The 57,671-nt window shown below is 49.8% G+C and carries 43 protein-coding genes and 1 pseudogene (2 of these 44 running past the window's edge); 5 read left to right on the forward strand and 39 right to left on the reverse strand.

The window, feature by feature from the left end:
• The 3 genes in view from ilvD to ilvB are tightly spaced (at most 22 nt apart) and all read right to left on the reverse strand, a layout consistent with a single transcriptional unit that may run on beyond the window.
• Positions 1-777, reverse strand: partial view of a dihydroxy-acid dehydratase gene (gene ilvD / locus FYJ65_RS01715; RefSeq protein ID WP_154553623.1) — the beginning only. It extends 891 nt beyond the left edge of the window; only the first 777 of its 1,668 coding nucleotides appear in the window; it begins with the start codon at positions 775-777; its stop codon lies beyond the left edge, outside the window.
• Positions 778-799: 22 nt separating this feature from the next.
• Entirely contained in the window at positions 800-1,318 is a 519-nt protein-coding gene (gene ilvN, locus FYJ65_RS01720) for an acetolactate synthase small subunit (RefSeq protein ID WP_154553624.1), read from the reverse strand.
• Between the two features lie 9 nt (positions 1,319-1,327).
• Positions 1,328-2,989: a biosynthetic-type acetolactate synthase large subunit gene (ilvB, locus tag FYJ65_RS01725; RefSeq protein ID WP_154553625.1), complete on the reverse strand. Its 1,662-nt coding sequence runs from the start codon at positions 2,987-2,989 to the stop codon at positions 1,328-1,330.
• Between the two features lie 434 nt (positions 2,990-3,423).
• Between ilvB and FYJ65_RS01730 the strand changes: the two genes are divergently transcribed.
• From FYJ65_RS01730 to leuB, 4 genes and pseudogenes are all read left to right on the forward strand, one after another.
• Complete coding sequence (locus FYJ65_RS01730) at positions 3,424-5,121, forward strand: 2-isopropylmalate synthase (protein ID WP_154553626.1); 1,698 nt, start codon at positions 3,424-3,426, stop codon at positions 5,119-5,121.
• A gap of 84 nt (positions 5,122-5,205) precedes the next feature.
• A pseudogene (locus FYJ65_RS09905) lies at positions 5,206-5,388 on the forward strand (isocitrate/isopropylmalate family dehydrogenase); the annotation flags it as partial.
• 52 nt (positions 5,389-5,440) lie between these two features.
• Positions 5,441-5,698: an alpha-isopropylmalate synthase regulatory domain-containing protein gene (locus tag FYJ65_RS01740; RefSeq protein WP_206157265.1), complete on the forward strand. Its 258-nt coding sequence runs from the start codon at positions 5,441-5,443 to the stop codon at positions 5,696-5,698.
• A gap of 15 nt (positions 5,699-5,713) precedes the next feature.
• Positions 5,714-6,790, forward strand: coding sequence for a 3-isopropylmalate dehydrogenase (leuB, locus tag FYJ65_RS01745; protein WP_154553628.1), 1,077 nt, complete (start codon positions 5,714-5,716; stop codon positions 6,788-6,790).
• An 86-nt stretch (positions 6,791-6,876) separates the two neighbouring features.
• Here the strand turns inward: leuB and tpiA are convergent, their stop codons facing one another.
• The 5 genes from tpiA to nth form a co-directional block, all read right to left on the reverse strand.
• Positions 6,877-7,641, reverse strand: a complete 765-nt coding sequence (tpiA, locus tag FYJ65_RS01750) for a triose-phosphate isomerase (protein ID WP_154553629.1) — start codon at positions 7,639-7,641, stop codon at positions 6,877-6,879.
• 18 nt (positions 7,642-7,659) lie between these two features.
• On the reverse strand, positions 7,660-8,844 hold the full coding sequence (locus tag FYJ65_RS01755; protein ID WP_154553630.1) for a phosphoglycerate kinase: 1,185 nt from the start codon (positions 8,842-8,844) through the stop codon (positions 7,660-7,662).
• Between the two features lie 82 nt (positions 8,845-8,926).
• On the reverse strand, positions 8,927-9,940 hold the full coding sequence (gene gap, locus FYJ65_RS01760) for a type I glyceraldehyde-3-phosphate dehydrogenase (RefSeq protein ID WP_154553631.1): 1,014 nt from the start codon (positions 9,938-9,940) through the stop codon (positions 8,927-8,929).
• Between the two features lie 52 nt (positions 9,941-9,992).
• Positions 9,993-10,493 carry a tRNA (uridine(34)/cytosine(34)/5-carboxymethylaminomethyluridine(34)-2'-O)-methyltransferase TrmL gene (gene trmL / locus FYJ65_RS01765; RefSeq protein ID WP_328603029.1) on the reverse strand — a complete coding sequence of 167 codons (501 nt, stop codon included), beginning with the start codon at positions 10,491-10,493 and terminating at the stop codon, positions 9,993-9,995.
• Between the two features lie 18 nt (positions 10,494-10,511).
• A complete protein-coding gene (nth, locus tag FYJ65_RS01770; RefSeq protein WP_154553633.1) occupies positions 10,512-11,159 on the reverse strand; it encodes an endonuclease III in 648 nt (215 codons plus the stop codon).
• 88 nt (positions 11,160-11,247) lie between these two features.
• On the opposite strand from nth, the gene FYJ65_RS01775 reads away from it, so the two are divergent.
• Positions 11,248-11,904: a GntR family transcriptional regulator gene (locus FYJ65_RS01775; RefSeq protein WP_154553634.1), complete on the forward strand. Its 657-nt coding sequence runs from the start codon at positions 11,248-11,250 to the stop codon at positions 11,902-11,904.
• A 54-nt stretch (positions 11,905-11,958) separates the two neighbouring features.
• Here the strand turns inward: FYJ65_RS01775 and FYJ65_RS01780 are convergent, their stop codons facing one another.
• The 31 genes from FYJ65_RS01780 to FYJ65_RS01935 form a co-directional block, all read right to left on the reverse strand.
• Positions 11,959-12,705, reverse strand: a complete 747-nt coding sequence (locus tag FYJ65_RS01780; protein ID WP_154553635.1) for a hypothetical protein — start codon at positions 12,703-12,705, stop codon at positions 11,959-11,961.
• On the reverse strand, positions 12,698-14,053 hold the full coding sequence (locus FYJ65_RS01785) for a MurT ligase domain-containing protein (protein WP_154553636.1): 1,356 nt from the start codon (positions 14,051-14,053) through the stop codon (positions 12,698-12,700). The genes FYJ65_RS01780 and FYJ65_RS01785 overlap by 8 nt, the downstream gene beginning before the upstream one ends.
• A gap of 3 nt (positions 14,054-14,056) precedes the next feature.
• Positions 14,057-15,691 (reverse strand): putative polysaccharide biosynthesis protein, encoded by a 1,635-nt coding sequence (locus tag FYJ65_RS01790; RefSeq protein ID WP_154553637.1) that lies wholly within the window; start codon positions 15,689-15,691, stop codon positions 14,057-14,059.
• 95 nt (positions 15,692-15,786) lie between these two features.
• Complete coding sequence (gene clpB, locus FYJ65_RS01795; protein WP_154553638.1) at positions 15,787-18,306, reverse strand: ATP-dependent chaperone ClpB; 2,520 nt, start codon at positions 18,304-18,306, stop codon at positions 15,787-15,789.
• A 144-nt stretch (positions 18,307-18,450) separates the two neighbouring features.
• Positions 18,451-19,170 (reverse strand): site-2 protease family protein, encoded by a 720-nt coding sequence (locus FYJ65_RS01800; RefSeq protein ID WP_154553639.1) that lies wholly within the window; start codon positions 19,168-19,170, stop codon positions 18,451-18,453.
• On the reverse strand, positions 19,167-20,489 hold the full coding sequence (gene miaB / locus FYJ65_RS01805) for a tRNA (N6-isopentenyl adenosine(37)-C2)-methylthiotransferase MiaB (RefSeq protein WP_330650759.1): 1,323 nt from the start codon (positions 20,487-20,489) through the stop codon (positions 19,167-19,169). Before miaB ends, FYJ65_RS01800 begins: the two co-directional genes overlap by 4 nt.
• 5 nt (positions 20,490-20,494) lie before the next feature.
• A complete protein-coding gene (gene plsY, locus FYJ65_RS01810) occupies positions 20,495-21,838 on the reverse strand; it encodes a glycerol-3-phosphate 1-O-acyltransferase PlsY (protein WP_154553641.1) in 1,344 nt (447 codons plus the stop codon).
• Positions 21,839-21,840: 2 nt separating this feature from the next.
• Entirely contained in the window at positions 21,841-23,163 is a 1,323-nt protein-coding gene (gene der, locus FYJ65_RS01815; RefSeq protein ID WP_154553642.1) for a ribosome biogenesis GTPase Der, read from the reverse strand.
• Entirely contained in the window at positions 23,156-24,052 is an 897-nt protein-coding gene (ftsY, locus tag FYJ65_RS01820; protein ID WP_154553643.1) for a signal recognition particle-docking protein FtsY, read from the reverse strand. Before ftsY ends, der begins: the two co-directional genes overlap by 8 nt.
• Positions 24,053-24,073: 21 nt before the next feature.
• On the reverse strand, positions 24,074-27,628 hold the full coding sequence (gene smc / locus FYJ65_RS01825; protein WP_154553644.1) for a chromosome segregation protein SMC: 3,555 nt from the start codon (positions 27,626-27,628) through the stop codon (positions 24,074-24,076).
• A 3-nt stretch (positions 27,629-27,631) separates the two neighbouring features.
• Positions 27,632-28,321 (reverse strand): ribonuclease III, encoded by a 690-nt coding sequence (gene rnc / locus FYJ65_RS01830; RefSeq protein WP_154553645.1) that lies wholly within the window; start codon positions 28,319-28,321, stop codon positions 27,632-27,634.
• The gene (gene plsX, locus FYJ65_RS01835) at positions 28,322-29,332 is read right to left on the reverse strand and encodes a phosphate acyltransferase PlsX (protein ID WP_154553646.1); all 1,011 of its coding nucleotides are present in this window, start codon (positions 29,330-29,332) and stop codon (positions 28,322-28,324) included.
• Positions 29,333-29,421: 89 nt separating this feature from the next.
• Positions 29,422-30,456, reverse strand: coding sequence for a dual-specificity RNA methyltransferase RlmN (gene rlmN / locus FYJ65_RS01840; RefSeq protein WP_154553647.1), 1,035 nt, complete (start codon positions 30,454-30,456; stop codon positions 29,422-29,424).
• Positions 30,456-33,581, reverse strand: a complete 3,126-nt coding sequence (gene ileS / locus FYJ65_RS01845) for an isoleucine--tRNA ligase (RefSeq protein WP_154553648.1) — start codon at positions 33,579-33,581, stop codon at positions 30,456-30,458. Before ileS ends, rlmN begins: the two co-directional genes overlap by 1 nt.
• 196 nt (positions 33,582-33,777) lie before the next feature.
• The gene (locus FYJ65_RS01850; RefSeq protein WP_206157267.1) at positions 33,778-37,767 is read right to left on the reverse strand and encodes a hypothetical protein; all 3,990 of its coding nucleotides are present in this window, start codon (positions 37,765-37,767) and stop codon (positions 33,778-33,780) included.
• A gap of 282 nt (positions 37,768-38,049) precedes the next feature.
• Positions 38,050-38,595 (reverse strand): IS110 family transposase, encoded by a 546-nt coding sequence (locus tag FYJ65_RS01855; RefSeq protein ID WP_154553650.1) that lies wholly within the window; start codon positions 38,593-38,595, stop codon positions 38,050-38,052.
• A 278-nt stretch (positions 38,596-38,873) separates the two neighbouring features.
• Positions 38,874-39,983 (reverse strand): AAA family ATPase, encoded by a 1,110-nt coding sequence (locus FYJ65_RS01860; protein ID WP_154553651.1) that lies wholly within the window; start codon positions 39,981-39,983, stop codon positions 38,874-38,876.
• Positions 39,984-40,371: 388 nt separating this feature from the next.
• Positions 40,372-41,226, reverse strand: coding sequence for a putative ABC transporter permease (locus FYJ65_RS01870; RefSeq protein WP_154553652.1), 855 nt, complete (start codon positions 41,224-41,226; stop codon positions 40,372-40,374).
• Positions 41,227-41,249: 23 nt separating this feature from the next.
• Positions 41,250-43,292 (reverse strand): polyphosphate kinase 1, encoded by a 2,043-nt coding sequence (gene ppk1, locus FYJ65_RS01875; protein WP_154553653.1) that lies wholly within the window; start codon positions 43,290-43,292, stop codon positions 41,250-41,252.
• 60 nt (positions 43,293-43,352) lie between these two features.
• Positions 43,353-43,910, reverse strand: coding sequence for a LemA family protein (locus tag FYJ65_RS01880; protein WP_154553654.1), 558 nt, complete (start codon positions 43,908-43,910; stop codon positions 43,353-43,355).
• Between the two features lie 50 nt (positions 43,911-43,960).
• The gene (locus FYJ65_RS01885) at positions 43,961-45,904 is read right to left on the reverse strand and encodes a DUF2207 domain-containing protein (RefSeq protein WP_154553655.1); all 1,944 of its coding nucleotides are present in this window, start codon (positions 45,902-45,904) and stop codon (positions 43,961-43,963) included.
• 89 nt (positions 45,905-45,993) lie between these two features.
• Entirely contained in the window at positions 45,994-48,111 is a 2,118-nt protein-coding gene (locus tag FYJ65_RS01890) for a polyribonucleotide nucleotidyltransferase (protein WP_154553656.1), read from the reverse strand.
• Positions 48,112-48,208: 97 nt separating this feature from the next.
• Positions 48,209-48,475 (reverse strand): 30S ribosomal protein S15, encoded by a 267-nt coding sequence (rpsO, locus tag FYJ65_RS01895; protein WP_154553657.1) that lies wholly within the window; start codon positions 48,473-48,475, stop codon positions 48,209-48,211.
• A 171-nt stretch (positions 48,476-48,646) separates the two neighbouring features.
• Positions 48,647-49,408 (reverse strand): leucine-rich repeat domain-containing protein, encoded by a 762-nt coding sequence (locus FYJ65_RS01900; protein WP_206157268.1) that lies wholly within the window; start codon positions 49,406-49,408, stop codon positions 48,647-48,649.
• A 1-nt stretch (position 49,409) separates the two neighbouring features.
• Positions 49,410-50,924, reverse strand: coding sequence for an ATP-binding protein (locus FYJ65_RS01905; protein WP_154553659.1), 1,515 nt, complete (start codon positions 50,922-50,924; stop codon positions 49,410-49,412).
• Positions 50,914-52,275 carry a vWA domain-containing protein gene (locus FYJ65_RS01910; protein WP_206157269.1) on the reverse strand — a complete coding sequence of 454 codons (1,362 nt, stop codon included), beginning with the start codon at positions 52,273-52,275 and terminating at the stop codon, positions 50,914-50,916. The genes FYJ65_RS01905 and FYJ65_RS01910 overlap by 11 nt, the downstream gene beginning before the upstream one ends.
• Before the next feature lie 60 nt (positions 52,276-52,335).
• A complete protein-coding gene (locus FYJ65_RS01915) occupies positions 52,336-53,949 on the reverse strand; it encodes an ASKHA domain-containing protein (RefSeq protein ID WP_154553661.1) in 1,614 nt (537 codons plus the stop codon).
• A gap of 3 nt (positions 53,950-53,952) precedes the next feature.
• On the reverse strand, positions 53,953-55,212 hold the full coding sequence (locus tag FYJ65_RS01920) for a M20 family metallo-hydrolase (RefSeq protein WP_154553662.1): 1,260 nt from the start codon (positions 55,210-55,212) through the stop codon (positions 53,953-53,955).
• Positions 55,213-55,321: 109 nt separating this feature from the next.
• Positions 55,322-55,549 carry a helix-turn-helix domain-containing protein gene (locus FYJ65_RS01925; protein ID WP_154553663.1) on the reverse strand — a complete coding sequence of 76 codons (228 nt, stop codon included), beginning with the start codon at positions 55,547-55,549 and terminating at the stop codon, positions 55,322-55,324.
• 216 nt (positions 55,550-55,765) lie between these two features.
• Positions 55,766-56,233, reverse strand: a complete 468-nt coding sequence (locus tag FYJ65_RS01930) for a hypothetical protein (RefSeq protein WP_154553664.1) — start codon at positions 56,231-56,233, stop codon at positions 55,766-55,768.
• Positions 56,234-56,334: 101 nt separating this feature from the next.
• Positions 56,335-57,671: the 3' portion of an aminopeptidase gene (locus tag FYJ65_RS01935; protein WP_154553665.1), read on the reverse strand. The gene runs 73 nt beyond the window's last position; 1,337 of the gene's 1,410 nt are visible here — the last part of the coding sequence; its start codon lies beyond the right edge, outside the window; it ends in the stop codon at positions 56,335-56,337.

The raw sequence follows: 57,671 nt of genomic DNA on the forward strand, positions 1-57,671 counted from the left end.
TGCATTCCGAACGGATTTTTCATTGATGATATCTCTCGGGCAGATGTTCTTTTCGACCAAATCCATGATAGCCATACCGGCGCGCTTTGCCAGCATTACTCTCTTTCCGGTTACCGCCGGAACGGTTCCGTTGCCCGGGAGTCCAATGCCGATGGCCTCGCACAGGCAGTTCATGCTGTTGGCGGTGTACATGCCGGAGCAGGAACCGCAGCCCGGACACACGTTTTCCTCGAACTCGCAGAGCCCTTGTTCATCAATCAGACCGGCTTTGCGGGAACCTACCGCCTCGAACATCTTGGAGAGAGAGGTTTCTTCGCCGTTCACCAGGCCGCTCATCATTGGTCCGCCGGAACAAACGATGGATGGAATGTTGATGCGGCACGCGCCCATTACCATTCCCGGCACGATTTTGTCGCAGTTCGGAACCAGGACCAGTCCATCGAACTGGTGGGCCTTGGCCATGGTCTCCACGCTATCCGCAATGAGTTCACGGCTCGGCAGAGAGTATTTCATCCCCTCATGCCCCATGGCGATGCCGTCGCACACGCCGATGGCCGGAACCATAATCGGGGTCCCTCCCGCCATACGAACACCTGCTTTTACCGCCTCCGTAATCTTATCCAGATGAATATGTCCCGGAACGATTTCGCTGTGAGCGGAAATCACGCCGATCAGCGGGCGCTCCAGTTCTTCCTTGGTATATCCCATCGCATAGAAAAGGCTCCGCATCGGGGCCTTCTCCACTCCTTTTGTGACGTTATCGCTTATTTTTGTCATTCTCCAATACTCCTTTACGTTATTACTTCTGTGCCGAGTCGTCTTCTCCGCGATTCAGACCTTCGATGCCGGTAATTCCGGTACGGCATACGTCAGTGATATTATACTCCTCCATCACTTCCATGAAACCGTTAATTTTCGATGGAGTTCCGGTTAATTCGATTACCAGACTGTGCTTAGAGAGGTCGATAATCTTACCTCTGAAAATATCCACGATTTCCTTTACGGAACTGCGCTGTTCCGGCTCGCACTGAATTCGCATCAATACGAGTTCGCGGTACAAACTGTTTTCCCGGCTGAGGACAATGACCTCTTCCACCACTTCCAGCTTTTCCGTCTGAGTGATAATCTGCTGCATGGACTGCTCCGTCGCACTGAACATGATGGTAATCCGAGACAGCTTCGGATTGTTGGTTGGAGATACGGTTAGTGAGTCAATATTGAATCCTCTTCGGCCGAACATGCTGATGACGCGGGTCAGAACGTTGGCCTGGTTCTGAACGAGGACGCTGACGATTTCTTGTTTCAATGGTTTATACATGACGCCCTCCTATCCTACAATCATATCATCCACGCTCTTGCCGCCCGGAATCATCGGCAGCACGCGCTCATCCTGAGAAATAACGCATTCAATCCATACCGGACCGTCTTCCTGAAGCGCTTGGTAGAATGCATCTTGGAACTCTTCCGGCGTGGTTGCCCGGAATCCCTTAATGCTGAACCCTTCCGCCACCTTCACATAGTCCACTTTCCGATGCGGCGTGGTGTTGGAATATCGCCGGTCGTAGAAAATGGTCTGCCACTGGTATACCATACCCAGTACGGAATTATTCAGAATCACCGTGATAATCGGCAGGTGCTGCGTCTCCGCGGTAACCACCTCGTTCAGGTTCATCTGAAAGGAGGCATCCCCCGTAATATGTACCACCTGATGATCCGGATGGGCCATCTGAGTGCCGATAGCCGCACCGTATCCGAATCCCATGGTACCCAGTCCGCCGCTGGTGATAAACCGGTGCGGTTTCCGATGGTGAAGATACTGCGCCGCCCACATCTGGTGCTGTCCCACATCTGTTACGAAATACGCATCGTCATTTACGAATTCGGAAATGGTTGTCATGATATCCTTCGGATGAAGCGGACAGTCGGTCGCCTTGACGTACGGTGCCTTCTTCTTCCAGGAAACCGTCCGCTCCCTCCATTCGGAATGATCCGCTTTCTCCACAAAAGGAATGGCCTTTTCCAGAAATTCGTGAACGTTAGCGATGACTGCCTTGTCAATCATGACGTTTTTATTGATCTCACTGTTGTCGATATCCACCTGAAGGATGCGGGCACTGCGGCCCCAGGTTTTGGTATCCTGCGCCACGCGGTCGCTAAAGCGGGCACCCAGTGCAATAATCAAATCTGCGTGCTGAATCGCCCGATTGGCGGCGACGGAACCGTGCATTCCCACCATGCCCAGGCAGAGGTCCTCCTCGGTATCCATTACGCCTGTTGCCATCAGCGTATTGACCACCGGAATGTTGGCTTTTCGCGCCAGTTCCTGAACCAATTCACTGGCACAGGACTGCATCACGCCGCCGCCCACATACATCACCGGCTTCTCTGCGGCATTGATCATCTTCACCGCCGCCCGAATGTCGTCCTTCCGAATCTCCGGATCCGGACGAAGCGGAAGCGGTCTCTTGTTCTCGTACTCATAGGTGGCCGCTGTCACATCCTTTGTGATGTCCACCAGAACCGGTCCCGGCCGTCCACTCCGGGCGATGACAAATGCCTCCCGCAGCGTGTCCGCCAGGTCTTCGATTCGATTCACGAAAAAATTATGTTTCGTAATCGGCATAGTTACACCGGCAATGTCGATTTCCTGGAATGCGTCCTTACCGATTAATGAATCCGGCACGTTGGACGTGATGGCCAGCAGCGGAACGCTGTCCAGACATGCCGTAGCAATTCCTGTTACCAGATTCGTCGCTCCCGGTCCGCTGGTAGACATTACCACCCCGACTTTTCCGGTGGCTCTGGCGTATCCGTCCGCCGCATGGCATGCCCCTTGCTCATGCGCCGTGAGAACGTGCTTGATTCGGTCGCTGTATTTGTACAGTTCATCGTAAATATTCAGCGCTGTCCCGCCAGGATATCCGAAAATCGTGTCTACTCCGTGATCCAGCAGCACTTCGGCCACAATCTGAGATCCCGTCAATTTCATAGATATCACCCTTTCTTACGTCAAATTTTGCAGTTGAATAATTTAATTATAGTTACCGAATATAAATTGTCAACACAAATTTGTGTATTGATACAAGTTATGTATTATTTTTTAAACTTCTGAATATTTTTAGTTGACTTTTCACAAATTATAATGTATTCTGTACGAGAACTGAATATGCATTAGCGTTGACGGGAATAAACCTTTCGCAGAGACTTTCAGAGAGCATCCGGGTGGTGTGAGGATGCAGGATCGGTTAGGTGTCTCACCCCTGAGCTGACATTCTACAAGTGGGCTGCCTCATTACGGCGCGGCCAAGAAGAGTGGTACCGCGGATTATTTCGTCTCTTCGTTTCATCGGTTACGGTGAACAGCGAAGGGATTTTTTTATGGAACTGTTCATCGGGAGATTACATTATTAGGAGGAATTTGAAATGGATAATGCAAAAAAGTATCAGCCGGGTTACTATAACCCACCGGAAACGACCTACGACTGGGTAAAGAAGGATCATATCGAAAAAGCACCCTACTGGTGCAGCGTGGATCTCCGAGACGGCAATCAGGCGCTGGTGGTTCCCATGTCATTGGAAGAAAAGCTGGCATTCTTTAAAGTTCTGGTGGACATCGGCTTTAAAGAAATCGAAGTGGGATTCCCGGCAGCATCGGAGACCGAGTTTGAATTCCTCCGCACATTGATTGAAAAGGACATGATTCCGGATGATGTTACCGTACAGGTGCTGACCCAGTCCCGTGCCCATATCATCGACAAGACATTTGCCGCACTTCAGGGGGCGAAGAATGCGGTGGTACACCTGTATAACTCCACTTCCGTGGCTCAGCGGGAACAGGTTTTCCGAAAATCAAAGGAAGAGATTAAGCAGATTGCCATCGACGGCGCCAAGCTCATGAACGAGTATGCGGCCAAGTATCCGGGCACCAACTTCGTCTTTGAATACTCTCCGGAAAGCTTTACCGGAACCGAGCCGGAATACGCACTGGAAGTGAGCAACGCCGTAATCGACATCTGGAATCCGACACCGGACCATCCGATGATTCTGAACCTTCCGGCAACCGTAGAAATGTCCTTGCCGCACATCTACGCGAATCAGGTAGAATACATGCACAAGAACATCCATAATAGGGACGGCGTGCGTATCTCCCTCCACCCTCACAACGACCGAGGCACCGGCGTGGCCGATGCGGAGCTGGGTATTTTGGCCGGTGCGGACCGAATTGAAGGCACCCTCTTCGGAAACGGTGAGAGAACCGGAAATGCGGACATCATCACCATCGCCATGAACATGTACACCCACGGCGTGGAAACCGGCCTGGACTTCTCCAACATGCCGGCCATCGTGGAAGCCTACGAAGAATTCACCGGCATGACCGTGGGCCCGAGACAGCCGTATGCCGGCGAGCTGGTATTCGCCGCATTCTCCGGCTCCCACCAGGATGCGATTTCCAAGGGAATGAACTGGAGAAAGGAAAAGAACCTCCACCGGTGGACGGTTCCGTACTTGCCGATCGATCCCCACGATGTGGGCAGAAGATACGACGGCGATGTCATTCGGATTAACAGTCAGTCCGGCAAGGGCGGCGTGGCATACATTCTGAAACAGAACTTCGGTTTCGATCTGCCGAAGGATATGCGTTCCGAGGTGGGCTATATGATGAAGGATATTTCCGACAAGCATCATGAGGAGCTCTCCCCGCAGGAGATTCTGGACTACTTTGCCGCAGAATACATCAACGACTTCTCCCCGCTGGACATTACAGATGCTACCTTCAACCACTACTCTTCTACTAAGGAAGAAAATTTGTACAACGTAAAGGTACGCGCCGTGATTCACGGAGAAGTATTCCATCTGGATGGAGAAGGCAACGGTCGTCTGGACGCCATCCGGGATGCTCTGACAAAAACAAAATACGATATTCAGTACGATTTCATCACTTACGCAGAGAATGCCCTCACCGTCGGATCCAAATCCAAAGCGGCATCCTACGTGTGCATCGCCGATGAAACCGGAAAGAAGTACTGGGGTGTCGGAACTCAGCCGGACATCATTCTGGCCACGGTAAACGCACTGGTCAGCGCCATCAATCGTATGAACAAGGAAAAGAAATTCATGTAAGCAGGGGGCAAATACTTGAAATATAATATCGCAGTAGTACCGGGTGACGGAATCGGCCCGGAGGTCGTGGGTGAAGCCATCAAAGTGCTGAATGCCATCGGCCAAAAATACAATCATCAATTCAATTACACCACCGTTCTGGCCGGAGGTGCCGCCATCGATGAATACGGCGAGTGCCTGCCGGAAGCCACCGTGGAAGCGTGCAAAAACAGCGATGCCGTTCTTCTGGGTGCCGTAGGAGGCCCAAAATGGGACCATGTACCCGGCCCACAGCGTCCGGAGCGCGCCCTTCTGGGATTGCGAAAGGCCCTTGGGCTCTATGCCAAACGGTCGTCTGGACGCCATCCGGGATGCTCTGACAAAAACAAAATACGATATTCAGTACGATTTCATCACTTACGCAGAGAATGCCCTCACCGTCGGATCCAAATCCAAAGCGGCATCCTACGTGTGCATCGCCGATGAAACCGGAAAGAAGTACTGGGGTGTCGGAACTCAGCCGGACATCATTCTGGCCACGGTAAACGCACTGGTCAGCGCCATCAATCGTATGAACAAGGAAAAGAAATTCATGTAAGCAGGGGGCAAATACTTGAAATATAATATCGCAGTAGTACCGGGTGACGGAATCGGCCCGGAGGTCGTGGGTGAAGCCATCAAAGTGCTGAATGCCATCGGCCAAAAATACAATCATCAATTCAATTACACCACCGTTCTGGCCGGAGGTGCCGCCATCGATGAATACGGCGAGTGCCTGCCGGAAGCCACCGTGGAAGCGTGCAAAAACAGCGATGCCGTTCTTCTGGGTGCCGTAGGAGGCCCAAAATGGGACCATGTACCCGGCCCACAGCGTCCGGAGCGCGCCCTTCTGGGATTGCGAAAGGCCCTTGGGCTCTATGCCAATCTGAGACCGGCCATGATTTTCCAAGAACTGGCAGATGCGTCCCCATTGAAGCCATCCATCCTGGATGGCGGATTGGATATCCTGATTGTTCGGGAACTCACCGGCGGAATCTACTTCGGAGAGCACGTGACGGAGAGCGGCGAAGACGGCTCCGTCACCGCCTACGATGTGGAGAAGTATTCGGATTATGAGATTCAGCGAATTGCCCGGACAGCCTTTGAAATGGCATCTAAGAGAAACGGCCGGGTAACCAGCGTGGATAAAGCCAACGTGCTGGACAGCTCTCGCCTTTGGAGAAAAATCGTGAGTGAAATGAGCAGTGACTATGGCGATGTTGAGCTGGACAACATGTACGTGGACAATGCCGCCATGCAGCTGATCCGCGATCCGAAACACTTCGATGTGATCGTTACCGGCAACATGTTCGGGGATATTCTTTCCGATGAAGCCAGCCAGATTACCGGTTCCATCGGTATGCTGCCATCCGCCAGCCTGGCCGACGGAAACTTCGGAATGTACGAGCCGGTTCACGGCTCGGCACCGGATATCGCCGGCACCGATAAAGCAAATCCGATTGCCACCATCCTGTCTGCTGCCATGATGCTGAGATACACCTTTAATCTCAGCGAGGAAGCGGATGCGGTGGAAGGTGCGGTTCGCCGTTTCCTGGCCGATGGATTCCGCACCGCGGATATTGCCGGAACCGGCGATGCCATTTCCGGAACTGTGGAAACCGGAGACCGCATTGCGGGATACATTCAATAAAATCTGCGAATAAAGGTCTTCATAAGAAAAAGTTCGAACCATTCACTTGTGAATGGCTCGAACTTTTTTTACTCATATTCTCTAAATTATTCTGCCAGTTCGGCTGCGGTCTTTGCGATTTCTGCGAAATCCTTTACCTTCAGGCTGGCTCCGCCAATCAGGCCGCCGTTGATGTCGGTTTTCTCCAGAAGCTCTTTCGCATTGCCCGGCTTCATGCTTCCGCCGTACTGAATGATGAGCTTATCTCCGATGGACATGTCATACAATCCCTGCATCATTCCGCGAATGAATGCACACATCTCTTCTGCCTGTTCCGGTGTCGCAGTGTGTCCGGTACCAATGGCCCAGATCGGCTCATAAGCGATAACCACCTTCTCCGCATACTCCTGCGGAATTCCGGCAAAAGCTTCACCCAGCTGTCCGCATACGAATGCCTGCTCCTGCTTCTTCTCCCGAACTTCCAGGGACTCTCCGACGCAAAGGATCGGGGTGATGCCCTCTTCCAAAAGAACCTTTAATTTACGGTTCACCGTTTCATCCGTCTCGTTAAAGTATTCTCTTCTTTCAGAGTGCCCAACGACGCAATAATCCACACCGATTTCCTTCAGCATGTCCACGGAAATTTCTCCAGTAAACGCACCGGAATGCTCATAGTGAACGTTCTGCGCACCCAAGGAAATTCCGGTTCCTTCCAGCTCCTTCTTCAACGCTTCCAGCTGGGTAAACGGTGCAATAATTGCCACCGATTCCGGATTGGTCAGCTTCTGCGCCTTCAGCTCATGTACGTAATGAACGGCCTGCGCAGTGGTTTTGTTCATTTTCCAGTTTCCCGCAATTAAAAATCTTTTCATTCTTTGCAATCTCCTATCCTATTTCTCATCCAGAATGGCAATACCCGGAAGTTCTTTGCCCTCCAGGAATTCCAGGCTGGCACCACCACCGGTGGAAATATGTGTCATGGAATCTCCATATCCGAACTGCTGAACCGCAGCGGCCGAATCTCCGCCACCGATAATGGTGGTTGCGTCGGAATCTGCCAGGCATTTCGCAATTGCTTTTGTACCCACTGCAAACGGTGCCATTTCGAATACGCCCATCGGTCCGTTCCATACGATGGTCTTTGCGGTCTTCAGTGCATCGGTAAAGAGCTCAATGGTCTTCGGCCCGATGTCCAGACCCATACGGTCTTCCGGAATCCGATCTGCATCATAGCAATCGTAAGCCGCATCTTCTGCAAACTTGTCCGCTGCAACGGTATCCACCGGAAGAAGCAGCTGAACGTTGTTTTCTTCGGCTTTCTTCAGAATTTCCGGAACCAGTGCCAGACCTTCTTCGTCCAACAGGGATGTTCCGATGGAATAGCCCTGAGCCTTCAGGAATGTATATACCATTCCGCCACCGATAATCAGGATGTCCACCTTGTTCAGCAGATTGGTAATTACCGGAATCTTATCGCCAACCTTTGCTCCGCCCATGATTGCGGCGAACGGTCTTTCCGGATTGTTGACTGCCTGTCCCAGGAACTGCAGCTCCTTCTCAATCAGGAAGCCGGATACCGCCGGGATATAGGATGCAATTCCGGTTGTGGATGCGTGTGCACGATGAGCTGTACCGAACGCTTCCTGAACGAATACATCGCCCAGCTCCGACAGTTCCTTGGAGAATTCCGGATCGTTCTTCGTCTCTTCATTTCTGAAACGAACGTTCTGAAGAAGGGCGATATCTCCCGCCTTCAAGTTGCGCACCCGGTCCTTCACGTCCTCATCTACTACGCGGTCGGAGGCAACAAAGTGAACCTCTAGATTCAGGTACTCGGACAGCTTCTTGCATACCGGTTCCAGAGAGAATTCCGGCTTCGGTTCCCCCTTCGGTCTTCCCATGTGGGACATAAGAACGATTTTTGCGCCATTCTCGTGCAGGTAACGGATGGTCGGCAGCGCGGCCACAATTCTCGTATCGTCCGTGATAACGCCATCCTTCATCGGAACGTTGAAATCACAACGCATTACCGCTGTTTTTCCCGCCCACTGAATGTCTCTGACAGTTTTTTTCATAGTACACCTTTCTTTCTGTTGTACAAGGAATAACATTCAGAAACCGCGCCGAAAACAGCGCGGCTTCATCATTCATATTTTTTTACTTGTGATCTACCTGATACATATGACGAATCAGCTCCAGAATCTTTGCACTGTAACCGTACTCGTTATCATAGAATGCAATCAGTTTGAAGAAACGATCGTTCAGCTCGATACCTTCTCTGGAATCGAAGATGGATGTGTGTGCATCGCCGATGAAATCGCCGGAAACCACTTCGTCATCTACATATTCCAGAACGCCCTTCATGGTTGTCTCAGAAGCTTCCTTCACCTTCTTACAAATTTCTTCATAGCTGGTCGGCTTCTTCAGCATTACGTTCAGGTCGATAACGGAAACGTCAGAAGTCGGTACACGGTAAGAAATACCGGTCATCTTGCCCTGCAGTTCCGGAATTACCAGACCAACAGCCTTTGCTGCGCCGGTGGAAGACGGAATTACGTTGCCGAATACGCTTCTGCCGGTACGCCAGTCCTTCATGGAACGAGCATCTACTACCTTCTGCTTTGCGGTTGCCGCATGAATGGTGGACATCAGGCCCTGATCGATGCCCCAGTTGTCGTTGATTACCTTGCACAGCGGTGCCAGGCAGTTTGTTGTGCAGGATGCGTTGGATACCACGTTGTATTCCGGCTTGTACTCTTCGTGGTTTACGCCATATACGAAGGTTGGGGTCTCCTTATCCTTTGCCGGAGCGGAGATGATAACCTTCTTTGCACCGGCATCCAAGTGAGCCTGTGCCTTCTCGGTGGTGTTGTACGCACCGGTTCCTTCCATGATATATTCTGCACCACAATCTCCCCACGGAATATCGTGTGCATCGCCTTCCATGAATACCGGAATCTTCTTTCCGTTAACCATGATTCCCTTGTCATACTTCTCAACAGTTCCCGGAAATCTGCCAAATGTAGAATCATACTTCAGCATGTATACGATGTAGTCCAGATCCGAATTTCTCCAGTTGATTCCGGCAATTTCCACATCCTCCATGTCCATCGCTGCTCTCATTACGACACGAGAGATTCTTCCAAAGCCACTGATTCCAACTCTAACCATTTTTTCCTCCTTGCATTGCCTTTCTGCAATAAAACATTTTATAATTCACCAATTATTGAAGTCCGGGGAAACCATTTTGCCGCAGAGCTTCAAATAAAATGATGTTCACGGAATTCGACAGATTCAGGGACCGCAGACGAGTCTGCTCACTCATGGGAATCCGTACCGCTCCTTCGCGGTGTTCCTGAATGAAGTCCTTTGGAAGACCCCTTGTCTCTCTTCCGAAAAGAATCATATCACCATCCTTGTATTCCACATCGGTGTACTTCTTTCCACCGTGTGTCGTTGCCAGGAACCAGCGATAATCCCCATAATCCCGAATAAATGCTTCCAGACTATCGTGAACTTCCAAATCCACATACTGCCAGTAATCCAGTCCCGCCCGCCGTACGGATTTGTCATCGATGTTAAATCCCAAAGGACGGACCAAATGTAACCGGGTATTTGTGGCTGCGCAAGTCCTTGCAATATTTCCGGTGTTTTGAGGTATTTCCGGTTCAACCAGAACAACGTGATACATAGATACTCCCTTACAAAAGTCAATTCCAACCATATATTAACAGTTTTGTAATTATTTTTCAACCGTTAATGAACTGCGGCAGATTTCTTTTACCGGACAGTGGGCACAATCCGGCTTTCGGGCACGGCAGCAATTCCGTCCGTGAAAAATCAAAAGGTGATGTCCTCGGGTCCACCGTTCTTCCGGAAGAATCTGCATCAGCTGCTTCTCCGTTTCCAACACTTTGTCCGAATTCGCCAGACCGATACGGTTGGAAACACGGAACACGTGGGTATCCACCGCAATTTTCGGTACCCCGAAGCCTTCCGCCAGGACAACATTTGCGGTCTTCCGTCCTACTCCGGCCAAACCGGTCAAAGCGGTGAAATCTCCCGGAACTTCGCCTCCGAACTCCTCCGCCAGCTGCCGGGACATGTTGATCAGATTCCGGCTTTTGTTTTTGTAAAGGCCAATGGAATGAATGATTTCTTCCAAGGAAGCCGGTTCGGCCTTTGCCATGGCAAAAGCATCCGGATACCGTCGAAACAGTTCCGGGGTAATCCGATTCACGCTGACATCTGTAGTCTGGGCGGAAAGCATCACCGCACACAGCAGTTCAAAGTGGTTTTCAAAATGGAGCGCGCAGCCCGCTTCCGGATAGGCGCGGTCCAACAGGTCCAAAACCTGCAGCGCCTGCCGGGGATCCAATAATTTTGACATAATTATTTCCTTTCCGGTATTGACATTTATCGTACACAGATTATATAATTGTATACATAGAGACCAAAGTATTACAAGGGGGTTAAATATGGATAAGAAAACCGAAGAAATCAGCCAGCCTCTTTCGAACACGCTTTTCACCGCGATTCAGAAAGATATCCTTTCCGGAAAGATTAAATCCGGAGAGAAATTAACCGAGCAGCGAATTTGCAAGCAGTATGATGTCAGCCGCACACCGGTTCGCGAGGCGCTTCGTCAGTTGGAAGCTGACGGTCTGATTGAGAATATTCCGCATCGAGGCGCTTTCGCCATCGGCCTAAGCCGCAGGGATATCTCCGATCTTTTCGATCTTCGGGCACAGTTTGAGATGAAAGCCGTAGAATGGGCCATCCAGCGCATGGATGAGGAAGGCGTCGACAAGCTGAGAGAGAATATCGAATTCATGGAATTCTACACCATGAAGGGAGATGTAGAAAAAGTGTTGAGCTTTAACTCTCAGTTCCACGACATCATCTATAACGGCACCCAGAACCGGATGCTCTATCAGACGCTGCACACCTACCAGACGTATCTGAAGCATTCCGCACCGCCAAAATCATTCTCCGATGACTATCTGAACACTATATTGGCAGAACACCGGGCGATTTTCAGTGCTTTTGAAACCAAAAATCCGGATGAAGGCCGGGAAGCCATGCAGGTTCACATGGATCATTCCAAACTCCGCCGCATGAGCAAATTCTTCTAATCGAATAAAAACACCATCCAAACGGGCCGGGTTCACAATCCCCAGCCCGTTTCCTTATTTATTCTGTTTCGTCTGATTGTAGCGGCGAACGCATTCCAGAGATTTTCTTTCCAGTTCAAACTCCCCTTCGTCCGGCTTCAGAAGATTCATAACGCCTTTGCTGCTCATGGCCCAAAGAATCAATTCCTGTGCCAGCCACGGATTTTTCACCAGAACCGGTCCCAACATATTGGTAAAAATCAGGTTTTCGGTACGAGCCCCCTCTCTCCGGTCTTCGTAGCTGCAGTTACCGTATCCGTATTCCACATCTCCCAGCGCAATATCGCCGTTCAGGAAGGTATCCATCACCTGAATCTGGCTTCCGTTCAAATCGAAGCCCGTCTCCCGCATTTTGCAGATCAGGTCATCTCCCACAATGCTGTCCCGTTCCCGGCATTCCATATCCAGGTATCCCAGGCCGGTGACGGCGGTTCCGTCCAGCTTGCGAATGGTTTTTCCGAAAGACGCACCGGTGGTTCCCACCGCAAGAATCACGCCTCCCCGGTAGATGTAGTCGTCCAAATCTTCTTTTATCCGTGAAAAAGCGTTAACGATGTACTCACAGGATTTGAATTCTCCCGGGTTCAGCAGCAATATGTCCGTATTGTCCAAATCGATTTCATCGCCGAAGTTCACCACTTTGTGCACTTCCGCTTCCAGCCCCATTTTCTCGGCAATTCGTACCAGCGCCATCACATTGCCCCGATCTCCGTGGAGGTTCAGGATGTCCGGCCAGCACCATGTAATGTTCAACTTATTCATACTTCGGTAAATCCTCCATCATCTGCTCATATTTATGAAGCCACGTAATCAGATATACGTTGTCGCAATCGTACTTATCCAGTTCCGCAAAAATATCATCGTTTTCATCCGAAGGGATGACGGTGATCCGGTCTTCCGGGAATCCGCCGTAGATCAGCCGATTGGCCGTATCGTATGCCACCGCTTCGGAGAAGCTGATGCAGTGCTCGATATTGGAATGGAGCAAAGATTCCACATCGCAGTCAAAGGCGTAGAAGGTGTTGGTGTAGAACGGCTGGAAGTCTTCCAGCTGCTCCAGTCCGATGAGGAAAATCTTCCGTTCCTTATCCTGAGAAATGAAATCAAAAGCGGTGGTCAGGGTTTCCGGGTTCTCCTGCTTGATTCGAATGTATTTGATTTCCTTGGTCTTGTACGGAATCAGTTCCAGTCTTCCGGCGATGTTTCGGAAGGACTCGAAGGATTTGCTTACCGATTCCGCACCCACACCGAACATTTTGCAAACCGCAATGGCCAGCGCGTAATTATACAGGAAGAACGGCTGGTCGTACGGCATGTGAACGGAAACGCCGTCGCAGCGGAAGGTGCGGTTCTCGAAGTCCACATCCGTCACCTGAACGTCCGGCTGAATCCGGCTGTGGAACCCGCAGGAAGTGCATCGGAATTCCCCCACATTATCCACGTTGTAATAGTTAAAAGCAATCTTGTTGTTGCATTTCGGGCAGCCCATGGTCACATCGTAGAAACCGTTTTTCTCAAAGGACTTACTGTGGCGTTCCACGCTATAAGTCCGAACTTCCCCCGCATAGTCCTCCAGGGAAAGTGCTCTCGGCTCTTCGTTATTCACGAAGATTCTCATATCCTTGTTCACCACTTTGGCGATTTTCTTGTAGATGAAATCCGGCTCTCCGTTTCGCTGAACCTGGTCTTTCTGAATGTTGGTCACACACAGGTTCTTCGCCGGGAGCTGCTCATAGATTTGCGCCAAATACCGCTCGTCGGTTTCGAAGATCAGGTAATCCCCGTTCACACGACCCAGCATGGAAGAATCCCGAATCATGGCGGTAGCCACGCCGGTAATCAGATTGGCGCCCTCCAAGTTGGTGGTTACCTTCTTTCCGGATGCCCGAAGTGCGTGCACAATCAGGTTATTGGTGGTGGATTTTCCATTGGTTCCGGTGATGAACAGGGTCCGCTCCGGATCCACATGGGTGAAATGGGTAATGAAGTCCTTCTGCAGCTTCAGTGCAAAAGCTCCGGCAATATAGGTTCCGTTCTTTCCCAGAAGCCGGCACAGGAACAGGCCGAACTTCGACCCCCATAGAACAATTGTAAACCAGATTCGTTTCATGCTTTACTCCTTATAAATTCCCAGTTTATGTGCAACAGCATATATTTTTCCGCCCATCGGAATATTCATCAGCTCGTCCTTGGTGAACATCTTCAGTACCAGAATCATCCAAGCATAGATGATCGCACCCAACAGGATGCACAGCAGCGTGGTGACGGCATTTCCAAGCACACCGCTGAGCAGACGGTACGCAATCAGAATCACCGCACCCATCACGCCGCCGGAAATCACCGGCACCGCAATGCACTTTCTTTTGTTCATGCGAATGGTGATGGACTTCTTCAGCGTAACGTATATGATGATAAAAGCAATCAGCTGGCAGACAAAGGAACTGATCGGTGCTCCGTACATGCCGATTTTCGGATTGCTGATTAAAATCAAATTCAGAACGATCTTCACCACCGCCCCGGTGAGCAGCGCCACCGCCGGCGTATACATCCGTCCCAGACCGAACAACGATCCCTGCAGCGTGTGATTTACCGCCACCAGAATCATGGTCACCGCAGAAAGCTGGAACACCAGTGCCCCGTCCGGCGCATTGGGATACAGCAGCCGGAGAATCGGATCCGCCAGCACCGTAAAGCCCACCGCACACGGAATGATGATCAGCATGGAGACGGTGACGGACATGGAAATCTTCTCCGCCGCCTGTCTGTAATCCTTCTTCGTCAGCAGCGAAGTGATTTCCGGAATCAGCGCCGAATAGAAGGACAGGTTCACCGCCAGCGGCAAATTCGTCAGGGTGTCCACCTTGGACAGAATTCCCGTCGCCCGCATCGCCTCTTCCTCCAAAGCTTGCTTGCTGCCCAGAATTCCCTTAAACGCAATCTGAATGCAGTTGCTCACGGTTACCGTATCGATAAAAGCAGTTACGACGGAAATGACGGATCCGATGGTCAGCGGAATCGCCGTCCAGAAAATCAGCTTCGCCATGCGCCTGTTGCTCTTCCGGTCGGTCTTCACCGCATCGTCGGATTTCATCCGGTATTCCCCGATATATTTTCGATAATAGTGAATCAAGTAGGAGAAGGAAATCAGCACCGCCAGCGTGGTGGATACATTCCCTGCCGCCGCCATGATGTACGCATCCCTGCCGATTGTGGCATAGACGAACAGGATGGTCAGCACGCAGTTGAAGAACTGTTCCAAGGACTGAGAAATGCTGCTGGCCCCCATGGTACCTAAGCCCGCAAAATATCCCCGGATAACGGCGGATACGCAGACGAAGAAAATAGCCGGTGCCAACACCCGCAGCACATAGGCTACCGGCGGCACGTGCATGATATTCCCGGCAATGACATCCGCTCCGAAGTACAGGAGCAAGGAGCACGCCAATCCGATGGCACCGAATACCACCAATGAAATCTTGAACACCCGATGAGCATTGTTGTATTCGCCCAGAGCCGTTCGCTCCGATACCAGCTTGGAGACCGCGCCCGGAATTCCCTGGGAGGACAGTACCAACAGAACGGCGTATACCTGATATCCGGCCGAATAGTAACCGTTTCCCAGATCGCCGAACCCGTGAATATTGGTAATGGCCAGTCGGTACACTAAGCCCAGGAGCTTGATGACCAGCTGTGCCACCATCAGCATCAGTACGTTTTTGGCAAAGGAATTGCTTTTATTTTTACTCAAATTATTAAACCACCTTGTGTCTTAAATTAAACTACAAAAACTGAAATAGGAGATGTCTCCCCTATTTCAGTTTACATTATCCATTTCATTATAGACTATTGAACAGAAAAATTCAATTTACTATTTGCTTCGTCCACCCGAACGGTGTGACCCTCTGTCAGGTCGCCTCGGATAATCAGTTCTGCAATCTCGTTTTCAACGTGCTTCTGGATGTATCTCTTGACCGGACGAGCGCCGTAGACTTCGTCGTAGGATTCCATCGCAATCAGATGGGTAGCTTCCGGTGTCATTTCCACCTTCATATCCCGGTCGGCCAATCTCTTTTCCAGAGACTTCATGGTCAAGCCCACAATCTTCTCAATTTCATCCTGAGTCAGTGATTGGAAGACCACGATATCATCGATTCGGTTCAAGAATTCCGGCCGGAAGAAGCTGTGAAGCTGCTCCTGCGGCAGGTTGGATGTCATGATAATAACCGTGTTCTTAAAGTCCACGGTCCGGCCCTGGTTGTCCGTCAGCCGGCCATCGTCCAGCAGCTGCAGCAGCAGGTTGAATACATCCGGATGTGCCTTCTCAATCTCATCGAACAGGATAACACTGTACGGTTTTCTCCGTACCGCTTCCGTCAGCTGTCCGCCTTCTTCATAACCAACATACCCCGGAGGCGCTCCTACCAGACGGGACACAGAATGCTTCTCCATGTACTCCGACATATCGATTCGAATCAGGTTCTTTTCGGTATCGAACAGGGTTTCGCAAAGTGTTTTTGCCAGCTCCGTCTTACCAACACCTGTCGGCCCCAGGAAAATAAAGGAACCGATTGGACGGTTTTCATTCTTTAAACCGGCTCTTGCCCGAAGAATGGCTTCGGTAACCGCATTGATGCCTTCGTCCTGGCCGATGACCCGTCGATGAAGAATGTCTTTCAAGTGCAGGAGTTTCTCTCTTTCCGTCTCTGCCAGACGGGAAGCCGGAATTCCGGTCCAGTCGGAAATAACCTCCCGAATCTCTTCTTCTCCTACTTCTTCTTTCAGGAGCTTGTGTTCCTGGTCCTTATTGACCTTTTCCTTCAGCGCATCGATTTCCTTCTCCAGCTTCGGAAGGTCGCCGTATTTCAGTTTGGCCAGTTTCTCCAGGTCGTAACTCCGTTCTGCGGTTTCAATTTCGTGACGCAGTTCTTCCAGTTCCTGTTTCTTTGCTTTCAGATTCTGAATCCCCTGCTTTTCATTTTCCCATTTTGCCCGCAGTTCGTTGTTTTCTGACTGCAAGTCGGCCAGTTCCTTTTCAATCGTTTCCAGTCGAGTCTTGCTGCCCTTATCTTCTTCTTTCAACAAAGCCTGCTTCTCAATTTCCAGCTGCATGATTTTACGGGAAATGGTATCCAGTTCCGCCGGCATGCTATCGATTTCGGTCCGGATTCGTGCCGCTGCTTCATCCATCAGATCGATGGCCTTATCCGGAAGGAACCGATCACTGATGTACCGGTTGGACAGGGTGGCACAGGCAATCAGTGCATTATCCTGAATTCGAACGCCATGGTGGATTTCAAACTTTTCCTTCAAACCACGCAGAATAGAAATGGTATCCTCAACGCTCGGCTCATCCACCATTACCTTCTGGAAACGGCGCTCCAATGCCGCATCCTTCTCGATGTACTTCCGGTACTCATCCAAAGTGGTGGCGCCGATGCAGTGAAGCTCGCCTCGAGCCAGCTTTGGCTTCAGCAGGTTTCCGGCATCCATGGAACCTTCCGTTTTTCCGGCACCTACAATGTTATGAATTTCATCGATGAACAGGATAATCTTGCCATCGGACTTGTCAATTTCATTCAGAACCGCCTTCAGCCGTTCCTCGAATTCACCCCGGTATTTCGCACCGGCAATCAGAGATCCCATATCCAGGGAAAAGATGGTCTTGTCCTTCAGGTTCTCCGGAACATCTCCGTTTACGATTCGCTGTGCCAATCCCTCAACAACGGCGGTTTTTCCTACACCCGGTTCACCAATCAGTACCGGATTATTTTTGGTCCGTCTGGACAGGATTTCGATGGTCCGGCGGATTTCTTTGTCTCTTCCGATCACCGGATCCAGCTTTCCCTTTCGAGCGGATTCTACCAGATCGATACCGTACTTATTGAGAGCATCGTAGCTGTCTTCCGGATTCTGATTGGTTACCCGCTGGTTTCCTCGAACCATGGTAAGCGCCTTCAGAAACTCATCCTTGTGAATGCCGTATCGACGCATCAGCTGTTCCGTTTCGTTGTCGCCGGCCCGGAGAATGGCCAGATAGGCGTGTTCCACGCTTACGTATTCATCTTTAAATTCGGATGCAATGCTCTCCGCATTCATCAGCACTTTGTTCAGCTTCGTCGAAAGATATACCTCGCCGCCGCTGACCTTTGGCAGTTTCTCCAGACTTTGTTTCAGATCCTCCTTATATGAAGAGACGTTGACGTTCATCGCTTCCAGAAGCTTTGCAATCAAGCCGTCCGGATCGCTGACGATGGCGTAGTGCAGATGTTCCACTTCGATGGCTTGGTTGCCGTAGGACATGGCCAGGTTCTGTGCATCCATCACTGCCGACTGCATCTTCTGCGTATACTTTTCAATTTTCATTCCACTTCACCTCCGTGAATTTAGTTTTCATTTATATGAACAATCCTTGATTGATTGGTTGCCCTTTTTGCTTACAATAAAAATTTAGCACTCGACTGTGTCGAGTGCTAACAATTCTTGTGAAGATTCTGTGAAATTCTAATTCTATAAAATAATATACTGCAGCAAGAGTGCATAGACGCCGTTTACCATCGGATTAAGTATCTTATCCACCACACCCACAATCAGCAGAATCATGAGAATCGGGAAGCCGTAGTTGTACAGCGTATAGTAGAAGTTCTTTTCCCGCAGGTTAAAAATTTCCGTGATAATGCCGAAACCGTCCAGCGGCGGAACCGGAATCAGGTTGAATACCATCAATACCACGTTGACGATAACCACCTGCAAGAGTATGTTAAACAGCGTTCCCATAAGAGTTCCGTCGGACAGCTTATCATACGGTACGTTGATGTACACGAAGTGAACGATGAAGCTGAATACGATGGCGACAATTAGATTCATTACCACCCCGGCCAAAGATACCAGCAGCTCATCCCTTCTCGGATGCTTATAGTATCTCGAATTGACTTCCACCGGGATGCCCCATCCGAATCCACAGAACATCAGCGCCAGGAATCCTACCGGATCGAAGTGCGCCAGCGGGTTCAGCGTTACCCTTCCCTGCGTTCTCGGCGTCGGATCACCCAGGCGGTCGGACACAAATGCGTGACCGAACTCATGGAAAGACAGGCCGATGACGATTCCCGGCAGAGCAATCAGCATATTGAGGAAATAGGTCTTCGGATTGGACAGCCCGTTCTGAGCGATGTTTACCATCAGCAGGATGACCAGCAGAATGCCCAGTTGTTTCATACGATTTTTCATGCGTCCACCTTCTCTCCATCCAGACTAAATGTCTTCGTCTCCGTGATGCGAACCGAAACCATCTGTCCTTCCGTCAACGGTTCCTCCGATGTGAAGTTTACCAGCTTAAAGGTGTCCGTACGGCCGGACCATGCGCCGGTATCGTTCTTGCTGGGACCGTCCACTAGAACGGTAACAATTCTTCCCAGGTATTCGGAATTCTTTTTCGCCGAGCAGCGGTTCACGTCCTCTACCAATCGGTCAAATCGATCGTGTTTGATCTTCTCCGGAATCTGATCGTCGTATTTAGCCGCAGGAGTACCCACTCTCGGGGAGTAGATAAAAGTAAAGGCGGAGTCGTACTCCACTTCCCGCACCAGGCTCAGCGTGTCCAGAAAATCTTCTTCCGTCTCCCCCGGGAATCCCACGATGATGTCCGTAGAGATGGAAAGGTCCGGACAGGTCGCCCGAAGCTTTTCCACGATTTCCATGTATCGCTGCCGATTGTAGTGTCGATTCATGCGTCTCAGCACCTCATCGCTGCCGGACTGAACCGGGAGATGGATGTTGTGACACAGCTTCTTGCAGTCTCCGAAGCAGGCAATCAGCTCGTCGGAAAGGTCCTTCGGATGGGACGTCATGAAGCGAATTCGTTCCAGTCCCTCCACTTCATCCAAAGAACGAATCAGTGCCGCAAAGTTGTTTCCGTCCGCATCTCGGAAGGAGTTCACGTTCTGTCCCAGCAGCATCACTTCTTTCACGCCGTCTTTCACCAGGTTGATGATTTCTTGCTTTACCGCCCGAAGGGACCGGCTCTTCTCCCGTCCGCGGGTGTACGGAACGATGCAGTAGGTGCAGAAATTGTTGCACCCATAGGTAATATTCACCAGTGCCTTGTGCTTGAATTCCCGCTTCGATTCCTTTTCTTCCGGAATCTCTTCGTTGTTGGCGATGATTGAGAACTGCTTCTTTCCGGTGCGAATCCGCTCCATCAGCAGGTTCGGAAATTCCGCAATGGTCTGGGTACCGAACACGATGTCTACCCAGCTGAAGCTCTTCCGAATTTCCTCCACAATGTGCGGCTGCTGCGGCATGCATCCGCAAACGCAAATAATAAAGTCCGGGTTGTTTTTCTTCTGCTTCTTGAATTGTCCCAACATTCCGAAGAAACGCTTGTCCGCATGTTCCCGAACGCTGCAGGTATTCATCACCACAACATCCGCTTCTTCCGGATTCGGGGTATGGCTGTAATCCAGTGCTTCCAGCATTCCGGCGATATTCTCCGAATCGTGCTCGTTCATCTGACAGCCATAGGTAATAATGTGATAATTCTTGCTCAAAAGACTCATTCCTCTTCTATCGTTTTAATTCTAAATGTCTCATCCCGCAGCATTTCTTCCACGGTTTTCAGCGCATCTTTGTCCTTGGACCGGGCATTCATGGTCACATCCTCGTTGTGGGTCAAGGCATTCGCTGTCTCCGGCTTCTCCAGGTATATGATTCGATGGGCCCGCAGTTCTTCCGGAAGTTCTTCCGCTGCATCGCCCAGCACCAGGACAACGGTCTGCTCGGTTTTCCCCATCAGCTTCACGCATTTCTTCCATGCCGCTTCGTCCGCCGGATCCATTATGATGCAGCTGCGGCTGTGGACCGCCGTTTTCGCGTTTGCCGTAAAACGAAGTCGTTTGCACAACAGGATGTCCGGCAGTAAATCCGAATGACGGGTATCCGTCAGGTGATGCATTTCTTCTTTATTCCGAACGTAGAACACCACGTTGTGTGCCTGATACAGAAGCCGGTTGGCCAGGGCCAGGGCCGAAGGCGTTTCGCCGATCACCGCAATCCGCTTCCGGTCACTTTCCCGCATCTTTGGAATCGTCACGTCACTGAAGTAATCCATCGGTTCTTCCGGAGATTCCGAAGCCTCGTCTTCCGGATTTTCTTCTTCCGGATTCTCCTCCGGAACCGCTTCTAACTTTCCTTCGCAGCTGTTTTCGAAAACAACCGGCTGGGGGCTCGGTTCCTCCGCTTTTTCGAATGCACCCGATGCCTCCGGAGCTTCCGCTTTTGACTCGGTTCTTTCCGCATCTTCCTTTTTGTTTTTACCGCCGAAGCTGAGAGACGGTTCCTCCCGGCGAATCAGACGCTGAATATTGGAGCGGTGCATTACGATTACCGTAACCGCCAATACGACGGCCATCGGAAGCACCGACGAGTAATAGTATTCAATTAAGAACGGATAGGATACCGCCGCCGTGATGGACCCCAGGGACATCTTTCGGCTCAGTGCGGTTACCGCAATCGCAATCAGAATCAGTGCAAAGGCGCTGGGCCAATCCAGAGCCAGTGCCGCACCCAGGGATGTGGCCACCCCTTTTCCGCCCTTGAATTTATATAGGGCCGGAAAAATATGACCGTACACTACGCAAATGAATGCAATCATGGCACCGATATCTCCGTAATTCAAACCGATACGCACCGCAACGTATCCCTTCAACACATCAATGGCGAGAGTTGCCACTGCCGCTTTCACCCCCAGCACCCGAAGCACGTTGGTGGTTCCCGCGTTTCCGCTGCCCTCTTTCCGGATATCGATTCCGTGAAGCCGACCCACCAAGATGGCCGGGGAGATATTTCCCAGAAAATACGATACTATCGCAACAATAATGATTTTAAATTGAAACGGCATCCTTAATTGTCTCCTTTTTTCTCGTTATACACAAATTTCACCGATGTTCCTTCGAAATCATAGGCTTCTCTCAGTCTGTTTTCCAGATAACGAGCATAGGAAAAATGCATCAATTCTCTGGAGTTGATATTGAAGGAGAACAGTGGCGGCGCAACCCCAATCTGTGCTGCATAATAAATCTTCAGTCTCTTGCCCTTGTCCGACGGCGGCTGACGCATCATCACCGCATCTTCAATCAGGTTGTTCAGCTTGCCGGTGGTGATTCTTCTCATGCGGATTTCCTGAATAGCAGCTGCTTTTCGAAGAATATCGTAGATTCGGCGCCCCTGAAGAACCGAGGTGAACAGAATCGGTGCGTAGGAAGCGAACAGCAATTCGGCACGAACCTTTCGCTCGTAGTCCCGCATGGTGTTGGTTTCCTTCTCTACCAGATCCCATTTATTGATGACGATCATCATGCCCTTGCCGGCCTCGTGGGCAATACCTGCGATTTTTTTGTCCTGCTCCGTAATGCCCTCCATGGCATCGATCATCAGGATACAGATATCGCAGCGCTCAATGGCCGCGATAGCGCGGATGACGCTGAATTTCTCGATGGAGTCGTACACCTTGCTTCGTCTCCGAAGTCCCGCCGTGTCAATCAGGGTAAAATCATTTCCCTCAAAACTGAACGGAGTGTCGATGGAGTCCCGGGTGGTGCCGGCGATTGGAGATACAATCACACGGTTTTCTTTAGTCAGTGCGTTCACCAAAGAGGATTTGCCCACGTTTGGTTTTCCGATGATGGCCAGCTTGATGTTCTCCTCGTCTGCCTCGTAATCTTTGTCCGGGAAACCGGACACGATTTCATCCAGCAGGTCACCGATGTTCAGCATATTCGCCGAACTGATCGGAATCGGCTCGCCCAGACCCAGTTCATAAAAATCGTAGATGGTATCCGGCATCTTGGACGGATTGTCAATCTTATTCACCACGAGAATAACTTTCTTTCCGGTACGGCGCAGGATTGCCCCTACCTCGATGTCCGCCGTGGTGAGGCCTTCTTTTCCGTCCACCATGAACAGAATCAGGTCCGCCATATCCATGGCAACCACCGCCTGGTCTCTCATCTGGGAGAGAATCGGATCGTCCGTGCTGGCCTCGATACCGCCGGTATCGATGATGGCGAACTCTCGTCCGTTCCATTCCGTCTCCGCATAGATCCGGTCCCGGGTAACGCCCGGCACGTCCTCCACAATGGCCTTTCGTTCTCCGATAATACGGTTGAAAAATGTGGATTTTCCTACATTCGGCCGTCCTACGACCGCTAGAATTGGTTTACTCATCGAATATCTCCTCCGCAAATTGTGTTGGATCGAATTCCAACAGATCATCAATACCTTCGCCAACGCCAATATACTTAATCGGAATATCGAATTGATCCGTCACCGTGATGGCGATTCCGCCCCGGGCCGTTCCATCCAGTTTGGTCAAAACCAACCCGGTAATCTCCGCAATTTCCGAGAACTCCTGCGCCTGACTCACCGCGTTCTTACCGGTGGTGGAGTCCAGCACCAGCAACGTCTCTCGGTGCGCTTCCGGATATTCCCGGTCGATGATTCGGTTCATCTTCTCCAATTCCTTCATCAGGTTCTTTTTATTCTGAAGACGGCCCGCCGTATCGCAGATCAGCACGTCCGTTCCCGCTGCCTTTGCGGCCTGAATCGAGTCGTAGATTACCGCCGATGGGTCCGTGCCCTCTTCGTGACGAATAACTCTCACGCCGATTCGCTCGCCCCACTGCTGCAGCTGTTCCGCCGCCGCCGCACGGAAGGTATCCGCCGCCGCCAGCATGACAGACCGGCCGGATTTTTGGCACAGGTTGGCAATTTTTCCGATGGATGTGGTCTTTCCGCCGCCGTTGATGCCAATCATCAGGATAATCAGCGGGTTTTCCTTACACAGCTGATTTCGTTCCCCCTTATCCACCAGATCCGCGATAACGCTTTCCAACGCCTTCTGCACTTCCTCCGGTTTCGTAATGTAGCGGGCGTTCACCCGTTCCCGGAGCTGTTCCATAATCTTCTCGGTGGTATCAATTCCGATATCCGAAATGATTAGGGATTCTTCCAGCTCATCCAGAAAATCCTCATCCAGATTCGGGTTGCCCACGATTACGTTGGTAATCTTCTCTCTAAATTTCGCAAAGGTTGATTTTTCTTTAAAAATACCCATTTTTGTTCCTCACTGTTCCGGTTAGTCCAGATCCAATTCCCGCGCATCCTCCAATTTGAGAGACAGCATCCGGGAAATGCCCTGTTCCGGCATCGTTACACCATATAGCACATCCGCATGTTCCATCGTCACCTTTTGGTGGGTGATAATTGCAAACTGAATTTCATGGAAATTCTTTAAATAATCCGAGAAGCGCTCAATATTCGCTTCGTCCAATGCCGCTTCCACCTCGTCCAGAATGCAGAACGGCGTCGGTTTCGTCTTCAGTACCGCGAACATCAGTGCAATGGCGGTCATGGTTTTCTCTCCACCGGACATCAGGTTGATGTTCTTTAACGATTTCCCCGGCGGCTGCGCGATGATATCGATTCCGGAATCCAACGGATTCTGTTCATCCTCCAAACTGAGTTCCGCATGACCGCCGCCGAAAAGCTCTCGGAAGGTGCTCTCAAAATTCGTTTCGATTCGTTCGAAATTATCCTTGAACCGTTCCCGAATGGTTCGGTCCATGCTCCGGATAATGCCCTGCAGTTCATCCATGGCCTTGGTCAGATCCGATTCCTGGGTGGTCATGAATTCATATCGACGGCTCACATTTCGGTACTCTTCAATTGCAGAAATGTTGACGTCGCCCAGCTCCGCCATACGCAGCCGAATCTCCCGGGCTTCTTTGTTGCCGGAAGTGATGGCAAAATCCTCGGAACGCAGTTCCAGAGCCTCCGCGTAGGACATCTCGAATTCATCCCACAGCTTATCCTTCTGAGAAGCAAGCAGTGTCTCGTTCTTCGCATTCTTAATTTCCAGCTTATATTTCCGATCCTGCATGTCTGTGACATTTCGGGATATGGATTTCTGATTCTCGATTCCGCGCTCCTGATCCAACCGATTCCGGTCCATATCTGCGGTCAGCTGAACCTCTCGGTCTTCCAGCGCTTTCTTTTCCGCTTTCAGAGCGGTTTCCTTTTCGTCGGACTCCGCTCCGGAAGTGGTGAGCAGCAGTCGCTGTCGGTTCTGCTCTTCGTACTCTTCTTCGGCGGAATTCAACGCATCTTCTTGTTCGGTAATGTCGTCGATGATTCGCTCAATGGTCTCGTTCATGGCCAGAATCTTCTGTTCCTGTTCACCGAGCCGAACCTTGTAGGAAACCACCTGTTCCTGACACTCTTCGGAATCCGAAGAGTACCGTTCCACATCTGCACTCAGCTGTTCCGACTCATCTTCCATGCGTAGAATTTCTTTTTCCGCTTCGTCAATCTGATTCTTGTAACGAAGAATCATGTCCTCCGCCCGCTTCAAATCATCCTGTATATTCTCCAGTTCCTCGGAATAGCGGGAGGTCGCGGTATCGCTTTCTTTTACCAAGGATTCGGCGTGATCCTTCTCGCTCTTTAATACGTTGAGCTGGACTTCCAGTTCTTGAAGCCGCTGCGTCAGCTTCTTTCGCTCTTCCCTCGCCGCATCCCGGGAGTGAACGCATTCCTCCCGGAAGGCTTTTCCCTTCTTCTGAGATGCGTGAAGAGATTCAATTTCCCGGTCCAGTGCAGCAATTTCCTTCTTTCGCTCCAGAAGATTGGCGGATTTATTCCGATATCTTCCGCCGGTAATGGCACCGCTGGAGGAAATAACTTCTCCTTCCAGGGTCACGATTCGAAAACCGCCCGGCGCTCGCTTTGAAATCGCTACGGCACAGTCCATGTTGTCGGCAAGGATTACCCGGCCCAGCAAGTATCCGTAAATATCCCGATACGCCGGCTCAAAATCAATCATTTCCGCAGCAATGCCTAGATATCCATCCATGTGCTCTGCCGCTCCCGGCGATATCGGACGGCTGTGAATCGACGCAATTGGGAGGAATGTGGCTCTTCCCGCCCGAGTGGACTTCAGCCATTCCACGGCCTGTTTTGCGGAGCGGTCGTCCTCGCACACGATGTTCTGCATGGCACCGCCCAATGCGGTTTCAATCGCCAGCTCATATCCGTCCGGCACCGACATCAGCTCGGACACCGTCCCAATCACGCCCCGAAGGTTCTTCTGCATCACCGCTCGAACCGCGTTGTTGTATCCTTCGTAGTTATTTTCCATCTCTTCGATGGTATTCCGCCGCGCCGTCCGACGATTCACCTGAAGTAGAATTTCTTCCAGCCTCTTGGACGCTGCCGCGATTTTCTCCTCATAGCGGTGAATCTCCTCCGTGTGGGATTCCACCGTACGGCGAAGATTTTCCTGCTCCTCTACTTTTTCCGTAAAAGCAGTCTCCATCTCCTCCAGGCGTGCCCGGTTCTGCTGAAGTTGCTCTTCCCGTCCTTCACTCTCCGACGAAATCTGCTCCATACGGTCTCGCAGGGTCTTCTGATAATTCTTTAATGTGTTGATTTCCGCCTGCCTGGATACGTTCTTATTTCCCATATCCATCGCGGATTCCCGGTTCTGTTCGATGCGCTCCCGGAGAATTCCGGTTTTCTTGGTTCGCTCGTTCAAGCGCACCACCGCATCCTGAAGCTCCCGGCGATATTCTCTTTCGGTTTGCTCCAGCTCGTCGGCATCCTTTTCCATGGACTGCCGCTTTTTCTTTAAATCGTCCAGTTTCTCCGTCGTGTCGGAAATAATTTCCTGAAGGCGATTTAAATTGGTTTCAATATTGTTCAGCCGTTCGGAGTTAATCTGTCCCCGATTGGTAATCAGGTTCAGTTCTTCCGTCTTCTCTCGCAGCTGCCGATTACACTCCTCGTACTGCCGGCTGAGCTCTGCGTCCCGAATACGGCATTCTTCCACCTGACGGTCAAGCGCTGATTTTTGCTCCAGCAATTCATTGTATTCCCGCGTCAGTTCCTCCAGCTCGGTCTTTCCGCTTTCTACATTGCGTTCCAGGTTTCCGATGCTGTGCAGGATGATATTCACCGCCAGCACCTTATACCGATCTCGGAGCCGGATATATTCCTGAGCTTTCTCGGAATCCTCCTTAAGGCCGCCGATGCGGTCTTCAATTTCCGAAATGATATCGCGGACACGTTCCAGATTGTCCGATGCAGACACCAGCTTCCGCTCCGCATCCTGCTTGCGGGTTTTGTAGGAAACGATTCCCGCCGCCTCTTCGAAAATCTCCCGTCGGTTCTCCGGCTTGGTGCTGACAATCTCCTGAATCTTACCTTGACCGATAATAGAATATCCGTCAACTCCGATTCCGGTGTCCATGAACAGTTCCCTTACATCCTTCAGGCGGCAGTTGTTTCCGTTAATCAGATATTCGCTCTCTCCGGAGCGGTACATCCTTCGCGTTACCGCCACCTCGTTATAGTCAACCGGCAGCATTCCGGAAGAGTTGTCGACAACCAGAGATACCTCCGCCATCCCCTTCGGCTTCCGGCTGGTGGTTCCGGCAAAAATAACCTCATCCATCTTGTTGCCTCGAAGCTGCTTCGGGCTCTGCTCTCCCAACACCCATCGAAGGGCATCGCTGATGTTGCTCTTTCCGCTGCCGTTCGGGCCGACGATACAGGTGATTCCATCATTCAGTTCAATGCAGACCGGGTCCGCAAAAGACTTGAAACCCTGCATCTCGATTCGCTTAAATTGCAATGATTAAACCCCTTTCATCAGCACTTTTCTGGCTGCTTCCTGTTCCGCCGCTTTCTTGCTGTGTCCGGAACCGGTCGCCAGAACGGCATCGTCTACTTTTACCTGCACCGTAAAAACCTTTCGATGATCCGGCCCGCTTTCCGAAACCGGTTCATACTGGATTCTTACATTCTTATATCGCTCCTGCAGCTTCTCCTGCAGAGCGGTCTTATAGTCATGATATAGTTTTCCCTGCAGCGCCAGCAAGATATTCTCTTCGAACAGCTTCAGCACCACCCGGTCCGCGCAGTCGTAACCGCTCTCCCGAATAATCGCACCGATGATGGCTTCCACCGCATCCGCCAGAATGGAATCCTTCTCCCGGCCGCCGTACATCTCTTCCCCGTTTCCCAGAAAAAGAAAGTCGCCCAGCCCGACATTCCGGGCAATGGTCGCCAGCGAACGCTCGCAGACAATATTAGCGCGGGTCTTGGAAAGGACCCCTTCCGGCTGATTCGGCATTACCTCGTACAGCTTGTTTCCGATGATGGCATCCAGATACGCGTCTCCGATGAACTCCAGCCGTTCGTTATTTTCCGAATACGCCAAATCATGCTCGGAAGCATAGGAACTATGCGTTAGAGCATGAGCCAGCAATTTTTTATCTTGAAAAGAATATCCCAGATTGCGTTCCAGGACTGAGTAATCCTTCATCTATTCCTCTCCCGAAGATTTTTCCGTAATCGCATTCTCAATCAGTGCGGTAACGTCTTGTTCCACATACGGAACCGCCTTTAAGATTGCATTGTATACGGCATTCGCCTTGGAGCTTCCGTGAATCTTCAATACCGGGCCCTTCAGTCCAAGGATTGGAGCACCCCCCTCTTCGGAGTAGTCGAACTCTTTCTTGATTTCTTTCAGCTTGTTGTAGGACAACAGCGCGCCGGCTTTTGCCGCAAGGCCTTCCGTCATCTTCTGCTTAATGCGCTTCATCACCGCAAGAGCCACGCCTTCGGAACTTTTCAGGAACACGTTTCCGGAGAAACCGTCCGTTACCACAACATCACAGCATCCGAACGGCACATCTCGGCCTTCGCAATTTCCCTTGAAATTGATGTCCGCATTTCGAAGGAGCTCGAAAGATTCCTTGTGAAGAGGATCTCCCTTCTCTTCTTCCGCGCCCACGTTCAGAAGCATCACTTCCGGATTCTCGATGCCTTTCACCTTTTCCACAAAAATACTTCCCATAATGCCGTACTGAAGCAGGTATTCCGGACGGGACTCCGCATTGGCGCCGCAATCCAGAATCAGGGATGTATCGTTCATGCCGATCTTCGGAAAGAACGCTGCGATTGCCGGTCGCTTGATGCCGCGAATTCTTCCCAGAATCAGCAAGCCCGCAGAAAGCAGTGCGCCGGTGCTTCCGCCGGAAATGAATGCATCCACTTCCCCTTCTTTCAGCATGCGCATTCCCTTAGAGATGGAAGAATCCTTCTTCTTCCGAACCGCCATCGCCGGCGACTCGTTGTTGGAAATCACTTCCGTTGCATTTACGACTTCAATATTATCTCCGTTCCAGTTCAGGGCCTGCAGGCACTCGTTGATGCGCTCCTCCCGGCCGATGATGGAAACGGTACCGGAAATCTCCTTTGCCGCCTGAACGGCACCCTTTACGATTTCCTCCGGTGCATGGTCTCCTCCCATGCCGTCAATCATAATATTCATAGTTTTCTCCTGTTTTTGTTCAACAAAACCTAATGTGATATTATATCACACTTCTTTGGTCTTTGTCTTTTATAATCTATAAAAGAACGTTAGCGCAGGCGAAGTTGTCCGCAAGCCGCATCGATATCGGCACCCAAAGTCCGTCGAACCGTCACCGCAACGTGATTCTCTTCCAGGATTCTGCGGAAGCGCTGCACCGACTCTCTGTTCGGCGTATCGTAACCGGTACCCTCTACCTTGTTCAGCGGAATCAAATTCACGTGGGTTTGCCAGCCCTTCAGCCGATCCACCAGTTCCAGCGCATTCTCCCTCGAGTCGTTAAACCCATCAATTAAGGCGTACTCGAAGGTAATCCGTCTGCCGGTAACCTTCGCATATTCCCGGCAGACTTCCATAAGCTCATCGTATCCGTACTTGCGAGTCACCGGCATGGACTGCCGGCGAATCGCCTCATTCGGTGCATGAAGGGAGATGGCCAGGTTTACCTGAGGGAAATCCCCCATGAACTTTCGAATTCCCGGAATCACGCCGCAGGTGGACACGGTAATGTTTCGATAGCTGAGGTTGTATCCGTCGGGATGATGAATCAGTTTCAGGAAACCGGCCATGTTTTCATAGTTGTCGAAGGGCTCGCCGATGCCCATCATCACCACGTGGTTGATGTCCTCTCCCGTCAGGTTTCGCATGGCCAATACCTGGGCCAGCATCTCTCCCGCCGTCAAACTTCGGTCCAGCCCCTTTCGTGTGGATGCACAGAAAGTGCACCCCATCCGGCAGCCTACCTGGGATGAGATACAGATGGAATTTCCATAGCTGTATTTCATAAATACAGATTCCACCCGGCTTCCGTCCCGGAATTCGAAGAGGCACTTGCGCGTGCCGTCGGTGCGGGACTGCTGGTCGTATATCACCCGGGGAATATCGATGCAGTAATGCTCTTTTAGTTTCTCTCGAAAGGTTTTCGACAGGTTGCTCATTTCATCAAAGTCACAAACCCCTTTCGACAGCCACCGGAAAAGCTGCTTCGCCCGGAACTTTTTTTCACCCAACTCAGAAACGACCCCGACTAATTCGTCGGGATCGTTTCCAAGTATATTCTTTAATTCTGTATTTGAATTGTTCATTATACTCTTTCTACTGCAATGCCGGTATCGTGACCGTTAATATCGAATACCTCGATGCCTTCCTTCGCAACGATCTCGTCTGCCAGCGTCTCAGACATGATATGGTCCTTCGCTCCGTTAACGGCATTCTGAATCTCTTCGTCCGCAGCCAGATAGATTCGGATGTGGTCCATCATCTCAAAGTCGTGCTGCTTTCTCAGCTGCTGTACCTTGGAAATGATTTCACGAACATATCCTTCATCAATCAGTTCCGGTGTCAGAGTGGTTTCCAGAATGGTAAATACGTTGTTCTCCATGCCAACCACGAAGCCTTCCTTTGCGGAAATACGTACATCCAGGTAATTTTCCGGAATCTCGTAGTTTTCGCCGCCCAGGTTCATGGTTACGGATCCGCCCTGAACTTCCGCAATCAGCTTCTTGGCATCGCATTCTGCCAGCTTCTTGCCGAATTCCTTGACGTTCTTGCCCAATGCCTTTCCGGCTTCACGGAAGTTTGGTTTGATGGAGAAGTTCATGTATTTATCTAGTTCCGGTTCAAATACAACGTTCTTTACGTTGAGTTCTTCCTGAATCAGCGGAACCAGGTCGCTGATGATGGATTCGTAGCTTCCGTCGATGATGACTTCCTGAAGCGGCTGACGAACCTTCAGCTTTTCCTTTTCACGGGTTCCACGGCCCAAGTTCACCAGCGTTTTTACCAGACCCATTCTCTCCTCAACCTTCTCGTCAATCAGATTCTCATCTGCTTCCGGATAGTATGCGGTGTGAACGGTTTCTTTTCCGGTGAGCTTGATGTACATCTCATCGGAAATGAATGGTGCAATCGGTGCAATCAGTTTCGCAACACCCACCAGAATCTCGTAGGTTGTGGCGAATACACTCTTCTTATCCTCATTCATCTCTTCTGTGTAGAATCTTCTTCTCGCCCGGCGGATGTACCAGTTGGACAGATCCTCTACGACGAAATCGTTGATGGTGCGAACCATTCTCATATGCTCATAGGAATCCAGTGCAGCGGTGGCTTCCCGGATGCACTTGTTGTATCTGGAAATAATCCAGCGGTCCAGCTCCGGACGATTCTCGTACGGAACCTGAAGGGATGCCACATCCAAATCCTCCAAGTTGGAGTACAGCACGAAGAAGTTGTAGATGTTCTTCAGGGTTCCGAAGAACTTGCTGACTACTTCCTTAACGCCGTCCTCATCGAACCGGGTTGGGGTCCATGCCGGAGAGGTGGATACCAGGTACCATCTCAACGCATCTGCGCCGTACTTGTCCAGCAGTTCAAACGGAGAAACCGTATTTCCTCTGGATTTGGACATCTTCTTTCCTTCTTTATCCAGGATTAGGTCGTTAACCAGTACGTTCTTGTACGGTGCTCTTCCCATGATGAATGTGGAAATCGCCATCAAGGAGTAGAACCAACCTCTGGTCTGGTCGATACCTTCGCAGATAAAGTCTGCCGGGAACAGCTCCTTCTCGAAGCGTTCCTTATTCTCAAATGGGTAGTGCCACTGAGCATACGGCATCGCACCGGAGTCGAACCAGCAGTCCATAACTTCCGGGATACGGGTCATGGTCTTACCGCATTCCGGACAAGTGAGATGAATGTCATCCACGTACGGACGGTGCAGATCGATGGTCTCCGGATCAACGGCTTCGATGCCTTTTTCCTTCAATTCTTCTCTGCTGCCGATGCATTCCAGGTGACCGCATTCACAACGCCAGATTGGAATCGGAGTTCCCCAATATCTGGATCTGGAAATTGCCCAGTCCTTGACTTCTGCCAGCCAGTTGCCGAAACGCTTCTCGCCGACGAAAGGCGGGTACCAGTTCACGGTGTTGTTGTTCTCTACCAGCTGATCCTTCAGCTTGCTCATCTCGATATACCAGCCCGGCTTTGCATAGTAAACCAGCGGAGTGCCGCATCTCCAGCAGTGCGGATAGTTGTGGACCATCTTCTGCTTGGAGTATACCTTGTTCTCCCCTGCCAGATACTTGAGAATCTCAACATCCAGACCATCTTCCATTACGAAGCGGCCGGCCCATGGAGTCTCGGTAAATCTGCCCTTCTCGTCTACCGGTCTTGCAAACGGAACGTTGTAGCGACGACATGTGTTGTAGTCGTCTTCACCAAATGCATAAGCGGTGTGAACCAGACCGGTACCATCCTCGGTGCTGACATAATCCGCACATGCAACGAAGAACGCCTTCTTGTCTCCGTCTTCCATCTTTACGAAAGGCATGAGCTGCTCGTATTCCTGATACTCCAGATCCTTACCCTTCATGGTTTCCAGAACTTCGTACTTGCCTTCTCCCAGCACCTTGTCTGCCAAAGCCTGAGCGACAATCAGCACGTTGCCTTCTTCCGGTCCTTCCAGCATCTTTGCACGGATGTAATCCACTTCCGGACCAACGGTAATCAGCACGTTGGACGGCAGGGTCCACGGTGTGGTGGTCCATGCCAGAAAGTACTCGTTGTCCATGCCCTTGCGCTTGAACTTGCAAGTTACGGTCAGTACGGAAATCTCCTTGTAACCCTGTGCAACCTCGTGGGAAGCCAGACCCGTTCCGCAGCGAGCGCAGTACGGCTGTACCTTGTGACCTTCGTAAATCAGTCCGGCATCGAAGAACTTCTTCAGAATCCACCAGCCGGATTCAATATAATCGTTCTTGTATGTAATATACGGATCATCCAGGTCCGCCATGTATGCCATGCGGTCGGACATATCCGTCCACATGCTAGTGTACTTGAATACGGACTCACGGCACTTCTCGTTGAATTCCTTAATGCCGTACTTCTCGATGTCCTGCTTTCCGTTCATTCCCAGCTGCTTCTCAACCTCAATCTCAACCGGCAGTCCGTGGGTATCCCATCCGGCCTTTCTCTTAACCTGGAATCCCTTCATCGTCTTGTACCGATTAATGGAGTCCTTCAGAGTTCTCGCCATAACGTGGTGAATACCCGGCTTGCCGTTTGCTGTCGGTGGTCCTTCGAAAAAGACGAAGCTTGGGCAATCTTCTCTTTCCTTTACGCAGCGGTCCAGAAGGTCAATGTCTTTCCAATGATTGACCTGTTCCTCCTGGGTTTCTGCGACGGATTTTTCTGATAAATTCTCAAACATGTTCCAATTCCTTCCGTCGATTTATTGAATGAATAAAAAGAAATGCGATTATTCGGAGGCTTCCGGAGAATCATACTTCTTTTGACCCAATCTAAAATTAGTTTCTAACTAATACAATATAGTATAAAATTTATTAAAAGTCAACAATTAAAGCAAATGCAGGGAACAATTTCCTGCCCCTGCATTCGCAATTTAACTACTTTACTTTAACTTTCTTTGTTCCGGACCAAGATCCGTAGTATGTCTTACCGTTAATCTTCTTATAGCTTCGAATCTTCGTGTAATAATACTTCTTCTTAGAAAGTTTCTTAATGGTCTTGGAAGAACCTGTACTTGTATAGTACTTTGCCTTTTTCGTTCCCTTCTTCAGAACATAAATCTGATAAGTCTGACTACCACCACCAAGTTTCTTCCACTTTACGGTGAGTTTCTTCTTTCCGGCTTTGACAGAAGGAGTCTTCATCTTTGCCGGGGTGATAACGTATGTTTTCTTTATTGTTCCTTCATAATCATTAATTCCGGTAACGGTTACGGTATATGAACCCAAATTCTTTCTTCCGGAAGAATACGTTACCTTATACTGATCGGTCGGAACTTCATCATCATCTTCTCCGTACACTTCTACACGCGGAGTATGAACCTTTCCGTTATACGTATACTTCGATGCAGAAAGATATACATCTGCAATCTGAGTCTTCGTTTCCGGCTTTGGCGGTTCGGATGGTTCCGACGGTTCCGGTTTGGAAGGTTCCGGTTTTTCCGTGTTTCCTCCACCTTCACTCGGGTCGGTGTACTTCTTTACAACATTAAAGGAGAATTTCGCTTCGCCGGTGTATTTGGAACCGGTTCCTCTTACTGTAAAGGAATAAGTTCCCGGCTTAGAGATTTCACCGGTATCTCCTTCCAGAACATAGTCTTCGCCTTCATTCAGTCTGGTAGAAGTCTTAAAGCATCGAATTCCTTCGACTCTAAGCTGAACAGTCTGAGTAGCTGACAACAGACTAAGCTCCTTATCGTAAATCGGTTCCAGTGCTCCGTCAGTAGAAATATCACACTTCTTAATAGTAACCGTTCCCAATGTTCCGGATTTGCTATTGTATTCGCTGTTTCCCTGCACCTCATAAACGATGGTATATGTTCCCGGATTGTATCCGACTACCTTATCCAGTTCATCCGGTGAATACATATAGTTTTCGTCCTTCAGACCGATTGTCAATGTACCGCCTGTTGTTTCTGCTTTCTTGCAGAGCTGCTGATCTTTTCTGTTGTATTCCAAGTTTTCTTCCAGTGTTGCGGTAACTACCGGATCTTTCTTTTCTTCCGGCTTTGGATTTTCTGTAGAGCCACCACCTGTTCCCGGATCCGGAGTTTCGCCCGGATTTGGCTTCGGCTTTTCTGTTTCACCACCGCTTGGTTTATCCGTGGATTCTTCCTTCGGAGCATATACGGTATAGGTTACAGCCTTTTCGCCGGTAAAGTTTCCCTTTCCCTTTACGATAATGGTATGATTTCCCGGCTCGGTTGTTGTGGTATCTCCTTCCAGCGTGTAATCTGTTCCTTCTTTCAGTGGTTCATCATCAAGTGTTATGTTAAGAACCGGAGTAATTTCTTCCCCCTTATTGGTTTGATCGAATCGATAATTTCCATCTTTCAGACCAATAGACGCTGTTGTGATTTTAAGCGGCTGAACAGTGAAGGTCTTTGTAATGACATCACTGTCCGAATACTTATCATTTCCGAGAGCCTTGCATCTTACTTCATAGGTTCCTGCATTTTTTGCTTCCGGAATAGTTTCCGTCCAGTCTCCACCGTTTACGCTGTAAACAATCTTACAGCCATTCGAACTACTCTTGCCGGAGAAAAGAATAACTCCATTCGGAGAATAGGTGCATGTCTCTTCTTTGCTGTAGGATTCAGAAATATTTGCCTTTGGTTTTGCCTTTTCTCGGATTACAACGGTATGCTCCCTCTCCGGAATATCCGAATATCCCTCATTTCCTTCTACCTTATAGGTAATCTTGTATGTTCCCGGTTTCTGCACCTTCTTATAAGAATTTGACCTCCATTCTCCATCATTAATCTTGTACTTAAATGTTCCGTTCTCGCAAACGAGGAGATTGAAAATCGTAATAGCCTTTCCATTATACTCTTGGTCTTCGGCAAATTTAATATCAAATGTTGGAGCTGCGGCCGTAACGTGAATCGTCTTTGTCTTTTCCGGAATTTCCTTAAAATTCTTCGAGCTTGGAACCCGGTAGCTTACCGTATAATCCCCTGCTTTAGTTGCTTTCGGGCATTCCGTTGTCCATTCTCCGTCATTTACCTTATATTCAATCTTCTGTTCATAATTTATTCCTGCCATAAGAGCCGGAGACTTGTCGTTTCCCGTCTTATGAACGAGATATACTTTGTTGTCATAAACGATGGTATCATCTGCAAATTCTGCATCGCATTTTGGTTCTGCCTTTTCAATGGAGACGGTATATTCTTCTGATTCCATCGGGAGAACATAAGGCAGTTCTTCCGTCTTATACCGCACCTTATGCTCTCCTGCATCCATTGCAGTCGCTTCTAACGTCCATTTTCCATCATCTACTTTATAGTAAATTGAATTTCCGTTTCCTATTGCTTTTTCTACCAAGTTCTGGTTATTTCCGTTATACACAAGTCCCTTCTTAAAGGATACAGAGACTCTTGGCTGGCATTTCTTAATTTCAACTTCGTGAGTTTTCGCCGAAACGTCGCTATAGTTCTTATCTCCATCCACACGATAGGAAATAGTATATTTGCCCGGCTTGCTTTCAGTCGGAAGTGCATTAGACCATTTATCGTCCTTCGAGCTGGAGAACATCAGCGTACCACCTGTTGTTTCAGCCTTTGTTACCAGTTCAATATCCTTCCCCTGTGCATCGTAATCCACTACCAGATCTTCCGGATTCTTGAATTCAACATTTACTACCGGAGTTGCTTTCTTAATTGTTACAGTCAGTTCTTGTTCTGCCTTATCCCGGTAATAATCCGTTCCTTCTACCTTATAGTAAATTTTATACTCTCCCGCATCGGTCGCAGTTGGAATCTTCTCGCTCCAGTCTGTCTTTCTTGTTTTCCACTCGAATTTTTTCTCTTCCTCGTTGTATACGTATTCTTTCTTATCCATACAATACAGCAACTTGCCACCGGATGTTTTCGATTCGGAAACTAAGTTCTGAGATTCCTTATTGTATGTTAAATCTGCCGGGGTTACAGTTACTTCCGGGGTGTATTTCGCCTCTTCCCATTCTTTCTTTGCTTGGTTGACCTTATCCTTCAGCTCCTTCTCGTAAGCATTCACCTGCTTCAGCCACTCGTCTGCTGTGTAGACCGGTTCGCCTTCGTTTGAATCATCAACTTCAGAATCATGATATGTAGACATTCTCATTGCTACACATCCCCAGCCATTCAAGTCATAATCATCGTCTGGGAATACACCAAATCCAACGCAGTCATTCTCGTCGCATTTGCTCATAATATAATAATAATGCCCCAAATCTTTATCGCTATTGCTTTCACGATATCCTTCATCATACCATTTTTTTTCTTGTCGATACCATCCATCAAAAGGATCTTTACGACTCCATGATAAATTTTCCCCCCTTTCAACAACATAAATAGAACCATCGGAACCTAGCAAATGTGAAGTCTCGTGGAATGTTTCTCTCTGATAATATCCAACAAGAGAAGACATCATGGATTCCATAACGAGCTCCGGACAAATATATCTAATCGGAGATTTTCTTTCCGGAGCAGAAAATTTCTTATTGTCGTCTGATGCTCTTAATTCATTTAATTCGTTTAACCATGTTACCTGTAAACGAAGATTGTCAAAAGTAAACCATCGATCCTCTCTCCAATCCTTTTTAGGATCATTTAAAAATGCGTTATAGCAAGCCCTTACTTTTTCATGAATTTTTACAAAAGTTTTTGTTTCAGCTGCCAATTTTTTCTCATAGCCACTTTTTGAATGACTTTCCTTGTGTTTTTCGCACATTCGATCATCCAAAAATTTTGCAGGTCCTAGTCGATAATCTTCTACGGCCTTTTCATATTTCTTTTTTGCTTCTAGTATTTTTCCATTATTGTTCGCCGTTTCATCCTGCGTCACTGAAAATGCATTTACAGGAAACGAACAAAGAATCATTGAAAACACTAGACAAAAAATCAATCCTCTTTTCCTCATAGTTTGTTTTCCTTTCTTTAAATTGATATGAAGTGACCTTTGTTAAGAGAAAATATTCCGCTTTTGAAAAGTCACTACCCGAAGGTATCTTGTAAGCGCTCTAGCAAATACAGTTCCTGGCATTGGCCACTCTGATATACGCAGATTAATCCCGCAGGTCAATGGTCCACCGTGAGCTCTACCGTCTAAAAGCGCGGATCACAGATAAATCTGTGCCATCATAGGTTGTTCGTAGATAGCTGAACCTTAATCTTACAAGCCAAAGCGCTTGCAAGATACCTTCGGAGAAATAACGTACCATGACTTGTTGCCGGGATAGATCTTATTATGCTTCAGGCAGAATGCATTGATCTGCTGTTTGATTTTCTTTAGCATTAGCTTGTGGTCATCGCGCATCCTGAGATAGTCTCTGACAGCCTCATCCTGAGCAGTCGGTATATACACAGACTTGTATCCGCCATATGCCAAGCATCTGGCAAGATTCTCAGCATCGATGCGATCCGTTTTGACTCTCTTGCTGTTTCGCAGAATCGTGGTCGGAGCCATGATTACACATCTGATGTTCATGGCAGTCAGCTGATGGTATAGCGTATAACCGAGGCATCCAGCCTCATAGCCGCATACAAATTCACATTCCTCACTGCGTGAGAGACTGACTCCATCAAGGTATTTCTTAATGGCCTTTGCGTCCGGAGATATCTTGACTGTAGCAAATGTCTCCTGTGTAGTAACGGAAAAGCAGGAAAGTGTAAAGCTTGCTTTGTGGACATCCATCCCGACATAGATTATACTTTTCATAGTGACCTCCTTTGTATGCGGTAATCCCGTTTCTTGAGTAATGTAGTGACTATTCAAGTATACGGGTAAATCCACGTTGCTACAAATGTGAGGTCACTTCATATTGTCTAATTATTTCACCTTAACTTTTTTATTATATTCGCATCATTTCCGTATTTTGAAAAACTCTCAGGAGGCTCCTTGCTCCAAAACTTTGAAATATCAAAATTCTTTTCATTCAGTTTCTTATCCAGATTAGAACACCTAATTAAATCTCTTTGCCATAAGCACGCCCCCCTTTAATTCAGATCAATGAGGTCGTATAGTTCATTGAGTTCCGGAGCAATGCAGAACAAATCATTTTCTACTGCGTTTTTCAAAGAATCCTCAGCCTTCTTTAGATAGTCTGATGCATACACGCAGCTTATGTCCACTCCAACATCACGTACTTCCTTCTTCATGAAAGTATATGAATGCTTAGGCAAATCCATATCAAGCACATCTGTGTTATGAGTAGTAAAGAATAACTGTCTGTCATCTCCCAATTTCTCTATAATTATAGATAAACAAGCCTTCTCTAAATCGCTGTTTACAAACGAGAATATTTCATCGCAGTAGTAAAAATCATGCAGATTACAGATTGAAGACGCAATAATATATGCGATATCTATACCTGCTTTTGTACCACTTGAAAGAATTGCTTCATTTGCAATTTTTCCGTCCTGCATAATCACATCTCTGTTATCAAGTCGTATCACATATGAATTATCAACATCCTTAAGCTCTTCTACTTTGCGGATCGCCGGGTCAAGCGTTTTTAATACTTTTTCCAACACTGTTAGATATTTACTGTTCTTCCCAATGAGGGAATACGGGGTGTTTACGGTTATATCTCTTGGAAAAATGAAGCTCCAGCCTTCGGTGTTCACCTTGTCGTATGTTGTGTGTTCACATTTAATTCCGTCATCAAGCTTGGCCGCACAAGTTTCATATGAATCCATTTTATTTATACGAACGCTCTTAATTTCTATTGTAATATCACTATTGTCATATCCATCATCATTTTTCATGTTCGCTTTAAAAGTAAACCTATACAACCTGAGATTCATTGTAACAAAGTCAATTTCAAGATGTGCTGATCTTGAAAAGTCGCTAATCATATCAATGAATCTTGCTACTGCACCATCTTTGAAGTAATTCATAAACATCATAAGAATTCTGCCAAGTGATGTCTTACCGGTGGCATTGCCACCCATCAGGATATTGACCTTCTTGTATCTGAAGTTTGTTCTCTCGCTTAACCACTCATTTTCAACAGGAGAATTTACAATTTTCTTTGGGTACGACATATTGATTTCGAAATCATTAAAGCACAGAATATTATCTGCCTTAACACGCATAATTATCATAGCATTGATCCTTCCACTTATTAATTCTAAATCCAGGAACTAATACCAGTATAATACGATAATTTTCGAGAGAAAACAAGTGATGTTTCCTTAAATCCGGTTGTTTTCTCTTATTATATTTTCTTATTAAAGCTCTTCCACCTTATAGATATTATATCCCTCATAGTAATAGCTGTGATCGATTCCTTTCACATCAACAACCTGCTGTATTTCTTTCTTGAACATCAAGTCGAGCCATATGCGCATGCTTCTGCCATTCCCGTCTCTGAACGGATGGGCAATATTCACCGTTCGTATGCTTCCTGCAAAATCATATATTTCACCAAAAAGCACTCTGTGAATCTCCGAGAGTGCTTCGAAAGAACCCGGCGTTAGTTCATCAAGTCCATTAACCCAAACGCAGCCGCTCTTTCAGTTCCTCCAGCAGCGCCTCATGGTCGTGGTGCTCCAGCTTCGGGAACGCCCGCATCAACCGGCCGTAACCGAAATGCCGTCTCCGGCGACAAGTATCGCAGAACTCTTCCTTTCGTCGGTCCAGTTCCTTTCGTCTCTCCTCCATCTCGTTCTCCAATTCCGCTTTCGCCAGATAGCCCTGAACCTTCGCTTCATCTACTCGCTGCGCCGTCTCCAGTGCACCGGTTCCGATTCTCGTGCTGAGTTCATCGCTCACCGTGCGCATCTTTCGCCGCATCTCATCCAGCTCTTCAAAGCGCTTGTTCAATCCAATCAGGATAAATACGGATACCACAAAGTCCGCAAAGTACAGCACATATAAAAACACCATCAAGAAAAATGCGTAATGATGGGTCATCATGTGGCCGCACAGATCTTCAATGACCGGGTGGGCGTTTCGTACCACAAAGACGATGGCCAAGCCCCAGATAATGCTGAATTCCAGGCAGACATATCCGCGGAAATTGAACGGTTTATCCCGGTAATCCCAAAGCCGAACATGGAAGGACCGGTCTAGAATCCATCCCCCAATCAGCTCAATCAGCGTGGCCAAAAGCGCCCCGCATATGAAGATTTCCCAGAGGCTCAGCGCCTGCGGGTTCCGGGTGGACACCGCATCCATCAGCAGGAACAGTCCCACCACGCCGAACCCGTAGATGGGACACACCGGCCCATTTAGGAAACCCCGGTTTACCACCAAGCCCTTCTCCAGCGCCTGGTAGACCACTTCCACCACCCAGCCGAGAAATGAATATATGAGAAAATACCATGCTATCTGTACAATCGTCACCGGTCCAACACTCCCTTCTATCGTTATATCTGCTCATCCATCAACCGCTGCTGACTGTTTACCGGCTCCCCCTTCACTTCCTTCCGCCGATAACAGCCTTCCGAATCCAGCCGCCGGCCTTTCACGTTGTCCATGTAATTCAGAAGCAGCGTGTTCTTAATGCGGCTCCGCACCTTCGGATCGATTACCGGGAACGCCAGCTCCACCCGCTTCTCGGTGTTGCGCGTCATCAGGTCCGCTGAGCTGATGTACATCCGCTCCTTCTTTCCGCTGCCAAAAATATACACCCGGGAATGTTCCAGATACCGGCCCACCACATTCACGATGTGGATGTTCTCGGTACGCTTCGCCACGCCCGGCAGCAGGCAGCAGATTCCCCGGACAATCATCCGGATTTTCACGCCCGCCTCCGACGCCTCGGACAACTTGCGGATGACATCCGGATCCGTCATGGAATTTACTTTTATAAAAATACGGCCTTTCTTACCCTTCGCGGTTTCCGACTCAATCTGCTGCAGAATCGCTTGCTTGAAACCTTGCGGGGCGGCCAGAATGAACTTGTAATCCTCGAAATACCGATTCTTGCAGATGTTCTTGAAGAAACGGGATACGTCCTTCCCCAGCTGCTGATTATACGTAATCAGGGAGAAATCCGTATACAACTTAGCGGTGGTCTCGTTGTAGTTTCCCGTGCCCACCTGGGTCAGATACCGCTTTTCCCCCATCTCCTCCAGAACCACCTGACAGATCTTACAGTGCACCTTGTAGTCGTCCATGCTTTCACTGCCGTAATAGATCTTGCACCCGGCCCGTTCCAGACGGCGGGACCAGTTGATGTTATTCTGTTCGTCGAATCGGGCGCGAAGTTCGATCAGCACCTTCACCTTCTTGCCGTTTTCCGCCGCCTGTGCCAGGTATTCTGCAATCCGGGTATGGCTGCTGAGCCGGTAGATGGTCATGCGAATTTCCCGCACCCGGTCGTCCGTCACCGCCTCCTTCAGCATCCGGAGAAGGGGCATCATGGAGTCATAGGGATAGGAAGAGAGAATGTCTTCCCGTTTCGCATAATCCACCACCTTTTCGTCGAAGAATGTCGGCGTGCTTCTCGGGGTGTACAGCGGATAGGAAAGTGTCCGAAGGGTCGCTTTCGGCAAAACTTCCTTCAATTCATCCAGAAACCCGTACTCCAAAGGCGCCGTTGTGGTGAAGCAGTGTTTTTTCGGAATCTTGAATTTCGCAATCAATTCCGTCCGGAAGGAATCCGAGCAATCCCCCCGGATTTCCAGACGAACCGGTGGCTGCGTGCTCCGCTCCCGGAGCATTTTCTGAATCTGCAACCGAAAATCCGCTTTCAACAGTTCGTCTTCCTCGCCTTCCCGGAATTCCGCATTTCGAGTGATGCGAAGAAGTAATTTTTCTTTTGCCTGAAAGGGCAGCATCCACTTGTCGAAGAATTCCATCAGAACATCCGGCGTTCGGATTCCGACAAACCCTGTCGAACTGTTTTCCAACGCAAGAAGCGCCGGCATCTCCTCCGGAAAAGACACGATGGAATAGTATCCCTCATCCAGCTTTCCCAGCAGCACCGTCTGATTGTTCTTCAGCTCCGGCAGCCCATCGATTCCGGAAAGGAACCGAATGGATACCTGTTTCAGAAGGACATCCCGGAAGTACGCGAAGCAGACCTCCCGTTCCCGGTCGGTCAACTCTTCATTATTCTTGATCCATATGCCTTTCTCCCGAAGATTCTTTCGAACCTTCTCGTAGATCTGCTCCCGCTTGTAATACAGATACCGGGTGTTCTTGCAGATCTGCTTCAGCTGACGAGACGGACTCATTCCCGAAAGGGGGTCTTGACTCTCCGGTGCCACCCGGTCCAGATCCATTAAGCTCCCGACCCGAACCATGAAAAACTCATCCAGATTGCCGGAAAAAATCTTCACGAAATTCATCGCTTCCAACTCGGGAAGGGATTCATCCAACGCTTCTTCCAGACATCGCTCGTTAAACCGCAGCCAGGACAGCTCTCGATTCTGCGTATATCCTTTCTTGTATAATTCCTTCATGCCCTATCCTTCATATCGGAAAAGGCGCCCTGAAACAGGACGCCCCTCACTCAATCAATCTTATTTGTCAAAGCTGACTTTCACATTTTCCCGTTCAATCTCAGAAGAAACTTCGAACATCGTTTTCATCTCAAAATGGAACATGGAGCCGATAATGTTGCTCGGGAAAGATTTCAGACGTACATTGAACTTCTTTACGCAAGCGTTGTAATACTTCCGCGCATTGGCGATATCTCCTTCCACCGCCTGCAGCTGAGTCATCAGCTCCTGGAAATTCTGATTGGCCTTCAAATCCGGGTACTGCTCTGCCACGATGTTGATGGAACGAAGTGCCTGAGACAGGCCCGCTTCGGACTCGAACTTCTCGCTCGGGGTGGTTGCCGCACCCACTGCGTTTCTCGCCGCAATTACGGACTGCAGCGTTTCCGCTTCGTGCGCCGCATATCCCTTCACGGTCTCCACCAGATTCGGAATCAGATCGAATCTCTTCTTCAAATAAACGTCCATGGTCGCAAATGCCTCTTCCACATTTACGTCCCCACGAACAAAGCCGTTATAGGTGGAAATTCCCCATACGAGAATCACTGCCGCCACCACGAGAACAATAATCAAAGCCATAGCACACTCCTTTCTTCTGCGAGTTCGCATGTAAAAACAATATTTCGGGGCTACCAGGCACCGCCGCCTCCGCCGCCGAATCCGCCGCCGCTGAAACTGCTGCCGCTGCCACTGCTGCTGAAGATTCCGCCGCTGTTGCCGGAATCCGAGCTTTTCGCAATGCTTTCGTGAATTACATCGGTTACACCGGTAGATACGTGATTCAGCATGGAATCCATCATCACCACGTCGAAGTACGCATTCTCCGCCGTGTTATACGGAGAATACCAAGACGGTCTCTCCACCGGAATGGATTCGAACTTGCTGGCCCACTTCTTCGTCATGCCGAACACATATGCGTAAGGCAGAACGTTGTAGAAATAGGATGGATTTCCTTCCACCAATTCCTCAATTCGATCCAGTTCCGCATCCCGGATAAAGTTCCGGAAACCCAGCACCCGGCCGTAGAGTGCCGCACTCCAATCGCTTCTGGATTTCATGCCCAGAAGAACCAACGGTCCGATAACGAAGAATGCCAACAGAATGGTGGTGATCCGGCCGTCGTTATATCCCCACTCCGAATCCAGACAGAAGAACTGCACGTAACCCAGGACGGCAAAAGCGTATATCGTAACCCAAAGCGCGAACTTCAGTGCCACGCTGGACCCCTTTCGGCTCTTCCGATAATAGTAGATACTGACCAGTTTTCTTGTCAGCGCCAGGAAGAACAATCCCACCACCAGTCCGGCCGCCGCGGAATACAGGAGGGACAGCGTGGTGTTCAGGAACATCAGCAATGCCGTTGCCAGTGCCGGCACCAGGAAGAAAATCATCTTTCCGATTCGATCCGCTTTCCGGGACTTGGTGGTAAACAGCTTATGTCCGCCGGAATATTCGTCATCCACCAGGGACGGAATATCCTCAAAAGCGTGGTGCATTCGGTTCCCGATGTCCTTGGTTCGAACGGTTAATTTCTTCGGATCCTTTTCCTTCAGGGTCTCGTAATCCTTAAAAGCGGAACTTCCGAAAATTCCCCGGAAAAAGCGCTGAATGGAAGGCTTCTCCGACTCCGGCAAATCCCCCAGACGGGTGAACTTGAATTTGTTCTTCTTGTATTCGTCGATGTCGATATATCCTTTGTCAGCCAAATAGAAGAATGTAGCCGTCATATCGCTGTCATCCACGGTTCCGTCGATGATATACCCTACATCGATTGGCGTTAAGCCCTCCGGCGGGTAGAATTCCACGGTCTCCGTAATCTCCGGATTTCGTCCCCAGGTAATGCGCAGCAGCACCATAATCAGGGTCCCTGCCAGAACGAGAATCAGCAACAGGTTCTTGAGCCAGCCGTAGCTCAGCGATCCGGTCCAACTGCCTTCCGGAAGCACTCCGTAGACGGACGCGCCTGCCGATTTCGGTAAATTCTCCGCTTCATAGACAATCGTTGGTCCGTCCTTCTTCCAGGTTCCGTATTTATTGATGGTGGAACCATATGTACCGCTGTAATACTGAAGATCCTTGAATTCAAAATCCTTTGGCAGGTGAATGGTGACCTTCGCCTTATCAATCGGCGTTTCCCATCCTCCCGGAATTCCATCCAGATTCATATAATCCGCTTTGGAATCGTTATCCTGAATACCTTGAATCGTGTAGCGGATGATGTATGTCTGTTTTCCCTTCAGCGTCGTGTCGGCCGATCCCACTTTGATGACCTGATTTCCGGACTCCGCGTAGGTGTCGTATTCGTAGTTGTTGACCTTGATATCTTTAATCCGATACTTACTGCCTAACGGAATGTACCGATAGATTCCGTGGTGTGCTTCCTCCCCGAAGTCTACCGTAATGCGTTCCCGGTAATCGAAGGTCTGATTGATATTGGCATGAATATCCACATCGTATTCCGGTGTGGTATATCCGTATACCGTATCAGCATTTACAAATCCCGCAATATACAGAAAAGCTGCGAAGGCCACAGCAAATATCAAATAGCGGAATGTCTTTGTACTTGTCGACACAGGACTCTCCTTTCTCTGCGTGGTTTCGCAGCTTATACATATTTAGATTATATCATTTTCCGCTGAACTATTTCAACTTCATTGTGAAATTAGCGGCGGTTCAGGTCCTTGCGAACCAGGTTGATTCTGTTCTGGTTATCAATCTCGGTAACCTTAACCTCAACCTTATCGCCGATGTTCATCACATCTTCCACCTTCTCCACACGATGGTTTGCCATCTTGGAGATGTGCAGCAGACCTTCCTTGCCCGGCAGAATTTCGATAAATGCGCCGAAGTTCATGATACGCTTAACGGTACCGGTGTACACTTCGCCCACTTCCACATCCTTCGTGATAAGCTCGATTTCTCTCTTTGCGGCTTCCGCACCGGCCATGTCCTCACTGTAGATGCAGATCTTGCCCACATCGTCGTCGGAGATGTCGATCTTAACGCCGGTTTCCTCCACAATCCGGTTAACGGTCTTTCCGCCCGGTCCGATAACCAGACGAACCTTATCCGGATCCACACGCATGAAGATAACTCTTGGTGCATACGGAGACAGTTCTTTTCTCGGTTCAGGCAGCTCTTCCAGCATGTTCTCCAGAATATGCGCACGACCTTCCTTTGCCTGGTTCAGTGCCTGCTCCAGAATCTCTCTGGACAGACCGTGTACCTTGATATCCATCTGGAGTGCAGTGACACCATCCGGAGTACCGGTTACCTTGAAGTCCATGTCGCCCAGGAAGTCTTCCATGCCCTGGATATCGCTGAGGATTGCGTAACGACTGGTGCCGTCTTCGTTGATGCCCTCGATCAGGCCCATTGCAATTCCGGATACCGGCTTCTTAATCGGAACACCTGCATCCATCAGTGCCAGGCAGGAACCGCAGGTCGATGCCATGGAGGAAGAACCGTTGGAAGACAGAACTTCGGAAACCACACGAATTGCATAAGGGAATTCTTCTTCGCTCGGAATAACCGGAAGAAGCGCTCTCTCTGCCAGTGCACCGTGTCCGATTTCTCTTCTGCCCGGACCTCTGCTGGTCTTCGCTTCACCGGTACAGTATCCCGGGAAGTTGTACTGGTGCATGTATCTCTTGGTGGTGCGGTCGATATCGATGCTGTCCAGATTCTGTGCTTCGTTCTCCGGAGCCAGAGTTGCAACGGACAGAACCTGAGTCTGACCTCTCTTGAAGAGTCCGGATCCGTGTGCTCTCGGCAGCAGACCGGTCTCAGACCAGAGCGGACGAATCTCCGTCAACTTTCTGTTGTCCGGACGAATTCCGTCATCCAGAATCATCGCACGAACGTTCTCTTTCTTAATGTTGTACAGAACTTCCGCAACATCCTTTTCTCCTTCCGGGAAAATCTCTGCGAAATGCTCTTTGGTTTCCTTCTCAACCGCGTCCATGTTGGCCATGCGTTCCTGCTTCTCAACAGTCTTGATAGCGGTGATCATCTTCTCGGTGGCAAATTCACGAACGGCTGCATCGATTTCTTCCGTAGCCTTGAATACCTTGTATTCCATCTTTTCTTTGCCCACTTCGGCAACGATTTCCTCGATGAATTCGCAAAGCTTCTTGATTTCCTCGTGGCCGAACATGATGGCGTCCAACATTTCCATTTCCGGAACTTCGTTTGCGCCGGCCTCTACCATCATAATCGCTTCCTTTGTACCTGAAACGGTCAGATTGATATCGGAAGCCATTCTCTGCTCGTAGGTCGGGTTAATGATCAGTTCGCCGTCTACTCTGCCGACTACAACAGCGGCGGTCGGACCATCCCACGGAATATCCGATGTTGCCAGTGCGACGGAAGAGCCCAGCATTGCAGCGATTTCCGGAGAGCAATCGTGATCCACACTCCATGCACTTGCCACAACCACTACGTCGTTCCGGAAGCCCTTCGGGAACAGCGGTCTCAGCGGACGGTCAATCAGACGGGATGTGAGAATGGCCTTCTCGCCCGGCTTACCCTCTCTCTTAATATATCCTCCCGGAATCTTTCCGACACTATACATCTTCTCTTCGTAATCACAGCTCAGCGGGAAGAAATCGATATCCTGTCTCGGTTCCTTCGATGCAGTTGCTGTGCAGTTCACTACGGTCTCACCGTAACGAACCGTTACCTGTCCATTTGCCTGCTCGCATACCTTTCCGATCTCGAACTGCAGCAGTCTTCCGCCCAGTGCCGTCTTAAAGGTGCGATAATCTGTAAATCTTCCCATTAAATTAACAACTCCTTCCTGTTAATCACTTACTATAACTTTGGGATTTTTCTTATAATACAAAATAAAGCGGGAAGATTCCCGCTTTATCCAGTAACTATTTTCTGAGGCCAAGACGAGCAATCAGGCTTCTGTATCTTTCGATATCGGTATTCTTCAGATACTTCAGCAGATTTCTTCTCTGACCTACCATCTTCAGCAGACCTCTTCTGGAATGGAAATCCTTGTGGTGTTCCTTCAGGTGCTCGTTCAGATCGTTGATTCTGTAAGTCAGAATTGCAACCTGTACCTCCGGGGAGCCGGTATCTCCTTCGTGTGTCTTGTACTCTTCGATGATGTTGTTCTTGATTTCCTTTGTAATCATTTCGTTTCTCCTTTTCTTACAATTCACCTCAGCATCGCAGCCGCCGGAGCAGCGCACCGCCGAAGCAGAGGTATGAAAATTAATCAGCTCAAATATAATACCATAACCGAAGGGGTTTGTCTATAATTATTTCTGCTAAAAAAAGCTTTCATCCCCCTTATTTTTCCGACTCTACAAGTCTCCGAAAGGGTCCCAGTCCAAAGCGCCCTCGCTCGTAGATTCCCGGTTCTTTTCCATCGCCTCCAGAATCAACGCTCCGATTTCCGTTCGGTGATTCCGCTGTGCGATTTCCTGGCAATTTCTCAGAAACTCGCTGTCCGGATCCGAGTTCTCCAGCAAATACTGCATCCCCCGCACATCGTTTCGCCGAATCCCCATCTCCAGGAGCAGTTCCTTCTTCTCCTGAACGTACCGTTCAAAGATTTCCGGAAGCCGGGAATTCTCCTTCCCCTTCCGTTCCAAATAAGTCAACGCCGCAGCGGGCTGTACTTTTTCCGGCAGCAGCGCGAAAACCTCGGCACCGCAGGACAGATATTTCAGGCTTCCGCAGCTGCTGAAAGCGCTCCCGTGAATCCGCTCCACCGAATCCGGCAGAACAATCTCCTGCAGCGCTCCGCACTCCCGAAACATCTCGTAATCAATCTCTTCCACTCCCTCCGGCAGTGAAACGGACTTTAAATTTCTGCAATAGCTGAACAGCGCACGCCCAACCTTCTCAATGCGTACCGGCATATCGATGCGCTTCAAATTGATGCACATCCGAAAAGCATTATCCCCCAGCTCCTCCAGGTGTTCCGGCAGCGTCAGCCACTGAAGCTCCCACCGCTCATTGAAACAGTTGGCGGATATATTCCGAATATGGGCCGGCACGCTGTAATGCTCATACCGATTATCGTAACTAATCAATGTTTCCCGAAGCATTAATGTGGGCATATTAAACCTCCAGTTCCCGAATCTTCCGAACCAGCTCGTCCTCCCGGTCATTCAGCAGCAGCTCCTTATTGTATTTATAGTAGCTCTCCGACCCGTACGTTCCGATATATCCGGCGCTTTCCCGGTTTTCCGTCAGGGAGGTGACAAAAATAATCATTTCGTTCTCCCCATAGGCGTCCCGGATAAAATCAAATGCAGCTTCCAACCGGTTTCCGGCTTCTCCCGCCAACTTCTTTCGTTCTGCCTGATTCGGCGCAATAAATTCTCGAATCAGAGACACCGGATCCGATGTCGTTCCATCCATGGAATCTCTCTGCAAGGTGAGAGACAGATCCTCCAGGTATTTCAGATGGAGTTTCTCCAGTCGAAGCTCCTTGGCGGAAACGGATTTGGATTTTCTCTCCCGGCGAAGATTTGCACCGATAGCCTCTTCCGTCTCCCGCAGAATCTCCACCGCCTCCGGAACGGACGCGGCAGCCAGCCGGCGGTTGTTTTCTTTTATGGACAGGAGAAAGCGATTCAGCGCTTCTCCGCATTCGTTGACCTTTCGGAAGTTCCCCGAGAGCGAGTCCATCAGAAGGCGAATCACGGTAATCCGCTCGTCGAAGGATGATTCCTGCGCCCTCGTCCGAACGCCGTCCTCTACCGCGCCTTTCAGAATATCATCGATACGGTAATCCTTCCGGTAGCGATAGAACAGGTCGTAGTAGGCGGAGAAATCCCGGGCGATTCGTTCGTTCTGAACGTACTGGCGAATCAGTTCCGTGTTCACCGGAATGTCATGTTCCTCGTAGAGCTTCATCATGTCGGACAGATCCACCCAGCTCCGGGCAGTGACGAATTCCTTTCCGTCCACTGTCGTCTCCACAGAGTAGAAATCATCTTTTTTTATTTCCAAATAGGTGAGCACCGCAGTGTGCACCTCCTGGTTCTGTGCGTACTTCCACCAAGCGCCAAAATCCGGCTCCACATCGATTCGCTTCAAGCGGTCTAGCGTCGCCAGGTCGAACTCCCGCACGGAGTTGTTGTATTCCGGCGGATTTCCGGCGGTGACAATGACCCAGCCGTCGGGAATGGAGTGGCGTCCGAATACCTTGTACTGCAGAAATTGCAGCATGGACGGCGCCAGTGTCTCCGATACGCAGTTGATTTCATCCAGGAAGAGGATGCCCTCCGCCTTTCCCGTTTCTTCCATCACGTCGTACAGGCTGACAATGATTTCACTCATGGTGTATTCCGTGGTTCGATACTTCCGGCCGCCGTATTCCTTGTCCGCAATGAACGGCAGACCCAAAGCACTCTGCCGGGTGTGATGGCTCATGGAATAGGACACCACCGCGATGTTCATTTCCTCCGCTACCTGATTCATGATATCCGTCTTTCCGATTCCCGGAGGACCCATGAGAAAAATCGGCCGCTGCCGCTCCACCGGAATCCGGTATTCCCCGAACTCGTCCTTTGACAGATAGGAAATTACCGCGTATTTTACCTGTTTCTTTGCTTCTTCAATATTCATCTTTGCCTCCAAATACCACTTTCATTCCCCAGGAAGGAACCTTCGCTTCCGACGCCGCCGCATCGTCCTCAAAAATAAATGCCGTGTCGTAAGACGGTTTCCGGCGGGGAAAGATGCCTTTTCCGTCGGTAAAGTACAGCACGCCCTGAAGGTGCCGGAACTCCCCTCGTTCCACCAGGTTGTTTATATAATGGAAGGCCGGCCGATAATCCGTACCTCCCAGTCCTTTCAGTTCCATGTTTTCCAGATACCGGTGCACATCCTCTCGGGTGCGAAGGATGCGATCTTCCTGCACCGCCGCATCACATTGAATCAGGTGAATGTTGAACCGATTCTTGATTTCCCGGCTTTCCTGCAGCAGGTCGAAGGTACGCTGCACGAAACGCTCCACCAATTTACCTTGGGTAGACGCCGATGTATCGATGACGATGACGAAATCCGATATGGTTCGTTCATCGGCGTACTCCAACGGTTCCACCAGCGGCATATCGCCGTACAGCTCCAGCCCGTAGGTGTAGAAGATATAATCGAACGCGCTGTCATCCACCTTCAGGTTCTCCCGAAACAGGGTGAACTTCCGGAGAAAGGTGCTGTAATCCATGTGCTTTTCCGTTCGCGCGTTGAGGGCGGTGAGGAGTTCTCCCCGCTCCGCACCCCGGTTTTCCGTCTCCAAAGAGATTTTCACCATCTGGGCGATACGATCCCAATCCGGCACATCAGTCTCCCGCAGCAATTCGGTGGGATTCTCATCTTTCGATTCTTCCGAATCCTGCACGTCCTCCGGCTTCAGAAAATTAGAATTTTCCGGATACCAAAGACCGTGGTCGTCCACCCGGAACAAATCTCCCAGCTGATGCACTTCTTCTAACTTCCGATTTCCGGACGCCAGCCACCGATAAATTCGCTCTGCGGACAGGCCTTCTGTCTCCCGCCGAACCTGAGTCAGCGCCTCCCGCTGTTCTTCCTCCCGACAGTGCCGGAAGGAATCCATCTCAAAAGATTGAATCAACGCCTCCGCCGCCATGTCCGCCGCGATATCCCACAGCTGCCGATTTTCCGGCGGATTCTTATAGTGCCGGAACATGCAGTGGAGCAAAAGGTGCATGTAGGCGTACGTCATCTCCGATATCCCATCCCGTCCCATGGAAATCACGTAATCCGGGGAATAGTACAATGTCGCACCGTCCGTACCGAACACGCCCTCCCGATTCGCGTCGCACTTTTCCCGCAACGCAAAAATCGCCGAGTCCATAAAGCGCATGTTGGCAACGATTCGGTCCTTCGCTGCCCGGAGCACGTCCTCGGCGATTGAAATCATCTGATTCTGTTTTGTTTCGTCATTATTTCTCATGTAATGATGATACCACAAAAATATCATTATGCAAGCAACTGTACAAATTTAGTAAAGTCTTCATTTCGGAAACTCCAGCCATTCCGCCAGTCGATACTCATATTCCGGAGTTTCTCCCAATTCCGTATACCCGATTTCTTTGGCTAATGCCTCCATCTCTCTCCGAACACCTTCGGAAAGAAGGGCCGCCACGGCACCGGTGAGGGCGGTATTTCCCACGTAGTGAATTCGTTCCCGCACTTCCTCCGGAAGGATGCCCACTCCGGTAAGGTCTTCCTGCGGCAGATGGGATCCGAATTGTCCCGCAATCATCACCTCATCCAGCATCGAAGGATCCAGTCCGTTGTTCTCCAGAAGGATTTCGATGCCGGAGCGAATCGCCCCCTTTGCCAGCTGCACCTGGCGAATATCCTTCTGGGTAATGTTCACGGGGACCGGGTTCTCTTGAAGGCGCACGCTGCGCGTACCGTCCTCCGGATTCACTTGCAGATATTTTTTTCGTTCGTCCCCCTCCGGCAGCCGGTCCGGATGCACAAAGGCACCGCTTTTTCGGAGAACACCGCATCGAAGGAGTTCATTAATCCCGGCGAGGATGCCGCTTCCGCAGATTCCCTCCGCCGGGCCTCCTCCAATGACCTTCAAGTGAATTCCATCCGGCCGTATTTCCACATCTTCAATGGCTCCGGTCTCGCCTCTCATCCCCTGTTGGATGTTCATTCCCTCCAGGGCAGGCCCGGCAGCACAGGAGCAGGAGTTCATTTCGCCGTCTTGAGCCAAAACAATTTCGCCGTTGGTTCCGATATCCACAAAGAGCACGTTACCGGGAAGTTTCTTCAGCCCGCATATGTACGCACCGGCGACGATATCCCCGCCAATATAGGCGGATACCGCCGGAATGCAATACATCTCCGCTCCTTCCGGCTCCAAACCGATCTCTCCGGCGAAGCATCTTTGCGCTCCCTTTAATACAGGAAGAAACGGGGCTTTGCCAAGGGGCACTGCATCCGCACCCAGAAGCATGTGCACCATGGTGCAGTTCCCGCTGATTGCAATTCGTCGAATGCTTTCCGGGGAAAGCTCCTGTCGCCGGCACATTTCCTCAATCAGACGATTCAGATTTCCCACGATAGCGTCCTGCAGTTCTTTCCGGCCGAATTCCGGATGATCCTGCTCATAGCTGATTCGGCTCAGTACGTCCAAACCGAACTTCTTCTGATCGTTTACGGATGCCGCCGTGTCTGCCGTTTTCCCCGTTTCCAGATGAATCAGACGGCACACCACCGTGGTGGTGCCGACGTCCGCCGCAATGCCGTATTCGCCGGATTTCGCGGGGTCTTTCGATTGTTCCGTTGCCCATTCCGGAAGATGCCCCTCTGCCAGAACGGCATATTCCTTTTCTCGAGAGAGGGTTTCCACCTCCAGATCTTGCCGGACTCGCACCATGCAGGCCAAGCGAATTCCCTGCCGCTGCTCTTCCGGTGTCAGAAACATCTTCTCCGTTTTCGAGAATTCGGACTCCGAAGTGTTCGGAATCCGAACCTTGCACTTACCGCACACCCCTCTCCCGCCACAGGCGTTGTTCAGCTCGTACCCGCTGCGCACCAGCAGTGTCATAAGGTTCAAGCCGGAAGCGCACTCTAAGGTGTGGGTGCCGTTTACTTTTACGAAAGGCATGTTCTATTCCTTTTCCGCCATCTCGCGCATTGTGCGGTACAGGGTTTCCGTACCTTTCTGCAGGTCTTCGCAATCCGTCCATTCTTCCGGCACATGGCTTCTGCCATCCTTGCTCGGTACGAAAATCATGGCGGTTCGTGCGATGGAGGCCATTACCATGGCATCGTGTCCCGCACCCGAAAGGAGGTGCCATGTCCGGATGCCGGCTTTGTGGGCGTTCTCTTCAATCATCTCCCGAATTTCTTCGTCCATCTCCACCTGGTTGGCATGGACCTTCTGTTCCTTCGTATAGGACAGACCCTCAGAGTCCCGTACGCTCTTGTCCATGGATTCCCAGAACACCTTCAGTACCCGATCCACATTGGAAATCTTCCGGCTTCGGCAGTCTACTTTAATCCAAGCATCTTCCGCCACGATGTTAAACGCACCCGGCGCTACGTGAACTTCGCCGCAGGTGAACACGGTGTTCTCACCGATTTCTTCTGCCTTCGCCGTTGCCGCCGTTACGGCTCTTGCCACGGCCAGGAATGCGTCCGCCCGCATGTTCATCGGGGTATTTCCGGCATGATCCGAACGTCCGTGTACATGCACCTCAAAGCATCGGAATCCGACGATGGATTCCACGATGCCCACCTTTACATCTTCTTTCTCCAGAATCGGTCCCTGTTCGATATGAAGTTCCAGGAACGCTCCGATCTCTTCCGGCTTTCTCTGTGCCGTTTCAATCGCATTCGGATCCAATCCGTATTCCTTCATCGCTTCTGCCAGGGTTACGCCATTCTCATCCCGATGTTCCAATTCATCCGGATATAATTTTCCGCACATGGCTCTGCTGGCCATCAATCCGGAACCGAAACGGCCGCCTTCTTCCTCCGGAAGAGCGACGAACTCAATGCTTCTCTTCGGACGGAAACCCTCGTCATGCATCGTTCTCGCTACTTCCAGTGCCGCAACCACGCCGGCCGCGCCGTCATAACGACCGCCTGTTTTTACCGTATCGAAGTGGCTGCCCGTCATAATAATCGGAAGTTCCGGATTCGTTCCTTCCAACCGTCCGATTACCGTGCCAACGGCATCTTCCCGAACTTGCAGACCGGCCTGCTCCATTTCCCGCTTGATGTAATCCCGCGCCTGCGCAAATTCCTTTGTGTAGGTGTAGCGGGTACATCCGATGGTCTTCACGCTGCTGTAAGAGCCAAGGGTGTCAATGTCCTTCTGAATTCGATTCGTGCGCGTCCGATGTTCTTCGTAATTGTTTTCCATTTTTCTAACCTATCTTGTCTCAATATTTTTACACACCATTATACCAGTATTTATCAAAAAATGAAAATCGGATTCCCGAAAGAATCCGATTCCTCAACCGTTGAATTAACTATTCGATTACCAACAAGTCATCTAGAGTGACTTTGTACAATTTCGCCAGGATTACGATATTGTCCAGCGAAGGCAGTGCCAGACCCCGCTCCCATTTGTATATCGCCTGAGCCGAAATCAACCCAATCTGACGCTGAATATCCTGAACCGAAAAGTTGTGCTCTTTTCGAATCCGCTTTAACTGCTTCCCTGTAGCATCGACATTGATATGTGGTAAATTCCCCATAGTTACACCCCCATTATCAAATAACTTCATTCATATTATACCCCCCCCCATTTTAAAAATCAAATGTTAATTCCTTAAATTTTTAAAATTTTGGGGATATAAAAATTTTAAGCCGTCGCTTTTCCCTTTAAAGCAAAAGAAAAAAGCGGCGAATGTTTTCAACCGCTTTTTCATTCTTATTTTTTTGTCTTGAATTGTATTCCGAAAAACAATTAATTATTTTTCGCACTCTTCTTCCAATTCCTCTTCCGAGGCGGTCTCTTCTTTCACTTCTGCCTCTTCCGCTGCTTCTGCTTTTTCTTCGGTTACCTTCGCTTCCTCTACACTTGCTTTTGCAGCCTTCTTCTCCGCCTTCGCAATCTTCTTCGCTTCCTTTGCTCTCAGGATAGCCTTAGACTCCGCCTCAGAAAGGTAGTTGTCCGGATTCGCTTTTCTCACTTCATTGTAAATCTTTGCTGCCGCAAACACCAGAATCGCATAGACCAGATATACCAGGCACTGGGTCAGGATATAACCGATGGCGGTTCCAAAGTTGGACATAAAGGATGTGCCGTACTGGGAGAAGTAGTTGGTCAGGTAGGTAATCGTGCTGTACAGCATGTAAACGGTGTACAGCGTCAGCAGTCCGGAGATTACATACAACGTAACAGCAAATTTGGATTTCTTAAGCAGTTTCTTTTCCATTGAATTCAGTCCTCTTTCTATTTTCATAAAAAAATACAACTAATTATATCAATACCGCCGATTAGGCCGATATTTCGTGAATGATGGGCGAGCGTTTTCGATTATTCCATATGGGTCAGGAACGCTCTGTAGCAGCGGTAGGTCTCATAGACGTCCACTTTGCTGGAAACCTCCCACGGTGAGTGCATGCACAGGATAGCAACCCCGCAGTCGATGACTTCCATGCCGTAGTTAGCCATGATATAGGCGATGGTTCCGCCGCCGCCGGCATCCACCTTGCCCATCTCCGCCGTCTGGAATTGAACGTTCGAATCCCCCAGCACCCGGCGAATTTCTGCAATGTATTCCGGGTTGGCATCGCTGGAATTTCCCTTTCCGCCGGATCCGGTGAATTTGTTGAATACCGGTCCCTTCCCCATGTACGCCGCATTCTTTGTTTCAAACACGGAGGCATACAGCGGGTCGTACGCAGCACTCACATCGGAGGAAAGCATCTTGGAGTTCTGAAGCGTCCGGCGAAGAGAGATGCTGTCCGTATGTCCCAACAGATGAAGAACCTCTGCCGTCGTATTCTCAAAGATTCGGGAATGCATGCCGCTGGCACCGACGCTACCGATTTCTTCTTTATCTACCAAAATACAGCAGGATGTGCGTTTCGGTGTCTCATCTTCATCCAGGAACGCCATCAGAGATGTGAACGCACAGATTCGATCATCCTGACCGTAACCGATAATCATGCTCCGATCAAAGCCCAGCTCTCTGGTTTTGCCCGCCGGCACCACTTCCAGTTCCGCAGAAATGAAATCTTCTTCTTCAAAACCGTACTCTTCTTCCAGAATTCGGCAGATATTTGCGGTGATGGTGTCCTTCTTCTCTTTCTTCTCCTCTTCGCTGTCCGTTTCACCCTGCGGGATGCTTCCAACCAGAATATCCAGAGATTCCCCCTCCACAACCTTCGAGGCGGTTTTCGTCAACTGCTCCCGAGACAGGTGAATCAGCAGATCTGAAACGGTAAATACGGGATCCGTATCCTTCTCTCCTACGGAAATATTCACCCGGCTGCCGTCCTTCCGAACCACAACTCCGTGAATTGCCAGCGGAAGCGTCACCCACTGATACTTCTTGATGCCGCCGTAATAATGGGTGTCCAGATAAGCGAATCCACCGTTCTCATACAGCGGATTCTGCTTTACATCCATTCTCGGTGAATCGATGTGCGCCCCCAGAATGTTCATTCCGGCTTCCAAGGGCTCCTTGCCGATATGATACAGAACAATCAGCTTTTCGTTGTACATATAGTACACCTTGTCCCCGGCGGTCAGAGGCTCTCCCTTCTGCACCAAATCCCGGAGATTTCGGTATCCCTGTTCTTCCGCCATGGAAACAGTCAAGCGAGCACTCTCCCGTTCCGTCTTTCCTTCATCCAAGCAGGTCATAT

The organism is Mogibacterium kristiansenii (assembly GCF_009695905.1).
Classification (GTDB): domain Bacteria; phylum Bacillota; class Clostridia; order Peptostreptococcales; family Anaerovoracaceae; genus Mogibacterium_A; species Mogibacterium_A kristiansenii.

Bases quoted from the DNA above. Each gene is read 5' to 3' on its own strand.
- ilvN (WP_154553624.1), bottom strand. From the start codon at position 1,318: ATGTATAAACCATTGAAACAAGAAATCGTCAGCGTCCTCGTTCAGAAC.
- ilvB (WP_154553625.1), bottom strand. From the start codon at position 2,989: ATGAAATTGACGGGATCTCAGATTGTGGCCGAAGTGCTGCTGGATCAC.
- FYJ65_RS01730 (WP_154553626.1), top strand. From the start codon at position 3,424: ATGGATAATGCAAAAAAGTATCAGCCGGGTTACTATAACCCACCGGAA.
- FYJ65_RS01740 (WP_206157265.1), top strand. From the start codon at position 5,441: ATGCCAAACGGTCGTCTGGACGCCATCCGGGATGCTCTGACAAAAACA.
- tpiA (WP_154553629.1), bottom strand. From the start codon at position 7,641: ATGAAAAGATTTTTAATTGCGGGAAACTGGAAAATGAACAAAACCACT.
- FYJ65_RS01755 (WP_154553630.1), bottom strand. From the start codon at position 8,844: ATGAAAAAAACTGTCAGAGACATTCAGTGGGCGGGAAAAACAGCGGTA.
- gap (WP_154553631.1), bottom strand. From the start codon at position 9,940: ATGGTTAGAGTTGGAATCAGTGGCTTTGGAAGAATCTCTCGTGTCGTA.
- trmL (WP_328603029.1), bottom strand. From the start codon at position 10,493: ATGGTTGGAATTGACTTTTGTAAGGGAGTATCTATGTATCACGTTGTT.
- nth (WP_154553633.1), bottom strand. From the start codon at position 11,159: ATGTCAAAATTATTGGATCCCCGGCAGGCGCTGCAGGTTTTGGACCTG.
- FYJ65_RS01775 (WP_154553634.1), top strand. From the start codon at position 11,248: ATGGATAAGAAAACCGAAGAAATCAGCCAGCCTCTTTCGAACACGCTT.
- FYJ65_RS01780 (WP_154553635.1), bottom strand. From the start codon at position 12,705: ATGAATAAGTTGAACATTACATGGTGCTGGCCGGACATCCTGAACCTC.
- FYJ65_RS01785 (WP_154553636.1), bottom strand. From the start codon at position 14,053: ATGAAACGAATCTGGTTTACAATTGTTCTATGGGGGTCGAAGTTCGGC.
- clpB (WP_154553638.1), bottom strand. From the start codon at position 18,306: ATGAAAATTGAAAAGTATACGCAGAAGATGCAGTCGGCAGTGATGGAT.
- FYJ65_RS01800 (WP_154553639.1), bottom strand. From the start codon at position 19,170: ATGAAAAATCGTATGAAACAACTGGGCATTCTGCTGGTCATCCTGCTG.
- plsY (WP_154553641.1), bottom strand. From the start codon at position 21,838: ATGCCGTTTCAATTTAAAATCATTATTGTTGCGATAGTATCGTATTTT.
- der (WP_154553642.1), bottom strand. From the start codon at position 23,163: ATGAGTAAACCAATTCTAGCGGTCGTAGGACGGCCGAATGTAGGAAAA.
- ftsY (WP_154553643.1), bottom strand. From the start codon at position 24,052: ATGGGTATTTTTAAAGAAAAATCAACCTTTGCGAAATTTAGAGAGAAG.
- rnc (WP_154553645.1), bottom strand. From the start codon at position 28,321: ATGAAGGATTACTCAGTCCTGGAACGCAATCTGGGATATTCTTTTCAA.
- plsX (WP_154553646.1), bottom strand. From the start codon at position 29,332: ATGAATATTATGATTGACGGCATGGGAGGAGACCATGCACCGGAGGAA.
- rlmN (WP_154553647.1), bottom strand. From the start codon at position 30,456: ATGAACAATTCAAATACAGAATTAAAGAATATACTTGGAAACGATCCC.
- ileS (WP_154553648.1), bottom strand. From the start codon at position 33,581: ATGTTTGAGAATTTATCAGAAAAATCCGTCGCAGAAACCCAGGAGGAA.
- FYJ65_RS01855 (WP_154553650.1), bottom strand. From the start codon at position 38,595: ATGAAAAGTATAATCTATGTCGGGATGGATGTCCACAAAGCAAGCTTT.
- FYJ65_RS01860 (WP_154553651.1), bottom strand. From the start codon at position 39,983: ATGATAATTATGCGTGTTAAGGCAGATAATATTCTGTGCTTTAATGAT.
- ppk1 (WP_154553653.1), bottom strand. From the start codon at position 43,292: ATGAAGGAATTATACAAGAAAGGATATACGCAGAATCGAGAGCTGTCC.
- FYJ65_RS01880 (WP_154553654.1), bottom strand. From the start codon at position 43,910: ATGGCTTTGATTATTGTTCTCGTGGTGGCGGCAGTGATTCTCGTATGG.
- FYJ65_RS01890 (WP_154553656.1), bottom strand. From the start codon at position 48,111: ATGGGAAGATTTACAGATTATCGCACCTTTAAGACGGCACTGGGCGGA.
- rpsO (WP_154553657.1), bottom strand. From the start codon at position 48,475: ATGATTACAAAGGAAATCAAGAACAACATCATCGAAGAGTACAAGACA.
- FYJ65_RS01900 (WP_206157268.1), bottom strand. From the start codon at position 49,408: ATGCCCACATTAATGCTTCGGGAAACATTGATTAGTTACGATAATCGG.
- FYJ65_RS01905 (WP_154553659.1), bottom strand. From the start codon at position 50,924: ATGAATATTGAAGAAGCAAAGAAACAGGTAAAATACGCGGTAATTTCC.
- FYJ65_RS01910 (WP_206157269.1), bottom strand. From the start codon at position 52,275: ATGAGAAATAATGACGAAACAAAACAGAATCAGATGATTTCAATCGCC.
- FYJ65_RS01915 (WP_154553661.1), bottom strand. From the start codon at position 53,949: ATGCCTTTCGTAAAAGTAAACGGCACCCACACCTTAGAGTGCGCTTCC.
- FYJ65_RS01920 (WP_154553662.1), bottom strand. From the start codon at position 55,212: ATGGAAAACAATTACGAAGAACATCGGACGCGCACGAATCGAATTCAG.
- FYJ65_RS01925 (WP_154553663.1), bottom strand. From the start codon at position 55,549: ATGGGGAATTTACCACATATCAATGTCGATGCTACAGGGAAGCAGTTA.
- FYJ65_RS01930 (WP_154553664.1), bottom strand. From the start codon at position 56,233: ATGGAAAAGAAACTGCTTAAGAAATCCAAATTTGCTGTTACGTTGTAT.